This is a genomic window from Luteimonas huabeiensis HB2 (assembly GCF_000559025.1).
Classification (GTDB): domain Bacteria; phylum Pseudomonadota; class Gammaproteobacteria; order Xanthomonadales; family Xanthomonadaceae; genus Luteimonas; species Luteimonas huabeiensis.
In genome coordinates this window covers 110,486-166,129 of the sequence record NZ_JAAN01000021.1, presented here as the reverse complement: position 1 = coordinate 166,129, position 55,644 = coordinate 110,486, and the positions used below count along the sequence as shown (strand labels likewise).

Here is a 55,644-nt window from a genome sequence, read left to right as displayed (position 1 = left end):
CGGGCCTGCGGGTGGCGCTGCGCCTCTTCGTCCAGGAAGTCGCCGACGGCGTCCTCCTCGTCGAAGTACTCGGCGGTGGCCGACACCACGCTGGCCGGGGGCCGGAGCCCCTCGCGCTGCCAGGCCAGACAGCCCTGCACCGCCCAGGCGAGGATCCCGTCGCGTTCGGCCAGGAGCTTGTCGGTGAGCCCGGCGTCGCGCCGCTCGGGCGGGATGGTCACGGTGAAGGGGATCAGGTGCAGCCGGCGCTTCATCGCCTCGTCCACGTTGCGGATCGCGGGCTTGTGGTTGCCGGCGATGACCAGCTTGAACTGGGGCGTGTACTCGAAGAAGTCCTGGCGCATGAAGCGCGCCGAGACCTTGTCGCCGCCGGTGATGGCCTTGACCTTGGACTCGTTCCAGCGCCGGCCCTGCTCGGTCTCGATGGAGGAGACGAAGCGCGCCCCGCGCAGGCCCGCGAGATCGGTCGGATGCCGGTCGCCGCGCGCCTCCATGAAGGTGTCCATCGGCGCGCTGGTGGCGTAGTCGCCCAGGATCGTGGCCAGGGTGTTCACGAACACCGACTTGCCGTTGGCACCGGTGCCGTAGAGGAAGAACAGCGCGTGCGCCGACGTCGAGCCGGTGAGGCAGTAGCCCACCATGCGCTGCAGGTAGGCCTGCAGGTCGGCATCGCCGCCGGTCACGTCGGCGAGGAACGCCCGCCAGCGGGGACAGTCGCCGCGGGGCGTGGCGGTGGCGAGCTTGGTCATGCGGTCGGCGCGGTCGTGGGGACGCAGCCGCCCGGTGCGCAGGTCGACCACGCCGCCCGGCGTGTTGAGCGCGAACAGATCCGCGTCCCACTCCTGCGAGGTGGAGGCGTGCCGCCGGTCGGTGCGCGCCAGCCGCTCCACGCCGCCGACCGTGCTGCTCGCGGCGAGCTTGGCCGCCAGCCGGTGGGAGTCGGCCTTGAGCGCCGCCTCGCGGCAGATCGCCCGGATGAGGTGGTGCACCAACAGCGTCTCGTCCGCCTGCCAGCGCCGGCCGTCCCACACCAGCCACTTGCCCCAGGCGGCGCAGTAGCGCCAGTCTTCGCTGTAGCGGCTGGTGAAGCTCAGCGCCAGCGCGTCGTCGGTGGCCCAGACGGAAGGCTCCTGCGTGGGCTGCCCAAGTGCTGGCTTGATGCTCATCCGCGGGCCCGAGGCGATGAAGGCGGCGACGTCGAAGCCTTGGCGAAGAGCGTCGGCCGCATCCCACCCCTCGGGCTTGTCGTCGGGCGGCAGCAGCACGTCGCAGGAGGCCGCGCCGGCGGCGAGTGCGGCCTGCGCCGCGGCCATCGCGTAGTCCCAGCCGGGTTTGTCGCGGTCGGGCCAGATCAGCACGGCCTTTCCCGCCAGCGGCGACCAGTCGGTCTTGTCCACGGGCGCATTCGCCCCGTGCATCGCGGTGGTGGCGCACACGCCGGCGTCGATCAAGGCCTGGGCGCATTTCTCGCCCTCGACCAGCACGACCTGGGCGGCGTTGTGGATCCCCGGCTGGTTGTAGAGCGGCCGCGGCTCGGGCGGAGCCATCTTGCGGCGGCGCGCGTCCCAGGGCCGGAACTCCTTCTTGCGCCCAGGCGGGTCGTAGCGGTAGACGACGGCGATGAGGCGCCCTTGTGCGTCGAGGTAGTCCCACTTGGCGGTGGCCGGGCCGAGGTCGTCGATCGGGGCCTTCTTGGCCGCCTTGCGCGGCGGCGCCGTGAGCGCTCGGCCGACGAGGTCCTCGGCCAGGTCGAGGACGCGGGCGAAGTCGCCCTGCACGTCCACGCCGAAGTGAGCGCCGATCAGGTGGAACACATCGCCGCCGTCGCCGGTGGCGCGGTCGGTCCACAGTCCCGCCTTGTCGCCGTCGAGCACGACTTCCAGGCTGTCGCCCGGGCTGCCGAGCACGTCGCCGATGACGAACTTGCCGCGGCGCGTCCGACCGGCGGGAAACAGCGTGGCCAGCACCGACTCCAGCCTCGCGAGCAGGGCGGCGCGAATCGCCTCGCGGCGCGCGGTGGGGTCGGCGTCGGTGGGCGGGGCCGGGCGATCGTTGAAATCGATCATGCGTCGCCCTCCTCGCTGCCATCCGACGCGCGGCGGGCGACGGCTGACGCGTGGTGCGAGGCCCAAGCCTGCAGTTCCGACAGCCGGTAGCGCACCAGCCCACCCAGAAGGTAGTGCGGGATGCGGTGCTTGGCGCGCATCATTGGATCGGCGAACCAGTAGTACGGCAGGCGCAGGCTGGCCGCGGCTTGCTTGGCGTCGATCATGGGCTCGCCAATCGCGCCCGTCGTCGATACGGATCGGGTCCTCATGCCGCGGCCCTCCAGCACCGGTCCTGCCACGGGCACATCCGGCACTCGACATGGGTGGGATCTACGATCCCCCGCGGCAGCAGTTCGCCCGCCTCGGTGGCCGTGATGACCTTCACCGCCCGGTCGGACATGCGCTGCGCCAACGCCGCATCGAACGGCACCAGCTCGGCGTGGATCTCCATGGTGTCGGCGTTCACCGCCGTGAACAGGGCCGGGTGCGCGTGCAGTTCGAGGTAGGCCTGGTAGAGCGCCACTTGCGCGGCGTAGACGGGCTTGGCGACCGCGAGGCGATGTCTCTCCAACTCGCGCCACGATTTGGCGCCCAGGCACTTGTTCTCCCACAGCGCGGGATAGCCGCTGCCGTGGCCGAGATCCGGCCCCGCGACGATGACGCCATCGACGTGGCCCTGCAGGCGCCCGTCCAGCGCCGAGAAGCCGAATTGCTCCCCCGCGTCGTTACGCGTGCGCAGATCGAAGCCCGCGGCACGCAGCCACACGACCATGCAGTCCTCGATGACGTGGCCGCGCTCGAAGACGCGCAGCAGGCGGCCGTCGGTCTCGCGACCCGGATCGACCGGGGCGTCGGCGACCTCGTACTGCAGCGCGCGCTCGCACGCGGCCCCGAGGCGCGAGGCACCGAGGTAGCCGCGCTTGCCCTGTTCGGCGCGGGCACGCTGCATCCCGGCGTCGATCAGCGCCGTGAGCTGACCCGAGAGGCTCGCGGTGGCGTTGAAGTCCATCATGACGTCACCTCCCACGGCAGGTCGTCTTCCAGATCGGCGAAGGGATCGGACACCGGGTGCTTCAGCCCGCGCACCGGCGGGTACTTGGTCGCCTCGTGGTGCTCGACCATCGCTTCCGTGTAGCAGGTGACGATGGCGTCGATCACCCGCAGGGCCTCGGCCTCGGAGTACGCACCGAGGGGCTTGTCGAAGCCGATGCTTTCTGCCGCCGCACCGAAGGCCTTGAGGCACTTCCTCATCGCGGCGAGTTCGACGTCAGACGGATCGATCATCGCGACCTCCCCGAGGGGTGGACGTCCATCCCGCACCCGCAGCCAGTTGCCGTAGAGCGCATGAAACGCCTGCTGGCAGCGCCGCGAGCAGAACACCCAGTCGATCGGATAGCGCCGGGCGTCGCCCACCGGATGCCGAAGGTCCGAGTGGCCGTAGCCGCGCGCCTGTCGTTTGCAGACCCAACACTTCACCGGCCCTCCTCTCACTGCGCCCAGGCGGGCTTGCCCGGCATGGCGGGGCGTTGCGGGGCGGGCATCGCAAGCGGTGGCGTGGCCGCGGCTGGCGCGCCGGAGGAACCGCCGCCGTGGTGGGTCTTGGGCGGCAACCCCATCAGCCGCGCATAGTCCGGGTGGTCGGGCTCGACGGCGTTTCGGATGACGTTCTTCAACTCGCCGCGGCCGTTCTTCTCGACGTCGATGCGGGCGAGGAACTCGATGCCATCGAGTTCGTGGAAGCCCTGGATGCGCCGCGCGGCGGCGGCCTGCGGCCCGTTGTCCTGGGGATGGACGTTGCGGGCGCTGTTGAGGATCGCGCGCACGAAGCTGCGGCCCATCTGACCCCAGGCCGGGCCCTTCGGGGAATGCAGGCCGATGTTGCTCCAGAGCTTGCGCCGGGCGTACTCGCCCTCCAGCACCACGAACTCGGCCGCCAGATACACCGAGCCGGACTCGTTGCTCTGCGTGGCGTAGCCGCCGGTCCAGCCTTGGGCCGGGTCATCGAAGCCCCCGGGCTTGAGCGTCATGCGCACGCGGGCGAGCGTGCCCTTGGGGATGAGGTCGAAACTGGGCTGCTGCTGCGCGTCGTTGAAATCGCACCAATCGGTCATGGCTTACTCCTTGGATGTCGGGATTCGAGTGGCAGCGGCGCACTTGTCGATCAGCGCGCGCAGGTTCGGCGGCTCCAGCAACTCGAGCTGGCCGGAGCGGTCCTTGGCCGGGACGCCGTAGGGGTTCAGCGTGTGGCAGACGAAGGCGCGGTAGGACGAGCCGTCCTCCGCCTTGATCTCGGCCAAGGTGACCACCTCGTCGACGATGCCGGGCAGTTCCGCCGCGGTCTTGGCGCCCTCGATCTGCGGCACGAAGACCTTGCGGTTGAAGTCGTCCAGGCGCTCGTCGAGGATGGCCACGAACACCACGTGCTTGCCGCGCGCGTGCTGCAGGTGGGTCAGCGCCCCGATGAGTTCCGAGCCGAGCAGGCCGTAGGCGCCCCGGGTGTCGGGCTTGCCGGTGCGCTCGCTGTAGGCCTGCGGCTGGGTCTTGGCCCAGACGAGCGCCAGGCGCGCGAGTACCGTGATCGAGTCGACGAAGTAGGTGTCGTACTTGGCGAGTTGACCGGGATCGCCGTAGCGCTCGCACACATGCCGGTAGTGCGCCTCGGAGAACGGCGCGTCGGCGGGCAGCGCCGGGTTCGGGCCGGCGAGGAACACCACGAGATCGCGGAACTCCGGCCAGGTGCTCGGGCGCACGCAGTCGCCGCGCCAGTCCTTGACGGCCAAGTCGCCAGCCTCGAGGTCGACGAACAGGGTCGATCCTTCCGGCAGCGTCTTGAGCTGGCTGGTCTTGCCGATGCCGCTCTTGCCTAGAAGCACGAGCTTCACGCCCTGCTTCTCGCGCAGCCGCTGGTCGGCGGTGATGATGGGGAGGGCCATCACGCCACCTCCTTCAGCCGCTCCGCGACCGCCGGGTTCCAGAGGATCTGGTAGCCGCTGTGCCCGTTGCGCGAGTACGGCATGGCTTCGGTCAGTTCCCACTCGTCCCGCTCGTTGCGCAACTGCAGGCCGTGCGCGGCCAGACGCTGGTTGGTGGCCTTGGCCGACAGGCCGAGCAGCCTGCCGAGATGGGTGGCGTTGAGCGAGCAGATCGCCTCGTTCGCGGCAGTGTCCCTGGCAGGAAGGGCGCGGCGCAGCGTCTCGACCGCCAGCCCCGTGTTCTCCTGGATGCAGGTGAGCGTGGCCGCCATCGCGATCCCGGGTTTGACCCCCGGCACCTTGGCCACGGCCTCGCCGATCAGCAGCAGAGCGGCGACGCGGTCCTGGGTGGGTGCCGGCAGGGTCGGGCGTGCACTTGGCGCCGTGTAGCTGCCCGTCTTGCGGATCGCCGGCAGCACCTCGTGTGTCACCCAGCGCTTGAAGTGCTTGGCCTCGCGCTTGCGGCTACCCAGCACCAGGCTGTAGAGGCCGGGCTCGTTGACGACGTTGACCTGGTCATTGCCGCGCGAGATGCCCTGAATTGAGATCAGGGCTTGCTCGTCAGGGTCCAGTCGCGCCAGGGCGCGGGTGGTGTTCGGCAGTTCAAGAACCGCGCACACATCCACCGCGACGAACCACGGTTCGCCTTGGGCATCCGTGACGACCCGGACCGGACGGCCTTCGAAATCAAACGGGATCAGTTCGGTGCTCATGGATCACTCCTCCGAGACGAGGGCCAGCCGGAACGTGGGCTTGCCGGGCTTGACGGTGCGGGCGGCCTCGAACCCGGCGCGCAGTGCCGGCGGCCAGTTGGAGAAGCGCGATTCCGAGACGGAGTACTCGACGTCCAGGTAGTCCTCGACCTTCTCGCCGGCGGCGGCGATGCGCCGGGCGATGGCGGCCAGTTGCGCCTGGTCCCAGGACACGCGCTTCGGGGTTTCGACCGTGACGCGCAGCGCACCGTCCCTCAGGTGCACGACGCCGAAGTCCTTGCCCGCCTCGAGGCGTGCAGCGCGCGCCTGCTCGCCGTAGGCGGCCTCCAGCGCGGCGTCGAACTTCGCGCGGGCCTGCTTGAGCCAGGCGAGCGCTTCGTCCAGGTTGCGGCTGATCTCCGCCTTCTGGGCAGGCGGCAGCGCGGCCAGCTGGCCGACGGACATCGCGGCGATGTCGGCGGGGTAGAGGGTGAGGTCGCTCATGGCCGCCGCCTCACTGGTATGCCCGTGCGAAGGTCGAGTAGCGCGAGACGCGCCGCTCGAAGGCCTCGACGTCACTGATCAGGTAGGTGACGCGCGAGCCGAGCTTGCAGAAGACCGGGCCGAGTTGTTCCTGGCGCCAACGGCGCAGGGTGTGGACGGACAACCGCCAGCGAGCGGCGAGTTCGAACTCGTTCAGAGCGATGGGGGTCGCATCCGGTGCCGATGCCGGGCGGGCGTCCCGGCCGGATTGAACACCGGATTGAACAGGTGCAGCGAGGATTTGCATGGCGAGGCTCCTTGTGTTTGGGAGCCTCTATTCCATGGGCCGGGGCTTTGGGCTTGGGCGCGAGTCTTTTAGGCGATGGCGCCGATGGGCCGCCCCCGCCCGGCCGGTAGTCGCTCGCCTAAGTCATTGATGCAACAGAATATCCGCTGCACATTTCGTTTATTGCGATTTCGTTTGTTTCGGTTATACTGCCCCTTGCTGCGAATCACCCCCTGCCTGGAGAGCCCCATGACGACCCCCGCCATCCCCAAGGCGCTGCCCTCGGCCGAGGACGTCGCGCTCGCCCGGGAGTCCGGGCGCGTGCTCTCGACGGTGCTGCAAACGCGCGCCGAGACCCAGCAGATCGACTTCCACGACGACAAGGGCGCGGTGCGCTCAGTGACGCTGCCGACCACGGCGCTGCGGTTGCTGCTGGACGTGCTGACCGAGATCGGCCAGGGCAATGCCGTCACCGTCATCCCCATCCACGCCGAGCTGACCACGCAGGAAGCGGCGGACCTGCTCAACGTCTCGCGGCCCTTCCTCGTGCAGTTGCTGGAAAAAGGCGAGATCCCGTTCCACAAGATCGGCACGCATCGTCGGGTGCGTTACCAGGACGTGATCGCCTACAAGCACCGGATCGATGCCGAGCGCCGCAAGGCCCTCGACGAACTGGCCGCGCAGGCCCAGGAACTCGGCATGGGGTACTGAGCGGATGAGCTCGCACTTCACCGTCGTCTACGACGCCTGCGTGCTCTATCCCGCGCCCCTGCGCGATCTGTTGATGCATCTGGCGCTGTCGGACCTGTACCGGGCGCGCTGGAGCGACAGGATTCACGACGAGTGGATGCGCAACGTGCTGGCCAGCCGTCCCGATCTGACTGCCGAGCAACTCGAGCGCACGCGGCGGCTGATGAACGCCCACGTCCGCGACTGCCTGGTCACCGGCTTCGAGTACCTGATTCCCTCGATCGAGTTGCCCGACCCCAGCGACCGCCATGTGGTGGCGGCCGCCATCCACGCCGGCGCCAGCCTCATCGTGACCTTCAACCTCAAGGACTTCCCGCCCGAGGCGCTCAAGCCCTACAACCTCGCGGCGCAGCATCCGGACGACTTCATCGTCGATCTGCTGGATCTGCACCCGGCCGGCGTGCTCGAAGCAGTCGCCCGCCACCGCCGCAGTCTGAAGAACCCGCCCAAGTCGGCGGACGACTACCTGGACACCCTGCTGGCGCAGGGGCTGACGCAATCGGTGGCGGTGATGCGCCCATGGGTCATGGCCATGTGAGGCACCGCGCTGTATCGGAGGGAGCATGGGCAAGAAGACCCTGACCAACGCACACTGTCTGCTGGAGCTGGTCGAGCGCGTGCCGGCATCAGTCCTCAAGCTGTTCGCCGGCCTGCCCGAGTGCCTGGGACTGCAGCGCGGGTTTGATTGGACGCAGCCCGACGAGGGGCTGAGCGCTGCCCTCATCGAGCACATCAAGCACCTGCGCAAGGAGCAGCGCGATCCGGCCGAGCGCGAAGCTTTGCGGGTGCTGCGCCTGAGCACCGTGCGCGGGGCCGCCATCCTCGCCACCGTCGCCGAGCAGCTCTACGACGAGGACCTGCTCGCACGGTTTCGTGCGCAAGAAGGCGGCGAGGTCGGTCGCGCGGTGTGGATGCGCACGCACAGCGAGGCCTCGATCAAGCTCTTCGACACTGCCGAGTCCATCGTCAACACCCAGGACCTGAAGGGGCTCAAACGCCTGCACGACGCGTTCGACGTGCCTGGCGAGGCGCCGCCCTTCCTGTGGAACGATGAGGTCAAGGACCGGCTGGAAGCGCAACTCACCGAGGCGATGCGGCTGGCCGAGCCCTGCGAGGTCATCCACGTGGCCATGGAGGAGCCGAACCGGCAAGGCCAGACCCAGGCGACACACTACCTCGTGGTGCGTTTCGCCGGCGATCAGGTGGCCGCGGTGGAGATGCGCAACCGCCAGCGCAAGAGCTTCTTCTACTTCCCGGCGCGCGACGCCACCCTCATCTACGCGCCTCATCGTGGGCTCGTCGAAGTCTTTGCCCCGACGCTGGGCACCCGTGCGCCGCTGGCCAACGTGCTGTCCCGGCACGGCTTCAAGGCCCCCTTGTCGAACCGTCCGCTGGACCGCTCGCGCTACGACCTGTCGCGCTTTGCGCGGCCACTGAAGGACACCAAGCCGCGCATCGACGGGGGCCGCATCGAGCGGCTGTATCTGACCGAAGCCAAGGCTTTGCTTGGGCATGCCACGGACGCCGTCACGCTGCACATCGACAGCGGCGCAGAACTGCACGAGGTGATCGACGAGCGCTGGGGCAACCACCCCTTCGCGCAGCCTGGTGCCTTGCTCGGTGTGACCCTGGTGGCCGAACTGGTGTTCGAGGGGGAGACGGCGGCCACCCCGCTGGCCATCGTGCTGGCCGAGCCCGGTCGCTGCAGCCTGGCTGGCGAGAAAGACCACCGCCTGCGCCGCGCCGGGATGCAACTGCTCGAGGCCCTGGGGGTGCGCAAACCGCTGCACCCGGGCTGCGGGCGGGACGATCCGAGCCTGATCGCGCAGGTGGCCCGGCTTCTGGAGAGCGCCAGCAGCCCGATGGACGGCTTCGCACTGCATAAGCTCGGCATCGACATCGAGCGGCTGCAGGACGAAGGCATCCTCATCGAAGGCGAGCGCATCGCCGAGCTGTCGGTCCCCGTCGACGAAGGCGAGCCGATGAAGGTGGTGCTCGAACGCTGCGCCGATGCCGACACCGTGCGCTACCGCGATCCTCTGACGGGCAACGACGTGGTCATGCCGGCCCGTCTCGCCCGGCGCTGGAAGGTGCAGCTGGACTGGTTGCGCGAGGAATTGATCACGGCGCTGGGATCGGCCTTGAAAGGACCCCGCAGTCGGCACTTCGACGACGAGCCGGTGTTCCTTGGCGAGATCGACATCGACGGCCATGCCGTGGCGCTGTACTTCGCCTCCAGGATGTCCCACGAGCGCGCGTACGCGAAGGTCGACGCTGCGTTGAGGCTTCGTCCGCGCCCGGTGGCAGGCGTGGTGTTGACGACGACCTCGACGCCGCTGCCATTCGCCGGCACCAACGTCGTCATTCCCATCGAGGATGTGCTCGCCGATGCGGGCACCGGCAGCGCCATCGACCTGGACCGGCTGAAGGTGGCCTATCGCCACGGGCAACTGGCGGCCATGGGCGGGTCGACGGTGACGCTCAAGGTCGCCCCCGATGGTCACGCGGCGACGCTGTACCTTCCGGGCAAGGCGCCGTGGCGGGTCACGGGCAAAGCAAGGATCGCCGTCTTGCAGCGGCTGGTGGAGGCCTGGGCCGCAGGAACGCCCCACGTCAACACGAAGGCGCTGATGGCCGGCACGGGCTGCACGTCTCCGGCCAACCTCTTCACCGGCAAGCACTCGCCCTGGCGCGACTATCTCGAAAGGGTCCCAGGCACGCGGGCGTGGCAGCTGAAGCTGACCCCACTCGATCGAGTGATCGTCGATGACAGCGACACGCGCAGCGCTGCGATCGAAGCAGTCACCGAAGACTTCTGACCGCCCTTGAGGCGTCAGCGCGCCGCGCCGATTGATCGGCGTTGCGATCCGCTTCGGAAATCTGCGCACATCATCCCTGGCGGTTTCGATTCCCTGGAGCCGTCATGAGAAACCTCGAACTTGCATCTCCGGCAGAGATGAGCGCCAGCGCCCGTGCTGGCGAAATCACCACCATCCTTGCGGCCGCCATCGTCCGTACCCTCGGGTCTTCCGGGCTGGAACAGAGCGCGGTTCGCCTTGGCTTCTTGCCCGACCAGCGCGTTCATACAACCCCCTCTCAACAGGAGAAGTTGTGATGAACGAGAAACAAGCTTCCGTCGCGGCGCGGATCGCCGAGCTGAGTCACCTGCCGATGGCCGAACTCTGGGTGCTCTGGGATCGGTACTTCGAGCGGCGCCCGGAGTTTCCGAACCGCACCCATGTCGAATCCCGTATCGCCTACAAGCTGCAGGAAGAAGCCTTCGGCGGACTCGCACCCGAAACGCGCCAGCGCCTTGAGGCCATCGGCGCGAAGCACTCCAAGATCAAACTGCGCGCGCGCCCGCGCAAGTTCGACTTCGCACCGGGCACCGTGCTGCTACGCGAATGGGGCGAGCGCGAGCACCGGGTGACGGTTGACGCCGATGGTCACTTCGAATACGAAGGCCGCCGCTTCAAGAGCCTGACCGCCGTGGCGCGGCACATCACCGGCCAGCATTGGAGCGGCCCGCTGTTCTTCGGCCTGAAGGGAGGCGCCTGATGACGGAAATCGCCTCCACCAAGGCGCGCAAGCGCTGTGCGGTCTACTGCCGAGTGTCGTCGGACGAGCGGCTCGACCAGGAGTTCAACTCCATCGACGCGCAGAAGGAAGCGGGCCACGCCTTCATCGCCAGCCAAAGGAGCGAGGGGTGGATCTCTGTCGCCGACGACTACGACGACCCCGGCTACTCCGGCGGCAACACCGAGCGCCCGGCCTTGAAGCGCCTGATGGCCGATATCCAGCGCGGGCTGATCGACATCGTGGTGGTCTACAAGATCGACCGCCTGACGAGGAGCCTCGCCGACTTCTCCAAGATGGTCGAGGTGTTCGAGCGCCACGGCGTGTCCTTCGTCTCGGTCACGCAGCAGTTCAACACCACGACCTCGATGGGGCGGCTCACGCTCAACATCCTGCTGTCCTTCGCCCAGTTCGAGCGCGAGGTCACGGGCGAGCGCATCCGCGACAAGATCGCCGCGGCCAAGAAGAAGGGGCTGTGGATGGGCGGCGTGCCCACCATCGGCTACGACGTGGTCAACCGCCAGTTGGTGGTCAACCCCGCCGAGGCGGCGGTGGTGCGCCGCATCTTCGAGGAGATGTTGACCATTGGCTCACCCACGCAGATCGCAGCGCGCCTGACCGCCGAGGGCATCACGACCAAGGCGTGGACGACGCAGGACGGGCGCGTTCGCACCGGCACGCGCATCGACAAGAAGTACATCCACAAGGTGCTGCGCAACCGCATATACCTCGGGGAGTTGTCGAACCGGGGCCAGTGGTACCCCGGCGTGCACGAGCCGATCATCGAACGCCAGCTGTGGGATCAGGTTCACGCGGTGCTGGCCCGCGACAGCCACGCGCGGTCGGTGGAGACCAAGATCCGCTCGCGCAACGATGCGCTGCTGCGCGGGCTGCTGTACGCGCCGACGGGCGATCGCATGTACCCCACGTACTCGCGCAAGAACGGCCGCAAGTACCAGTACTACGTCTCCAAGTCCGAGAGCCGCTTCGGCGCGCCGGGCAAGAGCTACGAGCGTCTGCCCGCCCGCGAGATCGAGGCGGCGGTCGTGGCCCAGATCCGCACCGTGCTGACCAGCCCCGAATCCATCGCCGCCGTCGTGCGCCACATCCAACGCCAGGGCGCGCCGATCGACGAGGCCACGGTCGTGATGGCGATGGGGCGCCTCAACGACGTGTGGGATCAGCTCTTCCCGGTCGAGCAGCACCGCATCGCCAACCTGATGATCGAGCGCATCGATCTCGTCCACACCGACGAGATGCAGGGCATCCGGGTGAAGTGGCGCGAACTGGGCTGGGACGCCTTGATCGGCGAGTTCGCGCCCAGGAGCATCGGCGCCGAGCTGCTGGAGGTCGAGGCATGAAGGACGGGACGCTCGAGACCTTCGTGCCGCTGACCCTGCGGCGGCGCGGCGTGCGCCGGCTGGTTCAGCACCAGGCCGAGGACCGGGACGCGCACGACAGCACGCTCATCGAAGGGATGGCACGGGCCTTCCACTGGCAACGGCTGCTAGACAGCGGCGCGATGCCCAGCGGCTCGGCCATCGCGCGTGCCGAAGGGCTGCACCACTCGGTGGTCAACGAGCTGCTGCGCCTGACGCTGCTCGCGCCCGACATCGTCGAGCTGCTGATGGCCGGGCGGCAGCCACGCCGGATGAGCCTGATCTGGTTCCAGCGCCACCCGCTGCCGGTGGACTGGGCGGCCCAGCGCGAGATCGTGCGGCGCTTCGAGGAGAAAGCGTGAGCACGAAGCACCGGGGACGCATCGAGGGAGCGCCGGTCACCCAGAAACTGCCGACGCCGGCGGGCGGCGTGAAACTGGAAACCTTCGTGCCCTGGCGGCTGGTGCAGCGCGGCATCCGGCGCGCGGTGATCGCGCCGCCCGGCGCACCGAAAGGTGTGGAGGTTCACTCGACGTGGGCCGGCCCGGCGCGCACCGAAGCCAAGGACACGGCGTTGTTGCGTGCGCTTGGGCTGGCGCACCACTGGCAGCGGCTGCTCCATGAGGGGCGGGCGGCGTCGGTGGTGGAGATCGCGCAGGCCGAGCAAATCGACATCACCCAAGTGCGCCGCCTGCTGCGCTTGACCTTGCTGGCGCCGACGGTGATCGAGACCTTGCTGCGCGAACCGCAGCATCGCCTCGACCCGGTGCTGCGCCAGCCATGGGCGACGTTGTGGCAGGATCAATGTAGTCAGCTTAAGCGGCTTCATCGTCGGGGCGCGCTCGAGGAATCTTCCAGGCGATGAGCACTTGCGGATCCGAACTCGCCGTACTTCACATGCGCAAGATCACCGGACCGTTTCGATGCAAGACGGTGGGTGCCCTTCATGACGCTCTTGCGAGCAGCGCGCGAAGCTCGGCTTGGATGGCGCGTCGTCGCAGCAGCAGGGTGGACCCCCGATGCACAGACCCGCGAGGTCTACCACGTCTGGCACGGTCCCGACTCGCCCGACGACCGCATCGAACTCCAGATTGGCCTCGCCCCATGACGCCCGAGTCCACGCTTGAAGTGCGGCGCTTTGCCGCCGAGGATTTCCCCACCTACCGCGCCTGGTACGCCGACGCGCGCTTGAACCGGCATCTGGGCCCGATGGACGAGGAGTGGCTGGCCCATGTGCTGGCCGACACCGAGGGCGAGCAATGGACGGTGCGGTATGGCGCGGCGCTGGTCGCCGTCATCGGCCTCACCCCTGACCCCGAGCACGGGGCTTGGGTCCTCACCGACTGGGCCGTCGATCCCGCCCTGCGCGGCCAGGGCTGGGGGCGGCGCGCCTGGGCGGCCTTGCTGGCGCAGCCCGCGCTGCGCGAGCGCCGATGCTTTCGTGCCTACGTGGCCGAGGACAACCCCGAAGCCCTGGCCTTCTTCGAGGCGCTGGGCTGGCGGCGCCTGGCCGCGCCCAGCCGCGAGGATCCGTTTTGGGCCTTGGCTTGGGTGCAATGAGGCCCGGTGCGGCAAGCGGCCGGCGTCAGCGTCTGCGGCGTGGGCTTGTCGCTGCATACTGCCCCGGCGTCGTGCCGAAGACCTCGCGGAACACCGCGATGAAGCTGCTGGGGTTGCGGTAGCCCGACTCGGCCGCGACGGCGACCACCGGCACACCCTCGGCCAGACGGCCGGCGGCGTGCAGCAGGCGCAGGCGCTGGCGCCAGTGCGTGAAGCTGTACCCGGTCTCGGCCACGAAACGGCGCGAGGCGGTGCGCGACGACAACCCCGCCCAGCGGGCCCAATCCGCCAGCGGCCGTGGGTCGCCGGGGTGGTCGCACAAGGCTTGGGCGATGCGCCGCAGGCGGCGGTCGCTGGGCATCGGCACGCTCCAGGGCAGCGGTGTCGAGGCGGCGATCTCGTCGAGCATCACGGCCGCCAAACGCTCCAGCCGCTGCGGGTCGGTCGTGCCGTCGGCCGCCAGATGGGCCGCATGCCCCACCGCCGCGCGCAACAGCGGGGTGAGCGCCAGCACGCAGGGCTCGGCCGGCAAGGCCGCGCAGGCTTCGGGGGCCAGGTACACGCTCCAGCCCGCAAACGGCCCGTGCGAGTGCGCCGCATGCAGCGTCTGCGGCGGCACCCACACCGCATGCGAGGCCGGCACGATCCAGCGGTGCCGCGCTGCCTGCACCGTCAGCAGCCCGGTCTCGGTGCCCAGCAGTTGGCCGCGCACGTGACGATGCTCGCGCGTGTGCCGCACCCGGCCGCTGCGCCGCAGCACCGCACACATCACCGGCCCCTGGCGGGCCTCGGCCCAACGGGGCGCGATCAAGGGGTCGTCCATGCTTGGCATCGTAGCGGTATCGCATGGCGTGCAGGCCGCATCGCAGCCCTGCGCATGTCGATACGCTGGACGCTCCTTCTGTTCGATCCCTGGACCCCCCATGACTTCGATCCACCACGCCTTGGACGACCTGCTCAACCGGCAGGACATACCGCTCGACACCTTCCTCGATTGGCATTTCAGCCCCGACTACCGCCAGCGCACCGATGGGCACTGGGACGACCGCAACGGCTTTGCCGCGCATGCGCGCAGGCTGCGCGAGCTGGTGGCGTCCGCCCGCATCGAGGTGCTCGACGAATGGCGCGATCTGCGACGCTACGCCAGCCATCACCGCGTGCACGTGCGCAAGCGCGACGGCGCCACCGTGGTGCAGGAGGTCTACCTCTTCGACCGCTTGGATGCGAGCGGCCGCTTCGAGTGCGTCGACGAGGTGACGCTGATGCTCGAAGGCCAAGAGGCGGACCGGGGCTTGGGTCGCGTGCGGTGAGACCGGACCTCACAGGATGGCGTCGACGACGCCTCGTCTTGATGCCGCCTTGATACCGCTGGGCACGAATCGGGCGCCGGCTTGATGCCGCACGGGCTAGGATGTGCAGCGTGTACATCCCCTCGTGGAGGACTGCATGGACATCGTGTTTCTTGGCTGGGCGGCCGCCTTCGCGCTGATCACCCTGGGCGCGCTGGCGGGATGCCGCCGGCTGTCGCCCCCTGCCCCGCAAGGCAACCGAATCGAGTCGAACGGAGGTCACGGCGATGGAGCCTGAGGCACTGATCATGACCGCCGGGGTGCTCGTCATCGGGCTGCTGGCCTATCTCGTCTACGCCCTGCTGGCGGTGGAGGACTTCGAATGAACGCCAATCCCTGGGTGCAGCTCGCGCTGTTCCTGGCGCTGTTGTTCCCGCTGGCCTGGGCGCTGGCGCGCTGGCTCGATGGCGTCTTCAGCGGCCGGCTCGCCGCGCGCGTGCGCTTCGTGGGCGCGATCGAGCGCGGGGTGCTGCGGCTGGCCGGCAGCCGGCCGGACGAGGACATGCCGTGGTGGCGCTATGCGCTGGCGATCCTCGTGTTCAACCTCGTGGGGCTGGCGGCGCTGTACGCGATCCTGCGGCTGCAGGCAGTGTTGCCGTTCAACCCGCAGGGCTTCGGTGCGGTGGCGCCGGATCTGGCGCTGAACACCGCCGTCTCCTTCGTCACCAACACCAATTGGCAGAGCTATGGCGGCGAATCCACGATGAGCCATGGCACGCAGATGCTGGGGCTTACCGTACAGAACTTCCTGTCGGCGGCCACTGGCATCGCGGTGGCGCTGGCGGTGATCCGCGGCTTCGTGCGCAAAACCAGCTCCGGTGTGGGTCACGCCTGGCTAGATCTTACGCGCGCCACTCTGTGGGTGCTGCTGCCGCTGTCGGCGGTGTTCGCGCTGTTCCTCGTTAGCCAGGGCGTGCCGCAGACGCTTGCCGGCGCGCAGACGGCGCAGCTAGTCGATCCGATCACCTACACGGTGCAGGAGGCTGGTCGCGACCTGACACAAACTGCCACGACGCAGACGATCGCGCTCGGCCCGGTCGCTTCGCAAGAAGCGATCAAGCTGCTCGGCACCAACGGTGGCGGCTTCTTCAACGCCAATTCTGCGCATCCGTTCGAGAACCCGACGGCTCTGTCGAACCTGCTGGAAATGGTCTCGATCCTCCTCATCCCGCTGGCGCTGGTGTTCCTGTTCGGGCGCTGGGCGGGCGATGCACGCCAGGGCGCGGCGCTGGCCGGGGCGATGACCGTGCTGTTCGTCGCACTCTATGCCGTGGGGGTGATCGCGCAGCATCAGCCCAACCCGCAGCTTGCGGCGCTGGGCCTGAGCGGCCCGAGCCTTGAGGGGCTGGAGACGCGCTTCGGCGTGGTCGGCTCGATGCTGTTTGCTGCGGTCACGACCGCCGCCAGCTGCGGCGCGGTCAATGCCATGCATGACAGCCTGATGCCGCTGGCTGGCTCGGTGCCGATGTTCCTGATGCAGCTGGGCGAGGTCGTTTACGGCGGTGTCGGCTCGGGGCTGTACGGCATGCTGCTGTTCGCGGTGATCGCGGTGTTCATCGCCGGGCTGATGGTCGGCCGCACGCCGGAGTACCTGGGCAAGAAGATCGGCGCCTACGAGATGAAGATGGTCTCGCTGGCGGTGATCGTGGTGCCCGCGCTGGTGCTGGCGGGCACGGCGCTGGCGCTGCGCGTGGAGCCGGGCCTGGCAGGCCTGACGAACCCCGGCGCGCACGGCCTGTCGCAGGCGCTGTATGCGCTGACCTCGGCCGGCAACAACAACGGCTCGGCCTTTGCAGGCCTGTCGGCCAACGCGCCGTTCTGGAACGTGCTGCTGGCCGCGGCGATGTGGTTCGGGCGCTTCCTGGTGATCGTGCCGGCGCTGGCGCTGGCCGGCAGCCTCGCGGCCAAGCCGCGCGTGCCGCCCTCGGCCGGCACGCTGGCCACCAACAACGGGCTGTTCGTCGTGCTGCTGGTGGCCGCAGTGCTGCTGGTGGGAGCGCTGAACTATGTGCCGGCGCTGGCGCTCGGGCCGGTGGCCGAGCACCTGACGCTGATGTCGGGCCGCTGAAGCGCCCGGGAGGAACGACATGACGACGATGGTGACGAATCCGCGCGCGGCCGGCCCCTGGGATGCGGCGCTGCTGCGCGCCGCCTTGCGCGAATCGCTGTGGCGCCTGGCGCCGCAGGCGCAATGGCGCAACCCGGTGATGTTCGTGGTGTGGGTCGGCGCCGCGCTGGTGACGGCGATCGGCGTGGCCGCCGCCACGGGGCGCATGGCCGCGCCGGTGGGCTTCACGCTCGCGGTGGCAGCCTGGCTGTGGCTGACGGTGTGGTTCGCCAACCTGGCCGAGGCGCTGGCCGAGGGCCGGGGCAAGGCCCAGGCGGCGGCGCTGCGCTCGGCCAAGAAGCGCGTGTACGCCAAGGTGCTGCAAGAGCCGCACCACGGTGCGTCCTGGATCCCGGTGCCGAGCGACGAGCTGTCCGCCGGCCGCGTGGTGCTGGTGGAGGCCGGCGACGTGATCCCGGCCGACGGCGAGGTCATCGAGGGCGTGGCCTCGGTGGACGAGTCGGCCATCACCGGCGAGTCGGCCCCGGTGATCCGCGAGTCCGGTGGCGACCGCTCGGCGGTGACCGGGGGCACGCGCGTGCTGTCGGACTGGCTGGTGGTACGCATCACCGCGCAGCCGGGCCACACCTTCCTGGACCGCATGATCGCGATGGTCGAGTCCGCCAAGCGCCGCCGCACGCCCAACGAGATCGCGCTGACCATCCTGCTGGTGGCGCTGACCCTGGTGTTCCTGATCGTTTGCGCCACGCTCTGGCCGCTGTCGCAGTACAGCGTGCAGGCGGCGGGCCAGGGCCAGCCGGTGTCGGTGACGGTGCTGGTGGCGCTGCTGGTGTGCCTGATCCCGACGACGATCGGCGCGCTGCTGGCCGCCATCGGCATCGCCGGCATGAGCCGCATGCTGCGCGCCAACGTGATCGCCACCTCGGGCCGCGCGGTGGAAGCCGCCGGCGACGTGGACGTGCTGCTGCTGGACAAGACCGGCACGATCACGCTCGGCAACCGGCAGGCGGTGGCCTTCCACCCCGCGCCCGGGGTCACGGAGCCGGCCCTGGCCGATGCGGCGCAGCTCGCCTCGCTGGCCGACGAGACGCCCGAAGGGCGCTCCATCGTCGTGCTGGCCAAGGAACGCCACGGACTGCGTGGCCGCGAGACGGCAGGCCTGCACTTCATCGCGTTTTCCGCGCGCACCCGGATGAGCGGGGTGGACCTCGACGGCCGGCGCATCCGCAAGGGCGCGCTCGATGCGGTGCAGCGCTTCGTCGAGGAGGCGGGCGGCCGCCTGCCGGAGGCGGTGCGTGAGCGCGCCGAGGCCATCGCGCGTCAAGGCGGCACGCCGCTCGTCGTGGCCGAAGACGCCCGGGTGCTTGGCGTGGTGGAACTCAAGGACATCGTCAAGGGCGGCATCCGCGAGCGCTTTGCGCAACTACGCAGCATGGGCATCAAGACGGTGATGGTCACCGGCGACAACCGCTTCACCGCCGCCGCGATCGCCGCCGAGGCCGGCGTGGACGACTTTCTCGCCGAGGCCACGCCGGAGGACAAGCTGGCGCTGATCCGCCGCTACCAGGCCGAGGGCCACCTCGTGGCGATGACCGGCGACGGCACCAACGATGCGCCCGCGCTGGCGCAGGCGGACGTGGCGGTGGCGATGAACGCGGGCACGCAGGCGGCCAAGGAGGCCGGCAACATGGTCGATCTCGACTCGAACCCGACCAAGCTGCTGGAGGTGGTCGAGGTCGGCAAGCAGATGCTGATGACGCGCGGGGCGCTGACCACCTTCTCGATCGCCAACGACGTGGCCAAGTACTTCGCGATCATCCCGGCGGCCTTCGTGGGCACCTATCCGCAGCTCGCGGCGCTGGACGTGATGCGACTGACGAGCCCGCAGTCGGCGATCCTGTCGGCGGTGATCTTCAACGCGCTCATCATCGTGGCGCTGATCCCGCTGGCACTCAAGGGCGTGCGCTGGAGGGCGCAGTCGGCCGAGGCGTTGCTGCGCCGGCACCTGCTTCTCTACGGTCTGGGCGGCGTCATCGCGCCCTTCATCGGCATCAAGCTGATCGACCTGGCGCTGGCGGCGCTGGGCCTGGCCTGAGCCTTGGAACGGAGCTCGTCCATGAACACCTTGCGAACCCTTGTGCGTCCTGCCCTCGCGCTCTTCGCCGTACTGGCCGTGATCACCGGACTCGTCTATCCCCTGGCGCTCACCGCCGTGGCCCAGGGCCTGATGCCGGTGCAGGCCAACGGCAGCCTGATCGAGCGCAACGGGCAGGTCGTCGGCAGCCGGCTGATCGGTCAGGCCTTCGACGACCCCAAGTACTTCTGGGGCCGCCCCTCGGCGACCGCGCCCGTGCCTTACAACGCGGCCGCCTCCAGCGGCAGCAACCTCGCGCCGAGCCATCCGGCGCTGGTGGACGCAGTGCGCGCGCGCATCGAAGCGCTGCGCGCGGCCCAACCGGAGACGACGCAGCCGGTGCCGATGGAGCTGGTGACCGCCTCGGCCAGCGGGCTCGACCCTCACGTCTCGCCCGAGGCCGCGCGCTGGCAGATCCCGCGCGTGGCGCGCGCGCGGGGCATGACGCCTGCGGAACTCGACGCGCTCGTGCAGGCGCATACCGAGCGGCCATGGCTGGGCCTGATCGGCATGCCGCGCGTCAATGTGCTGGCGCTGAACCTTGCGCTCGACGCGCGTCCGCCACGGTGACGCCCGCGCGCTGATTCACAACCCACTGCGTCCTTCGCAGACCGCCCGCAGGGGCGGTCAGGGGATGTCTTTTCCTTCGCTCCGGTCGGCGCCCGCCGGCCGTCGGACCCACAGGAGTCTTTCGATGCATCACTTCGCTTGCACGCTGCGTCGCCTCGCCGGCCTGTCGGCCGCGGCGCTGGCCCTCGCGCCGGGTCTGGCCTGGAGCCAGTCCGGGGACGAGAACCGCGACGCGTCCGCCGTCACGGTGTCCGGCACCGCCACCCTGACCAGCGACTATCTGTTTCGCGGGCTGACCCAGACCGGTGGCAAGCCCGCGGTCCAGGCCGGCGTGGAACTCGGCGGCAAAGCCGGCTTCTATGCCGGGTTGTCGGGATCGAACGTTGGCTGGCTTCAGGACTACCAGGGCTATCGTGCCGGCAGCCTGGAGCTGGATCTCTACGGCGGCTGGCGGTTCAAGCCCGATGAGGCCACGACATTCGACGTCGGTCTCATTCACTACCGGTATCCGGGCAGCCGCCCGGCGGGCGTGGTGCGCGCCGACACGACCGAGCTGCTCGTGGGCGCCGCATGGCGGCAGTTGGCCGCCAAGCTCTACGTCAGTGCCGGTGACACCTTCGGCTTCGACGCGCCCGCCGGCAGCACGTACCTCGACCTCTCGGCGGCGGTGCCGATCGGCGACGGGCCGTGGACGATCGACCTGCACGCGGGCCGACAGCGTTTTCGCGGTGCGGCGGGCCCGTTTTCGTACACCGACTGGAAGCTCGGCGTCCGCTACGATGCCTCGACGATCGGCCCCGCCTGGAACGGCACGACCGTGAGCCTGCAGTACACCGACACCAACGCCGACCGCGCGCTGTGGACCGACCTCAATGGCGTCAACATGGGACGAGCGCGCCTGTCCGTCATCCTGACGCGTAGCTTCTAGGCCCTTGTGGCATAATGGAGGGCTCATGAGCCGACCTCCCGACCGCCCCGATCCCGACCGCCTGCTCGCCGAAGTGCAGGCCGATGAGGCGCGCCAGCGGCGCGGCCGGCTCAAGCTCTTCTTCGGCGCCTGTCCGGGCGTCGGCAAGACTTACGCGATGCTGCAGGCGTTGCACGAGCGCCAGCGCGAAGGCGTGGCGGTGTGCGTGGGCATCGTCGAGACCCATGGCCGCAAGGAGACCCAGGCGCTGCTCGAAGGATTGCCGGTACTGCCGCGCAAGCGCCTCGAGTACCGGGGCCGCGAGCTCACCGAGTTCGATCTCGATGCGGCGCTGGCCTCGTCGGCCGCGCTGATCGCGGTGGATGAGCTGGCGCACACCAACGCCCCCGGCAGCCGCCATGCCAAGCGCTGGCAGGACGTGGAGGAGCTGCTCGCGGCCGGCTTCGACGTCTACACCACCGTCAACGTGCAGCACCTGGAGAGCCTGCACGACGTGGTGGCCGCGATCACCGGCGTGCGCGTGCGCGAGACGGTGCCGGACCGCGTGTTCGATGCCGCCGACGACGTGACCCTGATCGACCTGCCGGCCGCCGACCTGATCCAGCGCCTGCGCAACGGCAAGGTCTATCTGCCCGATGTGGCGCAGTCGGCCGTCGAGCGCTTCTTCCGTCCCGGCAACCTGATCGCCCTGCGTGAACTGGCCCTACGGCGGGTGGCCGACCGCGTGGATGCCCAGATGCGCGCGCAGCGCACCCGGGAGGATCCCGGCCGCGTCTGGCCGGCGCGCGAACGGCTGCTGGTGGGACTGGGCGGCGCGCGCGATGCCCCGGTGGTCCGCGCGGCGGCGCGGCTCGCGTCCCGGCTGGAGGCCGAATGGATCGCCGTGTACGTGGACCGGCTCGACGATCGCGCCTCGCGCCAGGAGCGGGAAGCGGTGCTCGAGCTGCTCGGCGAGGCCCGTCGGCTGGGCGCCGACGTCCTGACCCTGGCCGGCGACGATGTGCCGGCCTCGCTCGTGCGCTGCGCGCGGGAGCGCAATGCCAACCGCATCGTGCTGGGCGCGGCCGCCGAGGCCTCGGGCTGGCGCCGCCTCTGGACCGCCCTGCGCGGCGACCTGGCGAGCGCGGTGCAGCGACTGGCGCCGGAGGTGGACGTGGTGCGCATCGGCGTGGCGGCGGGCCGTCCCGGCGCGGCGGTGCAGGCACGGCCGGCGCTCGGCGCGCCGGACCGGGAGCCTCGCACCCGTCACCCGCTGGCCTGGGCCGCGGCCGCCTGTGCCCTGGCCACCGTCGTCGCCTGGCCGCTCGCACGGGTGTTCGATCTGGCGAACATCGTGATGGTGTACCTGTTGGCGGTGGTGCTGGTGGCGCTGCGGGCTGGACGCACGGCCGGCGCCCTCGCGGCCTTGCTGGCGGTGCTGTGCTTCGACTTCTTCTTCGTCCAGCCGCAGTTGTCGTTCGCCGTCAGCGACACGCAGTACCTGCTGACCTTTGCCCTGATGCTCGCCGTCGCGCTGATCATCGGCCAGCTGACAGCACGGCTTCGCTTTGCCGTGCTGGCGATGCGCGAGCGCGAACGGCGCAGCGCACTGCTGACCCGCCTGGCCAATGCCTTGTCCGGTGCGCTGGAAAGCGAACGGATCGTCGAGATCGCCGAAGAGACCGTGGGCGCGCACTTCCAGGCCGCCATCACGGTCGTGCTGCCCGACGCCGGGCACCGCGTGCGCCCGGCGCGGCCGGAACGATCGGTGGACGTGAGCATCGCGCAGTGGGTGCTCGACCACGGGGAGAGCGCGGGCGCCGGCACCGGGACGCTCGCCGCGGCCCCGGCGCGCTATCTGCCGCTGAAGGCGCCGATGCGCGTGCGCGGCGTCCTCGTCGTCGCCCCGCGGGCGGAGCCGCCCTGGCGACGGCCCGAGGATCTGGAAACGCTGGAAGCCTGCGCCGGGCAGATCGCGGTGGCGCTGGAGCGCGTGCACTTCGTCGAGGTGGCGCGCGACACGCTGGTGCAGATGGAGGGAGAACGCCTGCGCAACACCCTGCTGCTGTCCCTCTCGCACGATTTGCGCACCCCGGTGGCCGGGATGCTCGGCACCGCCGAACTCGCCCTGCAGCGCGGCGCCGAGGGGCCCACCCGCCCCCTGCTGCAGGCGCTGGTCGAGCAGGCCCGGGCCATGCAGTCGCTGCTCGACAACCTGCTGCAACTGGCCCGACTGCAGTCCGGCCAGGCGCGCCTGGACCGACAGTGGCATGCCCTGGAGGAGATCGTCGCCAGCGCGCTCGGTCACGTCCGCAGCGCCTGCGCCGGACATGGGCTCGAGGTCCGGCTGGCGGCCGGCCTGCCGCTGGTGGAGGTGGATGCCCTGCTGCTCGAGCGCGCCCTGGTCAATCTGCTGGACAATGCCTGCAAGCACACCCCCGCCGGCTGCCGCATCGCCGTGGACGCGCGGCTGGATCCCGGCGGCACCTTGGTGATCGAGGTGGCCGACGATGGCCCCGGCTGGCCCGGCGACGACCCCAGCCGCCTGTTCGCGCCGTTCCAGCGGGGTGCGGCGGAGTCGCCGATGACCGGCATGGGCCTGGGACTGGCGCTGGTGGAGCGCATCGCCGCCCTGCACGGCGGACGCGTGGAGGCGCGCAAGCGCGAGCCGCAGGGCAGCGTGTTCGCCTTGCACCTGCCGCAGCGGCCGGCGCCGCAGGAAGGAGTCGAGACGTGAGCACCGATGCCCCGGGCGGCCATGTGCTGCTGATCGAGGACGACGCGCCGATCCGCCGCTTCGTCCGGCTCGCACTGGAGTACGCCGGCTACAGCGTGAGCGAGGCCGAGAGCGTCAAGCGGGGCCAGATCGACGCCGCCACCCGCCGGCCCGACCTGCTGATCGTGGACCTCGGCCTGCCTGACGGCGACGGCAAAACGCTGATCACCCAGGTGCGCGGCTGGTCCCCGGTGCCGATCCTCGTGCTGTCGGCGCGCGACCAGGAGCGCGAGAAGGTCGCCGCGCTGGATGCCGGGGCCGATGACTACCTCACCAAGCCCTTCGGCATCGACGAACTGCTGGCGAGGCTGCGCGCGCTGCAACGCCGGCTGCAGCCGCAGGCGGCCGAGCCGGTCTGGCGCTTCGGCGACGTCGAGGTGGACGCGCGCACCCACGACGTGCGCCGGCGCGGCGAGACCGTGCACCTGACCCCGATCGAGTTCCGGCTGCTGGTGACGCTGCTGCGGGCGCAAGGCGCGGTGCTCACCTACCGCCAGCTGCTCACCCAGGTCTGGGGGCCGGGCCACGCCGAGCGCACCCATCACCTGCGCGTGCACATGGCCAATCTGCGCCGCAAGCTCGAGGACGATCCGGCGCAGCCGCGCCATCTGCTGACAGAACTGCAGGTGGGCTACCGGCTGGTGGTCTAGCAGCAGCGGCGATGAGGCGCAGCAAGCGCGAACGACCCCCAGCATCGAGGACACGGATCGTCCTGATGTCCGCTGGATCGTCGTGGATCGAAGGGGGCCCGCATCGGCGCGGCTCGGGGATCGAGCCGAGCGGCCGCATTGAGTGCGCTGACGAGGGGACACTGATGCTCCATGGCGAGGAGGCGGACCGGGGCTTGGGTCGCGTGCGGTGAGAGCGTGCGCCGCGCAGCGCCAGGAGTGCATTTGCTTGGCACACCGAGCCGCGGTAGGCTCTTAACTTCGGAAGGGTGCCCGTTGAGCTACCGCGATGGGCCGGGGTGACCCGGCCCTTCGTTTTTTCTGCAGGCCATCACGCCGTCGTGGCCCGTTCGACTCCACGCCGCCTACCACTCACACACCCCAACCTGCGCGCGTAAGGGCTTGATCGGCCAAGCACTCGTCTCACGAGTCCTCGCGAGACCGGCAGAGAACACACCCGCTCAGAGAGGCGGAAATGACCGAAACGGGAGGCGCGGCTACCGCCAGCGCTCGCGAGGCCTTACTCGGAAGCCGCGCCAACACTGGCGTTGCGGGCAAGAAAAAAGGCCAACCGAGATCGGTTGGCCTTGGGGTATTGGTGGAGGTGGGCGGAATCGAACCGCCGTCCGAAGGCACTCCATCCCCGGCTCTACATGCTTAGCTCACCGTTGGGTCTCGTCCCGGAACAGCACGGTGTGCGAAGCGCATCCCGGGACCAGCCTGCTGTGTGTTGACCGGGGGCTGGCAGGCGGCCACTCCCGGCGATTCCGTGATGATGACCCTACACCCACTAGCACGGACACAAGCTGGGTTCGGGGCTAGGCCTTAAGCGGCCAGAGCGTAGTTGTCGTCGTTGGCAACTATGAGTTTGCCGCTGGATTAACGAGGAAAGCTGCCCCCTCGGCATGCGCCAGGCAATTTCGCGACCCCCGTCGAAGCCAGTGCACCCCCGGGAATGTCGTTCATCGCCGACCGGGCCAGTATAGGGGCCGGGAACCGGGACACAAGCGCCGCCGGACGATCGGGGGCGGCGCCGTTCATCGGCCGGCGGGCGGTAGCGCGCGGGGTGCCGGCGACCTGGGTGGGCTTGTCGTCCGCGGCCGCCGGGGTCGCGCATCCGGCGTGGGGCGCGGCGCTGCGTTCGTGGTGTGGCGAGAGCTGTGTCGGTCGTGCGATGACGTTGCATCGAGCGGCCGAGGGCGGGGCAGGGGGGCGCTGTCCGTTCGGGCCGTGCCGGAGCGGGCCTTCTACGCGCACGACGGCACACGGCGCCCCCTTCCGCCCGCGAGGAAGGGGGCCGAAGGCGGACGCGGGTACGCCGCAGCGCGAAAAATGCCCTCATCCGGCGCTGCGCGCGGGAGAAGGGACGATATGGGCCCGCTTGCGGGAGAGGAGAAGGGACGGTATGGGCCCGCTTGCGGGAGAAGGGACGGTATGGGCCTGCTTGCGGGAGAAGGGACGACAGGTCCCGCTTGCGCGCGCAAGACCAGCTTCGGCGCTGCAGGCCGAACGTCGATACGCCCTACGCGTCCTTGTTGTGCCGGCGCATCACGCGCTGCTTCTCGCGGTTCCAGTCGCGCTCGCGCTCGGCGTCGCGCTTGTCGTGCTTCTGCTTGCCGCGGGCCAGCGCCAGCTCGGCCTTCACCTTGTTGCCTTTCCAGTAGAGCGCGGTGGGCACAAGGGTGTAGCCGTCGCGCTCGACCTTGCCGATCAGCTGGTCGATCTCGCGCCGGTGCAGCAGCAGCTTGCGGGTGCGCTGGGCCTCGGCCACCACGTGGGTGGAGGCGGAGATCAACGGGGTGATCTGCGCGCCGAACAGGAAGATCTCGCCCTTGCGCACGATGGCGTAGCTCTCGCCGATGTTGGCGCGGCCGGCGCGGATGGCCTTGAGCTCCCAGCCCTGCAGCGCGAGGCCGGCCTCGAAGCGCTGCTCGAGGTGGTATTCGTGGCGCGCGCGCTTGTTCAGCGCGATGGTCCCGCCGTTTGCCTTATCCTTACCCGCTTGCTTGCCCATCCGGGCATTGTCCCCGAATCCGGCGGGCGTGGACACACCCCGCATACCGCGAGGCCCCATGCCGAAGATCCAACGCAGCGCCCTGGTCGAGCACTCCGCCGAGCGGATGTTCGCGCTGGTCCACGATGTCGAGGCCTATCCGCGGCGCTTCGCCTGGTGCGACCGCGCCGAGGTGATCGAATCGACGCCGACCCGGCAGGTGGCGCGGCTGGACCTGGGGCTGGGCGCGCTGCGCACCTGGTTCACCACCGAGAACACGCTGCACCCGCCGCAGCGGATCGACATGCGCCTGCGCGATGGGCCGTTCCGCCGGCTGGACGGGCGCTGGGAGTTCCATGCGCTGGAGGAGCACGCCTGCAAGGTCGCGCTGACCCTGGACTTCGAGCCGCGCAGCCGGCTGCTGCTGCCGGCGCTGACGATCGGCTTCCAGGGCCTGGCGGACCGGATGGTGGACGACTTCGTGCGCGTGGCCGACCGCGAGGTGCCGTGAGCGGCACGATCCGCGTCGAGGTGATCCTGGCCTGGCCGGGGAGGTTCGAGCGGGCGGTGGTGGCGCTGCCCGTGGGCGCCACGGTGGCGCAGGCGCTGGCGGCCTCCGGCCTGCCGATGGCCGGCGTGGACGGCTATGCGGTGTTCGGCGAACGGGTGGAGCCTTCGGCGGTGCTGGCCGATGGCGACCGCCTGGAACTGCTGCGGCCGCTGCAGGCCGATCCGAAGGAGGCGCGGCGCCGTCGCGCCGCCGCGCGCGGCCGCTAGGGGGCGCGCGCGATCAGCGGCGCGCGCCGCGCTCGCGCGGCAGGTTGCCGAACTTGCGCATCTCGGCGGCCAGTTCCTCGTCCTGCTTCGGGAAGTACTCGCCTTCCCAGCGGGCCAGGGCGTCGTTCTCGAACCAGAGGGTGAAGTTCTTGATCTCGGTCCGGCCCAGGCGGTCGTTGCGCTGGGTGGCGGTGTAGTCCCAGCGCTGCTGGTGGAACGGGTCGGCGATCGAGGGCGAGCCCAGCAGCCCCAGCACCTGCTGCTTGGTCATGCCCGGCTGCAGCTGCTCGACGGCGTCCGGCGCCACCAGGCTGCCCTGGTAGATCGGCTGCTTGTAGATGATGCCGCAGCCCGAGAGGACGCCGGCGACGAGGAGCGGGACGAGGACGTTGCGCATGGGGCCACGGGAAGTCGGGAACGCGCCGATGATACACTCGCCGCGACCGCCGCGACCGGTTCGGGCAGCCGGCGTTCAGCGCCAACAGGCCGACTGATTTGGAGACGACGATGGAATCCCTCGACCTGCGCAAGGCGGGCCTCAAGGTCACGCACCCGCGCATGCGCATCCTCGAGCTGCTGGAACAGAAGACGCCCCACCACCACATGACGGCGGAAGAGATCTACCGCCAGCTGCTGGAGCAGGGCGACGAGATCGGCCTGGCCACGGTGTACCGCGTGCTGACCCAGTTCGAGGCGGCGGGCCTGGTGCTCAAGCACAACTTCGAGGGCGGCCACGCGGTGTACGAGCTCGACCGCGGCGGCCACCACGACCATATGGTCGATGTGGACACCGGGCGCATCATCGAATTCGAGAGCGCGGAAATCGAACGCCTGCAGCACGAGGTCGCCGAGCAGCACGGCTTCCACCTGGAAGACCATTCGCTGGTGCTGTACGTGCGCAAGAAGCGCTAGGAGCGTGGGCGGCAGAAGCCGTCCGGGCTGCGAAGCCGCCTGCGCGGTCCAGCTTTCCGCCGCTTCTTGGCCTGTAGTCCCCGCTACAGGCCGGCGAAGCGGCGATAACCTGGCCTCGCGCAGGCGACTTCTCGCCTCGAACGTTTCTACCGCCCATGCTCCTAGGCGGAAATCGGCGGCTCGGCCTTCAGCGCCGAAGCTTCCGCTGCCCCGGATGAAGAGACTTCGGGCGCCGCGAAGGCCCGGGCGGCTTCGGCCGCCCACCGCGCCCGGGTCCGCGACCGGCCCGCCGGCGCTCAGCCGGAGGCCGCGGCGAGCAGTTTCCTGGCGGCGGCGCGCGCCTCGCGGCTGACTTCCACGCCGCCCAGCATGCGCGCCAGTTCTTCCTCGCGCTCGCGCGCGCCCAGCCGCGTCACGGTGCTCTCGGTGGTGCCGTCGCGGGCCTGCTTGCTGACCCGGTAGTGCGCGTGCCCCTGCGCGGCGACCTGCGGCAGGTGGGTCACGCACAGCACCTGGCGCGAGGCGCCGAGGGCGCGCAGGCGCTGGCCGACGATGTCGGCGACCGCGCCGCCGATGCCCGAGTCCACCTCGTCGAACACCATGGTCGGCACCGCGTCCAGGCCGAGCGCGGCGACCTCGATCGCCAGCGAGATGCGCGACAGCTCGCCGCCGGAGGCGACCTTGCGCAGCGGCCGCGGCGGCTGCCCGGCGTTGGCGGCGACCAGGAACTCGACCCGCTCGGCCCCCAGCGGGTCCGGGCGCCCGGCCGGCTGCGGTTCCAGCGCGATCTCGAAGCGGCCGCCGCCCATGCCCAGTTCGCCGATCAGGCCGGTGGTCGCCGCCGACAGGCGGGCGGCCGCGTCGGCGCGGGCGGCGCTGAGCGCCGCGGCGGCCTCGCCCCAGCGCGCGGCCGCCGCGGCGAGGTCGCCTTCCAGGCGACGCAGGCGCTCGTCGGCGCCGGTGAGTTCTTCCAGCTCCGCCTGCAGGCGATCGCGCACCCCGGCCAGCGCCTCGGGCGCGACCCGGTGCTTGCGGGCGAGGTCCTGCACCCGGGCCAGGCTGCGTTCCAGCTCGGCGAAGCGCTCCGGGTCGATCTCCAGGTCGTCGCGCACGCGCTGCAGCAGCAGTTGCGCCTCGTCGAGCTGGATCGAGGCGGCTTCCAGCATGGCGTCCACTTCGGCCAGGCGCGGCTCGTCGCCCTGCAGGCGGGTCAGCTCGCCGCGCATGCGGCGCAGGCGCGCGGTCAGCGCGTCGTCCTCGGACAGCGCCGCGAGCGCGCCCTCGCAGGCGGCGATCAGGCCGGCGGCATTGGCCTGGCGGCGGTGCGCGGCGTCCAGTTCGGCCAGGGCCTCGGGCTCCAGCCGCTCGCGCTCCAGCTCGCGCAGCTGGTGGGCGAGCCAGTCCCGGCGCTCGGCCGGGTCGCCGATCGCCGACAGCCGCTCGCGCTCGGCCAGCAGCGCCGACCAGGCGCGCGCCTGCGCGGCCACCGCCTCCAGCGCCGCCGCGTGGCGGCCGTAGGCGTCGAGCAGGGCGAGCTGGGAGCCCCGCGCGAGCAGGGCCTGGTGCTCGTGCTGGCCGTGGATCTCCACCAGGTGGCCGGCCAGCGCGGCGAGCTGGCCCAGCGTGGCCGGGCGCCCGTTGATCCAGGCGCGGGAGCCGCCGTCGGCGCGCAGGGTGCGGCGCAGCTGGCAGGCGTCGCCGTCGTCGAATTCCTCCTCGCGCAGCCAGTCGCGCGCGGCGGGGGCGTCGGCGAGGTCGAAGGTGGCGTTCAGCTCGGCGCGGTCGGCCCCGTGGCGGACCATGCCGCTGTCGGCGCGCAGCCCGGACAGGAAGCCGAGCGCGTCGACCAGCAGCGACTTGCCGGCGCCGGTCTCGCCGGAGATGACCGTCAGCCCGGGCCCGAATTCGAGCTCGCTGGCGGTGGCGACGGCGAAGTTGCGCAGGGCGAGATGGGTCAGCATGGCGGAATTGTGCAGGGCGCAGCGGAGCGGGCCAACCATCGGCCGGCGCCGGCGCAGGAATTGAGACGCGCTTGCGCGGTGGGCGCCCGGGCCTTATACCGGCGCCATGAGCCGCAAAGGTCCGCCCTCGTCAGAACTCGATCCGCGCGCCCGCCATCTGCTGCGCACGCTCATCGCCCGCCACATCGAGGACGGCGAGCCGGTCGGCTCGCAGACCCTGGCCCGGCATGCCGGGCTCGACGTCAGCCCGGCCACGATCCGCAACATCCTGGCCGACCTGGAGGACAGCGGGCTGCTGACCGCCCCGCACACCTCGGCGGGACGGGTGCCGACCGCGCAGGGCTACCGGGTGTTCGTGGATTCGCTGCTGCAGCTGCGGCCGCTGCCGGAACACGACGTGAGCCGCCTGCGCAGCCAGCTGGCCGCCGGCGGCGGCACCCAGTCGCTGCTGGGCAGCGCCTCGGAGCTGGTCTCGGCGATGACCCGCTTCGTCGGCGTGGTCAGCGTGCCGCGGCGCGAACAGTTCGCCTTCCGCTACATCGATTTCGTCGCCGTGGACAGCCAGCGGGTGATGGCGATCCTGGTCTTCGCCGACAACGAGGTGCAGAACCGGCTGATCCAGACCCGGCGCGCCTATGAACCTTCCGAGCTGGAGCGCATCGCCAACTATCTCAACGCGCACTTCGCCGGCCGTTCGGTGGCCGACATCCGCGCCACCCTGGTGGCCGAGATGCGGGTGGCGCGTCACGAGATGGAGAATCTGCTGGCGCAGACGGTGGAACTGGCCGAGCAGGCGCTGGCGCCCGATGGCGAGGACGACATGGTGGTGGCCGGGCAGACCCGGCTGATCGGGGTGCAGGACCTGGCCGACCTGGACCGGCTGCGCGACCTGTTCGAGGCGTTTTCGCGCAAGCGCGAGATCCTGCAGCTGCTCGAGCGCACGGTCAGCGCGCCGGGCGTGCGCATCTTCATCGGCGAGGAGACCGGGCTGGCGCCGCTGGAGGGGGTCTCGGTGGTCAGCGCGCCCTATGCCGCGGACGGCAAGGTGCTGGGCGTGCTGGGGGTGATCGGCCCGACGCGCATGGCCTACGAGCGGGTGATCCCGGTCGTGCAGGCCACCGCCGAGGTCCTGGGCGCGGCGATCGAGCGCGGCGGCGTCGCCCCGACGTAGCCCGGCGCGGGCTTGAATCCCCGGGCGGCAGCCCCATTGCTGCGGCCAGCGGCGGCCGAACGACCGCCACGGGAACGGAAATGACCAACGCAAGCCAACAGGACACCCCCGATCACGAGCGCGCGCAGCCGGCCGCGGCCGAGCAGGGCGAGGACGCGCCGCAGGCGCTGCTGGAGGAACAGGTCCAGCTGCTGCAGGCGGAACTGGAGCAACTGCGCGCGCAGTCCCTGCTCGAGCGCGCGGATCTCGACAACCAGCGCAAGCGCCTCGCGCGCGAGGTGGACGCCGCGCGCCGCTTCGCCAACGAACGCCTGCTCGGCAGCCTGCTGCCGGTGTTCGACAGCCTCGACGCCGGGCTGGCCGCCGCGGGCGCGGAGGCCGGTCCGCTGCGCGAGGGCCTGGAGCTGACCCATCGCCAGCTGACGAAGGCGACCGAGGACCACGGCCTGCGGGTGGTCGATCCGGTCGGCGAGCCGTTCGACCCCGAGCGCCACCAGGCGATCAGCCAGGCCGACGGCGACGGCGTGCCGCCGGGTCACGTGGTGCAGGTGTTCCAGAAGGGCTACCTGCTCAACGACCGCCTGCTGCGCCCGGCGCTGGTGGTGGTCGCCAAGGACTGAGCCCGCGCCGGCGGCTGCTTGAACACCCCCGCGGCGCCCCCAGATAGGCCGCATCGGCGGCCCCGCCGCCCCCCAATCACACGAATCACGGGATCCAGAGGGAATCACTCATGGCAAAGATCATCGGCATCGACCTCGGCACGACCAACTCGTGCGTGGCGATCATGGACGGCGGCAAGGCCAAGGTCATCGAGAACAGCGAGGGCGACCGCACCACGCCGTCGATCGTGGCCTACACCAAGGACGGCGAAGTCCTGGTGGGCGCCTCGGCCAAGCGCCAGGCCGTCACCAACCCCAGCAACACCTTCTTCGCGGTCAAGCGCCTGATCGGCCGCAAGTTCACCGACGCTGAGGTCCAGAAGGACATCGGCCTGGTGCCGTACAAGATCGTCGAGCACGACAACGGCGACGCCTGGGTCGCGACCAGCGACGGCCGCAAGATGGCCGCGCAGGAGATCTCCGCGCGCGTGCTGGAGAAGATGAAGAAGACCGCCGAGGACTACCTGGGCGAGAAGGTCACCGAGGCCGTCATCACCGTGCCGGCGTACTTCAACGACAGCCAGCGCCAGGCGACCAAGGACGCCGGCCGCATCGCCGGGCTCGAAGTCAAGCGCATCATCAACGAGCCGACCGCGGCCGCGCTGGCCTACGGCCTGGACAAGTCCGGCGGCGACCGCAAGATCGCGGTCTACGATCTCGGCGGCGGCACCTTCGACGTGTCGATCATCGAGATCGCCGAGGTCGACGGCGAGAAGCAGTTCGAGGTGCTGGCCACCAACGGCGACACCTTCCTCGGCGGCGAGGACTTCGACAAGCGCGTCATCGATTACCTGGTCGAGGAATTCCAGAAGGATCAGGGCATCGACCTGCGCAAGGATCCGCTGGCGCTGCAGCGCCTGAAGGACGCCGCCGAGCGGGCCAAGATCGAGCTGTCGAGCGCGCAGCAGACCGAGGTCAACCTGCCGTACGTGACCGCCGACGCCTCCGGCCCGAAGCACCTCAACATCAAGCTGACCCGGGCCAAGCTCGAGGCGCTGGTGGAGGACCTGATCAAGAAGTCGATCGAGCCCTGCCGCACCGCGCTCAACGACGCCGGCCTGCGCGCCTCCGACATCAACGAGGTGATCCTGGTCGGCGGCCAGACCCGCATGCCCAAGGTGCAGCAGGCGGTGGCGGAGTTCTTCGGCAAGGAGCCGCGCAAGGACGTCAACCCCGACGAGGCCGTGGCGCTGGGCGCCGCGATCCAGGGCGGCGTGCTGGCCGGCGACGTCAAGGACGTGCTGCTGCTCGACGTGACCCCGCTGAGCCTGGGCATCGAGACCCTGGGCGGGGTGTTCACCAAGATCATCGAGAAGAACACCACCATCCCGACCAAGGCCTCGCAGACCTTCTCCACCGCCGAGGACAACCAGTCCGCGGTGACCGTGCACGTGCTGCAGGGCGAGCGCGACCAGGCCCGCTACAACAAGTCGCTGGCCAAGTTCGACCTGACCGGCATCGAGCCGGCGCCGCGCGGCATGCCGCAGGTGGAGGTGTCGTTCGACATCGACGCCAACGGCATTCTGCACGTGTCGGCCAAGGACAAGAAGACCGGCAAGGAGCAGAAGGTCGAGATCAAGGCCGGCTCGGGCCTGTCGGACGAGGAGATCCAGCGGATGGTCGCCGACGCCGAGGCGCACCGCGAGGACGACCGCAAGTTCCAGGAGCTGGTCGGCGCGCGCAACCAGGCCGACGCCCTGGTGCACAGCGCCCGCAGCGCGATCAAGGACAACGGCGACAAGGTGCCCGGCGACGTGATCGGTCGCGTCGAGGGCGCGATCGCCGAGGTCGAGACCGCGATGAAGGGCGACGACAAGGCGCAGATCGAGGCCAAGTCGAAGGCGCTGGAGGAGGCCGCGCAGGCGCTGTTCGCCGCGGTCGCGGCCGCCGGCCAGCAGCCGGGCGGCGGCGACGCGCAGGCGGGCGCCGGCCAGGCCGGCGACGACGTCGTGGACGCGGAGTTCACCGAAGTCAAGGACGACGACAAGAAGTAAGCCGGGACCCGGGACCCGGGACTCGGGGACCCGGCGGGGCAGCCCGCCGGGTCTCCGCTGTTTCCGGGCCGTTCGATCCCCGTCCCCGCCGTGGAGCCTGACGCCGTGTACCTGAAGCTGTTCGTTTCCCTGGGTCCCCAGTCCCGAGTCCCGAGTGCCGCCGCATGAGCAAGCGCGACTACTACGAAGTCCTGGGCGTGTCCCGCGGCGCCAGCGAGGATGAGCTGAAGAAGGCCTACCGCCGCTGCGCGATGAAGTACCACCCGGACCGCAACCCCGGCGACGCCGCCGCGGAGGCCGCGTTCAAGGAGTGCAAGGAGGCCTACGAGGTCCTGTCCGACGGCGGCAAGCGGCGGATGTACGACCAGTACGGGCACGCAGCCTTCGAGCACGGCATGGGCGGCGGCAACGCCGGCCCGGGCGGCTTCGGCGGCCCGGACATGGGCGACATCTTCGGCGACATCTTCGGCAACATCTTCGGCGGCGGTTCGCGCGGCGGCCCGAGGCGCGGGGCCGACGTCGGCTACGTGATGGAGCTGGACCTGCGCGAGGCGGTGGCCGGCGCCGAGAAGCAGATCGAGGTGCCGACGCTGACCACCTGCCGCAGTTGCGACGGCAACGGCTCCGAGGACGGGCGCATCGAGACCTGCGGCACCTGCCACGGCCGCGGCCAGGTCCGCATGCAGCGCGGCATCTTCACCATGCAGCAGACCTGCCCGCACTGCGGCGGGCGCGGGCAGGCCATCGTCAACCCGTGCAAGACCTGCCACGGCGCCGGTCGCGTCGAGGAAGAGAAGATCCTCTCGGTGAAGATCCCCGCCGGCGTGGACAACGGCGACCGCATCCGCCTGGCCGGCGAGGGCGAGGCCGGGCCCGCCGGCGCCCCGCCCGGCGACCTGTACGTCGAGATCCGCGTGCGCCCGCACGACATCTTCGTGCGCGACGGCGACGACCTGCACTGCGAGGTGCCGATCCGCATCTCGCAGGCCGCGCTCGGCGACGTGGTGCGGGTGCCCACGCTCGACGGCGAGGCGGAGATCCGGGTGCCCGCCGAGACCCAGAGCGGGCGCGTGTTCCGGCTCCGCGACAAGGGGGTCAAGTCGGTGCGCAGCCGCCACCGCGGCGATCTGTACTGCAAGGTCGTGGTGGAGACCCCGGTCAACCTCACGCCCGAGCAGCGCGAGCTGCTGGAGAAGTTCGAGGCGACCTTCGTCGGCGACGGCGCGCGACGGCATTCGCCGCGATCGAGCACCTTCGTGGACGGGGTGCGCAGCTTCTGGGACCGGATGACATCTTGACCACGCGCGGCGCGACCCGCGGGGCGGGCCGTAGAATGCCGCGATGAACCCAGCCCCCCAGGACAGCCATCTGGTGCACGGCCGCCGGCAGCGCCCGGACGGGCCGGCGCCGGTCGACGTCGTCTCGGTGCAGTCGCAGCTGGTCTACGGCCACGCCGGCAACAGCGCCGCCGTGCCGCCGCTGCGCGCGCTCGGCCTGCGGGTGGCGGAGATCCCGACCACGCTGCTCAGCAACACGCCGTTCTACGACACCCTGCGCGGCCGCATGCTGCCCGCCGACTGGCTGGCCGACCTGCTGCGCGGCGCCGGCGAACGCGGGCTGCCGCAGCGCGCGCGGGCGCTGGTCTCGGGCTACTTCGGCACCGTCGGCAACGGCGAGGCCTTCGCCGACTGGCTGGAGGCCACGCTGCCCGCCGCGCCGGCGCTGCGCTACTGGCTGGACCCGGTGATCGGCGATACCCACACCGGCCCCTACGTCGAGCCCGGGCTGGAGCGGGTCCTGGTCGAGCGCCTGCTGCCGCGCGCCTGGCTGCTGACCCCGAACGCCTTCGAGCTCGGCCGGCTGAGCGGGCGTCCGGCGCTGGGGCAGGCGCAGGCGCTGGACGCCGCGCGGCGGCTGCTGGAACGCGGGCCCGAATGGGTGCTGGCGCACAGCGTCGCCGGCGAGCCCGGGCGGCTGGTGACCCTGCTGGTCGGACGCGAGGCGGCCTGGCGCTGGACGACGCCGTACCTGCCGGTGGACGTGGCCGGCACCGGCGACGTGCTGCTGGCGCTGGCGCTCGCGGCGACGCTGCGCGGCGAGGCGCTGCCGCAGGCGGTGTCGTTCGCGCTGGCCGGGGTGCACGGTGCGCTGGAGGCGACGCTGGCCGCCGGCTACGAGGAATTCGACGTGCAGGCCGCGGCGCCGGCCGCGCTGGCCGATCCCGGCCGCTTCCCGGCGCAACGGCTGGCATGAGCGTTCCGGCGCGACCGACGATCGGCATCGTCGGCAGCGGCGGCGCCTACGGCCGCTGGCTGGCCGGGTTCTTCCGCGCGCGCATGGGCCTGGAGGTACTGGGCCACGACCCGGCCGATCCCGCCTCGCGAACGCAGGCCGAACTGATCGAGCGCGCCGACGTGCTGCTGTTCTCGGTACCGATCCGCCGCACCGTCGGGATCGTCGACGCCTGGCGCGAGGCCGCGGGCGGGCGCGAGGCCGGACGGCTGTGGCTCGACGTCACCTCGATCAAGGAGGCGCCGGTGGCGGCCATGCTGCGCTCGCGCGCGGAGGTGGCGGGCCTGCACCCGATGACCGCGCCGCCCAAGGCGCCGACGCTGAAGGGGCGGGTGCTGGTGCTGTGCGAGGCGCGGCTGTCGCGCTGGCGAGGCTGGCTCGACGGGCTCGCCGAGGCGCTGGAGGCGCAGTGCGTGCGCACCGATCCGGGCCGCCACGATCGGGTGATGGCGCTGGTGCAGGCGCAGGTGCATGCGCTGCACCTGGCCCAGGGCGTGGCGATCCGCCGCCACGCCGCCGACCTCGGCGGGCTCGCCGGGCTGATGCCGTTCCGCTCGGCCTCCTTCGAGCTGGACGCGGCGACGATCGCGCGCATGCTGTCGTTGAACCCGGCGATCTACGAGGACATCCAGTTCGGCAATCCGCACGTGCCGGCGGCGCTGGCGGCGCTGCGCGACGAGCTGGGCACGCTGCAGGCGCTGGTGGCCGACGGCGGCGAGGCGGCGCGGGCGCGCTTCCGTGCCGAGGCGCTGGACGCCTCGCGCGCGGCCTTCGCCGACGCACTGGCCGAGGGCAACCGGACCTACGAGCGGGTCGGCTACCTGCTCGCCGACCTGGCCGATCCGGTGGCGCTGGCGGTGTACCTGCCCGAGGACCGGCCCGGCTCGCTGCGGGCGCTGCTGGCCGCCTTCGAGCGCCACCGGCTGAACATCGGCTCCATCCATTCCTCGCGCACGCCGGCCGGGGAGGTGCATTTCCGCGTCGGCTTCGCCGCCGGGGTGGACCGGGCCGCGCTGGACGCGGCGGTCGCCGCGATCGACGGCGAAGGCATCGGCCGGGTGATCGAGCGCCGCGGTTGATCGCGGCGTCGGCCTGCCGCAGCCTATGCGGCCCGGCCGCGCGTCCGCCGCGGCCCGCGTCCCGGAGCCCGACATGTCCAACCCGCCGATCCGCCTGCTGATCCACGGCGCCACCGGCCGCATGGGCCGCGCCCTGTTGCGCCTGGCGGCCGAGCGCGAGGACGTGCAGGTGGTGGCCGCGGTCTCGCGCCGGGTGGAGCAGCGCGTCATCGACGGCGTGCCGCGCTTCGCCGCCAGGGAGCTCGCCGGCGCGCCGGCCTTCGACGCGGCGATCGACTTCAGCCTGCCCGACGGCTTCGACGGCGTGCTCGCCCAGTGCGTGCAGCGCGGCGCCGCCTTCGTCTCCGGCACCACCGGGCTGGCGGATGCGCAGCGCCAGGCGCTGGAGGCGGCCGCCGCGCGCATCCCGGTGCTGTGGGCGGCCAACTTCAGCCTGGGCGTGGCGGTGCTCAACGCGCTGGTCGAGCGCGCCGCGCGCGAGCTGCCGGGCTGGGACTGCGACATCGTCGAGAGCCACCACGTGCACAAGCAGGACGCGCCCTCCGGCACCGCGCTCGCGCTGGGCGCGGCGGCGCAGCGCGGCGGCGCCGCGCCGCGCTACGCCAGCCTGCGCGCCGGCGACATCGTCGGCGAGCACCTCGTGCAGTTCGCCGGGCTCGGCGAACGCGTCGAGCTGATCCATCGCGCCACCGACCGCGACGTGTTCGCCCGGGGCGCGCTGACCGCGGCCGCGCGCGTGGCGGCCATGCCGCCGGGGCGGTACGCCATGGCCGACCTGCTGGGCGCCTGAGCGCGCGCCGTCCGGCGACGCGGGCGTTTTCTTTTGCCCGCCCGGCCGGTAAAATTCCCGCTCGCCTGAACACACCGCCCCGGACTGGTTCCCGACCACGTCCGAGGTTTTTTGCAGCCCGTCGCCGCCGCAAGGCGGGGCGAGGGCGGTGCAGGGTCTCCTCCACACAAGGCGAACGCCGTGACCCAACCCGCAATCCTCGCGCTCGAAGACGGCACCGTCTTCGAGGGCGTTTCCGTAGGCGCCGACGGCCTTTCGGTCGGCGAGGTGGTCTTCAACACCGCCATGACCGGCTACCAGGAGGTGGCGACCGACCCCTCCTATGCGCGCCAGATCGTCACCCTGACCTACCCGCACATCGGCAACACCGGCTGCACCGACGAGGACGACGAGGCGGCGCGCGTGTGGTCGGCCGGCCTGATCGTGCGCGACGTGCCGCGCCGCCCCAGCAGCTGGCGCAGCCGCGCCGCGCTGCCGGACTGGCTGGCCGCGCGCGGCATGGTCGCCATCGCCGGCATCGACACCCGCCGGCTGACGCGCCTGCTGCGCGAGCGCGGCGCGCAGAACGGCGCGTTGATGGCCGGCGAGATCGATGCCGAGCGCGCGATCGAGGCCGCGCGCAAGTTCCCCGGCCTGAAGGGCATGGACCTGGCGCAGGAGGTCAGCACCCCCGAGCGCTACACCTGGCGCGAGGGCACGCTGGATCTGGACGCGGGCGGCTGGACGCGGGCCGAGCCGCGCCTGCGCGTGGTGGCCTGGGACTTCGGCGTCAAGCGCAACATCCTGCGCATGCTGGCCGAGCGCGGCTGCGAGGTGATCGTGGTGCCGGCGCGCACCGGCATCGACGAGGTGCTGGCGCTGTCGCCCGACGGCGTGTTCCTCTCCAACGGCCCCGGCGATCCGGAGCCCTGCGACTACGCCATCGCCGCGATCCGCGCCTGCATCGAGAAGAAGATCCCGACCTTCGGCATCTGCCTGGGCCACCAGCTGCTGGCGCTGGCCGCCGGCGCGCGCACCGCCAAGATGGCCAACGGCCACCACGGCGCCAACCACCCGGTGCAGGATCTCGACAGCGGCAAGGTGCTGATCACCTCGCAGAACCACGGCTTCGCGGTGGACGAGTCCACGCTGCCGGCCAACGTGCGCGTCACCCACCGCTCGCTGTTCGACGGCACCAACCAGGGCATCGCCCTGACCGACGCGCCCGCGTTCTCGTTCCAGGGCCATCCCGAGGCGAGCCCCGGGCCGCACGACGTGGCGCCGTTGTTCGATCGGTTCGTGCGATCGATGGAGGCCAGAGGCCAGGGGCCGGAGGCCAGGGAAAAAGCGTGAGCGGGATTCGCAACTACCGGGATCTGGAGGTGTGGCGTCTCGGAATGGAACTCGCCGCTTCGGTGTACCGGGTCACCGCGACCTTTCCGGCGTCCGAACGGTACGGTCTCGTTTCCCAGTTGCAGCGTTGTGCCGTATCGATTCCTTCCAACATCGCCGAAGGTCACGAGCGTGATTCGACACGGGACTTCCTGCGTTTCCTGTCGATGACCCAGGGTTCGCTCGCCGAACTCGAAACCCAGCTGATGCTCGCCGCCGAACTGGATCTGACGCGCTCGACGGACATTGAACCGCTGCTTGCGGTTGCCGCCGAGCTCGGGCGCATGCTCAACGGTCTGCAGTCGAAGCTGCGTACCCGACTGTCTCCTCCCTCTCTGGCCTCTGGCCTCTGACTCCTGGCCCCTGCTCATGCCCAAGCGCACCGACATCCAGACCATCCTCATCATCGGCGCCGGCCCGATCGTCATCGGCCAGGCCTGCGAGTTCGACTACTCCGGCGCGCAGGCGTGCAAGGCGCTGCGCGAGGAAGGCTTCCGCGTGGTGCTGGTCAATTCCAACCCGGCCACGATCATGACCGACCCGGAGACCGCCGATGCGGTCTACATCGAGCCGATCAACTGGCAGACGGTCGAGAAGATCATCGCCAAGGAGAAGCCCGACGCGCTGCTGCCGACGATGGGCGGGCAGACCGCGCTCAACTGCGCGCTCGACCTGGCCGATCACGGCGTGCTCGAGAAGTACGGCGTCGAGCTGATCGGCGCCAAGCGCGAGGCCATCCGCATGGCCGAGGACCGCGAGCTGTTCCGGGTGGCGATGCAGGAGATCGGGCTGGAGTGCCCGAAGGCCGAGGTCGCGCGCTCGTTCGAGCAGGCGGTGGAGATCCAGGCCCGGGTCGGCTACCCGACCATCATCCGCCCCAGCTTCACCCTCGGCGGCTCCGGCGGCGGCATCGCCTACAACCGCGAGGAGTTCGAGGAGATCGTCAAGCGCGGCCTGGAGCTGTCGCCGGTGGGCGAGGTGCTGGTCGAGGAGTCGGTGCTGGGCTGGAAGGAGTTCGAGATGGAGGTGGTCCGCGACACCGCGGACAACTGCATCATCGTCTGCTCGATCGAGAACCTCGATCCGATGGGCGTGCACACCGGCGACTCGATCACCGTCGCCCCGGCGCAGACGCTCACCGACAAGGAGTACCAGCGCCTGCGCAACGCCTCGATCGCGGTGTTGCGCAAGATCGGCGTGGACACCGGCGGCTCGAACGTGCAGTTCGGCATCAACCCGGAGACCGGCCGCGTCGTCGTGATCGAGATGAACCCGCGGGTGTCGCGCTCCTCGGCGCTGGCCTCGAAGGCCACCGGCTTCCCGATCGCCAAGGTCGCGGCCAAGCTGGCGGTCGGCTACACCCTCGACGAGCTGAGAAACGAGATCACCGGCGGCAAGACCCCGGCCTCGTTCGAGCCCTCGATCGACTACGTGGTCACCAAGATCCCGCGCTTCGCGTTCGAGAAGTTCCCGCAGGCCGATGCGCGGCTGACCACGCAGATGAAGTCGGTCGGCGAGGTGATGGCGATGGGCCGCACCTTCCAGGAATCGGTGCAGAAGGCGCTGCGCGGGCTGGAGACCGGCAAGGTCGGCTTCGACCCGACCGGCCTGGACCTGGGCGACGCCACCGACCTGACCACCCTGCGCCGCGAGCTGCGCGAGCCCGGCCCGGAGCGGCTGTTCCACCTCGCCGACGCCTTCCGCGCCGGCCTGGACGTGGAGGAGGTGTATTCGCTCTCGTTCGTCGATCGCTGGTTCCTCGACCAGATCGAGGAGATCGTGGCCACCGAGCGCGAGGTCGCCGCCGACGGCATCGACGCGCTCGATGCGCCGCGCCTGCGCGCGCTCAAGCGCATGGGCTTTTCCGATGCGCGCCTGGCCCAGCTGCTGGGCACCGACGAACAGGCCGTGCGCGCGCTGCGCCGGGCGTTCGGCGTGCGCCCGGTCTACAAGCGCGTGGACTCCTGCGCGGCCGAGTTCGCCACCGACACGGCCTACCTGTATTCGACCTACGAGGACGAGTGCGAAGCGGCGCCGAGCGATCGCGAGAAGATCATGGTGCTCGGCGGCGGGCCGAACCGGATCGGGCAGGGCATCGAGTTCGACTACTGCTGCGTGCATGCCGCGCTGGCGCTGCGCGAGGACGGGTTCGAGACCATCATGGTCAACTGCAACCCGGAGACGGTCTCCACCGACTACGACACCTCCGACCGCCTGTACTTCGAGCCGCTGACGCTCGAGGACGTGCTGGAGATCGTCGAGCTGGAGAAGCCGAAGGGCGTGATCGTGCAGTACGGCGGGCAGACGCCGCTGAAGCTGGCGCGCGCGCTGGAGGCCAACGGGGTGCCGATCATCGGCACTTCGCCCGATTCCATCGACCTGGCCGAGGACCGCGAGCGCTTCCAGCAGCTGGTCGAGAAGCTCGGCCTGCAGCAGCCGCCCAACCGCACCGCCCGCAACCCGGAGCAGGCGCTGGCGCTGGCGCGCGAGATCGGCTATCCGCTGGTGGTGCGCCCCAGCTACGTGCTCGGCGGCCGCGCGATGGAGGTGGTGCACGCCGATGCCGATCTGGCGCGCTACATGCGCGAGGCGGTCAAGGTCTCCAACGACTCGCCGGTGCTGCTCGACCGCTTCCTCGACAACGCCGTCGAGGTGGACATCGACGTCATCGCCGACCGCGAGGGCCAGGTGCTGATCGGCGGCGTGATGGAGCACATCGAGGAGGCCGGCGTGCACTCGGGCGATTCGTCCTGCTCGCTGCCGCCGTACTCGCTGTCGGCGAAGACCCAGGCGCGCCTGCGCGAGCAGGTGGTCGCGCTGGCGCGCGCGCTCGACGTGGTGGGCCTGATGAACACCCAGTTCGCGGTGCAGACCGGCGAGGACGGCGAGGAGCGGATCTTCCTGCTGGAGGTCAACCCGCGCGCCTCGCGCACGGTGCCGTTCGTGTCCAAGGCGATCGGCCGGCCGCTGGCCAAGATCGCCGCGCGCTGCATGGCCGGTCGCACCCTGGCCGAGCAGGGCGCGACCGCCGAGGTGGTGCCGGCGTACTTCTCGGTGAAGGAAGCGATCTTCCCGTTCGCCAAGTTCCAGGGCGTGGACCCGATCCTCGGCCCGGAGATGCGCTCCACCGGCGAGGTGATGGGCGTGGGCCGCAGCTTCGGCGCGGCGTTCGCGCGCGCGCAGGAAGCGGCCAGCATCAAGGCGCCGCCGGGCGAGGGCAAGGTGTTCGTCTCGGTGCGCGACCCCGACAAGGCGCGCGTGCTGCCGGTGGCGCAGGAACTGGTGCGGCGCGGCTACGCGATCGTCGCCACCCAGGGCACCGCGGCCTGGCTGGACGCGCACGGGATCGCCTGCGAGCGCATCAACAAGGTGACCGAGGGCCGCCCGCACGTGGTCGATCTGATCAAGAACGGCGAGATCGCCTACATCGTGAACACCACCGAGGGCAAGCAGGCGATCTCGGATTCGTTCTCGATCCGCCGCGAGGCCCTGCAGCACCGGGTGACCTATTCGACCACGATTGCCGGCGCCCGGGCCTTGCTGCATTCTCTGGACTATCGCGGCAGCGGCCCGGTGTGGTCGCTGCAGGAACTGCACGAGGAACTGAAGACGCCATGAGAGCCCCCCTCACCGTCCAGGGCGCGCAGCGCTTGCGCGCCGAGCTGGAAGAACTGAAGTCGGTGAAGCGCCCCGCGGTGATCAACGCGATCGCCGAGGCGCGCGCCCACGGCGACCTGAAGGAGAACGCGGAGTACCACGCCGCGCGCGAGCAGCAGGGCTTCATCGAGGGCCGCATCAAGCAGCTCGAGGGCGAGCTGTCGCATGCGCAGATCATCGACGTCTCCACGCTGAACGCGGGCTCGAAGATCGTCTTCGGCGCGCGCGTGGAGCTGGAGGACGTGGAGAGCGGCGAGGTCACCCGCTACCAGATCGTCGGCGACCTGGAGGCCGACATCAAGCAGGGCCTGATCGCGATCTCCTCGCCGGTGGCGCGCGCGCTGATCGGCAAGCACGAGGGCGACAGCGTGACCATCGAGGCGCCCGGCGGCACCCACGAGTACGACATCGTCTCGGTCGCCTACGGCTGACCGCGCGAGCCGCATGCCCGCCTCCCGCAGCCGACGCCCGCGATGCCCCCACCGCGGTTGACCCTGCTGCTGCCCGCCGGCGAGGCCTTCGGCGCGCAGCGGCTGCCGGCGCCCCTGGCCGCCGCGCTGGGCCGCGCCGACCGCCTGCCCGATGCCGAGCCCGGCGAGCCGGCGCAGTTGCGGCGCCACATCGAGGTGCTGCCGCACGGCTGGCCGGTGGCGGCGCTGACCCGGCAGGAGGACGCCGGCGACGCCGCGGGCGCGACCTGGCTGCGCGCCGACCCGGCCTGGATCCGGCCCGACCTCAACGGCGCGCGGCTGCTGGCCAGCGGCGAGGCGCTGCAGCTCGCGGCCGAGGAGGCCGACGACCTGCTGCGGCCGCTGAAGCCGCTGTTCGGCGATGCCGGCGCGCCGATCGACGCGCCGGCGCCCGGGCGCTGGTACCTGCGGCTGGCGCCCGGCGCGCGGCCGCCGGCGTTCGCCGCGCCCGACGAGGCGCTGGGCGCGGACGTCTTCGAGCACCTGCCCGACGCCGGCCCCGAGAGCCGGCGCTGGCGCGCCCTGCTCAACGAGGCGCAGATCCTGCTGCACCATCACCCGCGCAACGCCGAACGCGCCGCGCGCGGCCTGCCGCCGGTGAACTCGCTGTGGTTCTGGGGCGGCGGCGCGCTGCCCGAGCGCGTGCGCAGCCTGTCCGCGCGCGTGCTGACCCGCGACCGGGCGCTGGCGGCCATCGCCCGCGCCGGCGGTGCGCAGGCGTCCGCGCCGCCGCCGGCGCTGGCCGCCGTGGAGGCCGACACCCTGGTCGACCTGCGTACCGAACGCGATCTGCGCACGCTCGCCGGCGACTGGCTGCAGCCGGCGCTCGACGCGCTGCGCGGCGGCGGCCTGGCCGCGCTCCGGCTGGACCTGGCCGACGGCCGCGGCTTCGCGCTCGCCGCGCGGCAGCGCTGGCGGGTGTGGCGGCGCCCGCGGCCCGGCCTTGATCCGTGAGCCCGCGCCGGAAGATCCGCCGGCGCCCGGCCGGCGATACCGGCCACTGGCCCGCCGACGTGCTGCCGCTGCTGCGGCGCGTCTACGCCGCGCGCGGCGTGCGCGATCCCGCGCAGGCGCGTCCGCGCCTGGCGCAGTTGCCGCCGCCGGATACGCTCACCGGCATCGCCGACGCCGCCCGCCTGCTGGCCGACGCCATCGCCGGCGGCGGCCGCATCCTGGTGGTGGGCGACTTCGATTGCGACGGCGCCACCGCCTGCGCGGTCGCGGTGCGCGGGTTGCGCATGCTGGGCGCGCGCGACGTGGTCCACGCCGTCCCCAACCGCATCGCCCACGGCTACGGGCTGTCGCCGGCGCTGGTGGACGAACTGGCCGCGCTGGGTCCGCAGTTGCTGGTCACCGTGGACCACGGCATCGCCTGCCACGAGGGCGTGCGCGCGGCCAAGGCGCGCGGCTGGCAGGTGCTGGTCACCGATCACCACCTGCCCGGGCCGACGCTGCCGCCGGCCGATGCGATCGTCGATCCGAACCTGCCCGGCGACGCCTTCTCCGGCAAGAGCCTGGCCGGGGTGGGGGTGATCTTCTACGTGCTGCTGGCGCTGCGCGGGGTGCTGCGCGCGCGCGGCGCCTTCGATGGCCGCGAGGTGCCCGACCTGCGCACGCTGCTGGACCTGGTGGCGGTGGGCACCGTCGCCGACCTGGTGGCGCTGGACGCCGGTAACCGCGCGCTGGTCGGGGCCGGCCTGCAGCGGTTGCGCGCCGGCCAGGGCTGCGCGGGACTGCGCGCGCTGATCGAGGTCTGCGGGCGCGACGCCGCGCGGCTGACCGCGACCGACATCGCCTACGCCATCGGCCCGCGCCTCAACGCCGCCGGGCGCCTGGAGGACATGGCGATCGGCATCGAGTGCCTGCTGTGCGACGAGCCGGCGCGCGCGCTGGAACTGGCGCGGCTGCTCGACCGCATCAACGCCGAGCGCCGCGACGTGCAGCAGACCATGGTGGACGCCGCGGAAGCGGCGCTGGCGGCGCGGCCGCTGGCGTTCTCGGGCGAAGCGCCCGCGGCGGTCTGCCTGTTCGATCCGGACTGGCACCCGGGCGTGGTCGGGCTGGTGGCCTCCAAGCTCAAGGAGCGCCTGCACCGCCCGGTGGTCGCGTTCGCCCCGGCCGAGCCCGGCGCCGGCCTGCTGCGCGGCTCGGCGCGCTCGATTCCCGGCTATCACGTGCGCGACGCGCTGGCCGCGGTACACGCCGCGCAACCCGGCCTGATCGAGCGCTTCGGCGGCCATGCCATGGCCGCCGGGCTGACCCTGCACCGCGATGCCTTCGGCGCCTTCGAGGCCGCGTTCTGCGGCCAGGCCGAGCGCGCGCTCGGCCCCGATCTGCTGCAGGCGGTGATCGACAGCGACGGCGCCCTCGAGCCGCACGAGTTCGACCGCCGCCATGCCGAGGCGCTGCGCGACGGCGGGCCGTGGGGGCAGGGCTTCCCGGAGCCGGTGTTCGACGGCGAGTTCGCGCTGCTCGACGCGCGCCAGGTCGGCCAGCGCCACCTGCGCATGCGGCTGCGGGTGGACGGCCGGCGCGAGCCGGTGGACGCGATCCACTTCGGCGGCTGGGCCGGCCGCGCGCCGCCGGGCCGGGTCCGGCTGGCCTACCGGCTGGCGCCCGACGACTACCGTGGCGGCGACGCGGTGCAGCTGGTGGTGGACTACCGCGAGGACGCCGCCCCTTAAGGACACGACCGGATCACACGCGCGGCGAATCCGGTCGCCGACCGCGTCGCGCTGTCGCCGGGGAGGCGGGGGCGTTAGAATCCCCCTGTTAAGGTCGCGCGCCATCCTGCCGCGGCTCCGCCAACGGAGAACGAAATGGGCATCCAGAAGGGATTGATGGCAGTGGCGCTGGCCGCCTGCCTGGCCGCCGGTGCGGCCAACACGGCCAGCGCGCAAGCGCCGGCCGCGCTGACGGTCGGCCAGCAGGTGCGCGGCGAGATCACCAGCGCCGATGCGGTGAACCACCGCGACGGCACGCGCAGCAAGCTCTACCGGATCGACCTGCAGGAAGGGCAGGGCGTGAACTTCAGCGTCGAGGGCGCGCTGCGCGCGCACCTGGCGCTGTTTCGCGACGGCGATCTGGTCCGCAGCTCGCCCGAGGGCCAGGAACGCGCCTCGCTGACCGTGCGCGCGCCCAGCACCGCGCGCTACACGCTCGCGGTCAGCGGGCAGGACGCCTCGTCCTACGGTCCGTTCACGGTCAAGGCCACCGCGCTCGAGGTCTACGACGGCAGCACGCTGAGGGCCGGCGCCTCGATCACCGACTGGGCCGACAGCGCCCGCCGCATCCCGCTGCAGATCGAGCAGGCGGGCCTGTACGCGATCCGCATGGCCTCCGACGAGTTCGACACCCTGCTCAAGCTGGAGGGCAACGGCCTCTCGCTCGAGAACGACGACGCCGGCGGTTCCAGCAACTCGCTGATCACCGCGCGCCTGGAGCCCGGTCGCTACACCCTCGTCGCCGACGGCTACGGCGGCAACATCGATGGCCAATACAGCCTGACCGTCGAGGAGCGCACGGTGCCGGAGGGCTCGCTGCTCGCCGAGGGCAGCGCGCTGGTCGCCGGGCGCCAGGGCTCGGCGCTCTACCAGGGCCGCGCGCAGACCTTCCGGATCGAGGTGCCGAGCCGGCAGCTGGTCACGCTGCAGATGCGCAGCGACGAGATCGATTCCTACCTGCGCCTCAACGGCCAGGGCGTGTCGCTGTCCGACGACGACTCCGGCGACGGGCTGAACGCCCGGATCACCGCGATCCTGGAGCCGGGCAGCTACACGGTGGAAGCCTCCACCGCCGGCAACGCCTCCACCGCCGGCCTGTTCACCCTCGACTACACGCTGGCCCCGGTGCCGCAGGGCGCGGGCGGCGGCAGCCTGACCGTGGGCGAGGCGCGCGACGCGCATCTGGTCGAGGGGCTGACCGATCGCTACACCGTGGACGTGCGCCGCGCCGGCGACTACATCGTCGAGATGACCTCCGGCGAGATCGACAGCTATCTGCGGCTGAAGCGCGGCGACGAGGAGGTGGCCTCCGACGACGACAGCGGCGGCTCGCTCAACGCGCGCATCGAGCAGAACCTGCCGGCCGGCACCTATGTCGTCGAGGCCAGTTCCGCGGTGGGCCCGCAGAGCGGCCCCTATCGCATCGTGATCCGTCGCCGCTGAGCGCGGGCGCGTTCGCGCAGGTCCGGCCCCGGCGGCCGGACCGCGCCCCGTCGCGCTGGGCCGCGGCCGGTGCGGTTGCTAGAATGCGCGGCCCAACACCGACGGCGACCGTCACCGATGATCGAACTCAATCCCGTCCGCCAGCGCATCGCCGACCTGCAGGGCCGGCTGGAAGCGCTGAGGGGGTTTCTTTGACTACGATGCCAAGCGCGAGCGCCTGGAGGAAGTAGAGCGGGAGCTGGAAGATCCCAGCGTCTGGAACGAGCCCGATCGCGCGCAGGCGCTGGGCCGGGAACGCTCCCTGCTGGACAAGACCGTCAACGGCATCCGCGACCTGCTCGAGGGCCTGCGCGGCGCCGGCGAGCTGCTGGACCTGGCCGAGGCCGAGGGCGACGAGGACACCGCGCGCGCGGTGGTCGAGGACGTGGAGCGCTACGCCACGGGCGTGGACAAGCTGGAATTCCAGCGCATGTTCTCCGGCGAGATGGATGCCGCGAACGCGTTCGTCGATATCCAGGCCGGCGCCGGCGGCACCGAGGCGCAGGACTGGGCCGAGATGCTGCTGCGCATGTACCTGCGCTGGGCCGAGAGCCGCGGCTGGAAGACCGAGCTGCTGGAGGTCTCCGGCGGCGAGGTCGCGGGCATCAAGTCGGCGACCTTCCGCGTCGAGGGCGACTTCGCCTACGGCTGGCTGAAGACCGAGACCGGCGTGCACCGGCTGGTGCGCAAGTCGCCGTTCGATTCCGACAACCGGCGCCACACCAGCTTCACCTCGGTGTTCGTCTCGCCGGAAGTGGACGACGACATCGACATCGACATCAATCCGGCCGACCTCAAGACCGACGTCTACCGCTCCTCCGGCGCCGGCGGCCAGCACGTCAACAAGACCGAGTCGGCGGTGCGCATCACCCACGTGCCCACCGGCATCGTGGTGGCCTGCCAGACCGAGCGCAGCCAGCACGCCAACCGCGACCGCGCGATGAAGATGCTGGCGGCCAAGCTGTACGAGCTGGAGATCCAGAAGCGCAACGCCGAGCGCGACGCGGTGGAGGCCACCAAGTCCGACATCGGCTGGGGCAGCCAGATCCGCAACTACGTGCTCGACCAGTCGCGGATCAAGGACCTGCGCACCGGCATCGAGCGCAGCGATACCCAGAAGGTGCTCGACGGCGATCTCGACGAGTTCGTCGAGGCCAGCCTGAAGGCGGGCCTGCAGGTCGGCGCCAAACGCACGGACGCCGCATGATGCGCTGAGCCGCGGACCGCGCGGTCCGCGCCCCGGCGAGGGGCGCGTTCGCCGGGCATCGGCTTCGTTCGTCGTTCAATCCGTGTCGCTCCGCGCCGATGCGCGGCCGAATCCCGCCTTCCCGAAATCCGACCCATGACCGAATCCACGCCCGACACGCCGCCGCACGACGAGAACAGCCTGATCGCCGAGCGTCGCGGCAAGCTCAAGGCGCTGCGCGAGCAGGGCATCGCGTTCCCCAACGACTTCCGGCGCGAGCAGTTCGCGGGCGAACTGCAGGCCGAGTTCGCCGATGCCGAGCGCTGGACCGCCGAGGCGCTGGAGGGGCTCGACCGGCGCGTCGCGGTCGCCGGGCGGCTGATGGCCAAGCGGGTCATGGGCAAGGCCAGCTTCGCCCAGATCCAGGACGAGTCGGGGCGCATCCAGCTGTTCCTGCAGGCCAACGCGCTGGGCGACGCCTACGCGGCCTTCAAGGGCTGGGACGTGGGCGACATCGTCGGCGTCGAAGGCGAACTCACCCGCACCCGCACCGGCGAGCTGTCGGTCAAGGCCACCGCGCTGCGGCTGCTGACCAAGTCGCTGCGGCCGCTGCCCGACAAGTGGCACGGCCTGGCCGACGTCGAGCAACGCTACCGCCACCGCTACGTCGACCTGATCGTGACCCCGGAGGCGCGCGAGGTCTTCGTCAAGCGCTCGAAGATCATCCGCGCCATCCGCGCCTGGCTCGACGCGCGCGGCTTCCTCGAGGTCGAGACGCCGATGATGCACTACATCCCCGGCGGCGCTACCGCGCGTCCCTTCGTCACCCACCACAACGCGCTGGACCTGCAGCTGTACCTGCGCGTGGCGCCGGAGCTCTACCTCAAGCGGCTGGTGGTCGGCGGGCTGGAGCGCGTGTACGAGATCAACCGCAACTTCCGCAACGAAGGCGTCTCGACCCGGCACAACCCGGAATTCACCATGCTCGAGCTGTACGAGGCCTACGCCACGTACCACGAGGTGATGGACCTGACCGAGAACGTGATCCGCGACACCGCGCGGACGGTGCTGGGCACCACCGAGGTCGAGTGGGACGGCGCGAAGATCGACCTCGGCCCGAAGTTCCGGCGCTGGCGCATGGACGAGGCGGTGCGCCACCACAACCCGGAAATCTCCGTCGCCGACTGCACCGACCGCGACGCCCTGGCGTGGCACTGCGAGCGGCTGAAGATCAAGGTCAAGCCGTCCTACGGCTGGGGCAAGCTGCTGCTGGAGATCTTCGAGGCGACCGTCGAGCACACCCTGGTGCAGCCGACCTTCGTCACCGCCCACCCGGTCGAGGTCTCGCCGCTGGCGCGCGCCAGCGATTGCGAGCCCGGCTACACCGACCGCTTCGAGCTGTTCGTCAACGGCAAGGAGATCGCCAACGGCTTCTCCGAGTTGAACGACCCGGAGGACCAGGCCGCGCGCTTCCGCGCCCAGGTCGAGGCCAAGGCCGGCGGCGACGACGAGGCGATGCACTACGACGCCGACTACATCCGTGCGCTCGAGTACGGGATGGCCCCGACCGGCGGCCTGGGCATCGGCATCGACCGCCTGGTCATGCTGCTGACCGGGGCCACCTCGATCCGCGACGTGCTGCTGTTTCCGTACATGCGCCCCGAAGCCGGCGACGGCGGCTGAGGGCCGGGAAAGCGGGGGCGGGGGGACTTGCCTGCGAGCACGGTCGCGGCGACCATGGGCCGCGGCGTCCGGATCGTGTCTTCGAGGAGTTCCCGGTGAACATCGTCATCGTCGACGACCAGACGTCCGCCCGCACCATGCTGCGCCACATCCTGGAGGACATCGGTCCCGAGCTGGAGGTGCTGGACTTCGGCGATCCCGAAGCCGCGTTGCGCTGGTGCCAGGAGAACCGGCCCGATCTGCTGCTGCTCGACTACCGCATGCCGGGCATCGACGGCCTCGAATTCGCCCGCCGCTTCCGCAAGCCGTTGCTGCACCGCGACGTGCCCATCGTGCTGGTGACCGTGGTCGGCGACGAGCCGATCCGGCAGGCGGCGCTCGATGCCGGCGTGATCGACTTCCTGGTCAAGCCGGTGCGCCCGCGCGAACTGCGCGCGCGTTGCCGCAACCTGCTGCAGCTGCGGCAGCATTCGGAATCGGTGAAGCAACGCGCGCTCTCGCTGGAACAGCGGCTGCTGTCGAGCATGCACGAGGTGGAGGAGCGCGAGCGCGAGACCCTGACCCGGCTGGCGCGCGCCATCGCCTACCGCGACGCCGGCACCAGCGCCAATCTCGAACGGGTCGCGCACCTGTCCGGACTCATCGCCGAGGAGCTCGGCCTGTTCGAGGACGAGGTGCGGATGATCGAGCTGGCCGCGCCGCTGCACGACATCGGCAAGATCGCCATTCCCGACGCGCTGCTGATGAAGCCCGGTCCGCTGACCCCGGAGGAGACCGCGCTCATGCGCCAGCATCCGCAGATCGGCTACGACCTGCTCTCGGGCAGCCAGAACCGCTTCATCCAGCTCAGCGCCAAGATCGCGCTGCGCCACCAGGAACGCTGGAACGGCAGCGGCTATCCCGACGGCCTGTCGGGCGAGTCGATCCCGCTGGAGGCGAGGATCGTCGCGGTGGCCGACGTCTTCGACGCCCTGATCTCCGAACGCCCGTACAAGCGCGCGTGGTCGCTGACCGAGGCGATCGACTACCTGCGCGAGAACCGCGGCGTGCTGTTCGACCCGCGCTGCGTCGATGCGCTGCTGCGCCATACCGACCACCTCGACGAGGTGGTGCGCCGTTTCGGCAAGTCGCGCCCGCGCCCCGATCTGCAGTAGGTTCCGGCGGTGATCCCACCCCTGAAATGGGTCGTATCGCGCCTGTCGCAGAGGCCGGATACGGAGCATGCCCAGGCGCTGGTGCGGCTGGGGCTGCTGTCGGTCGTGCTGGTGTTCCTGCTCTGGAGCGATTTCGTCGGTTCCAGGCCGCCCGCATACGGCCCGGTGATGGCGATGGTGGCGATCGGCTTCGCGGTCGGCGTGGCGCTGCTGTGCGCGATCCTGATCCGCCCCGGCCGTTCCGACCTCCGCCGCATCGTCGGCATGCTCTCGGACTACGGCCTGATGGGCGCGGCGATGGCGGTCATGGGCGGCCCGCTGGCCTGGGTGTACGTGCTGATCCAGTGGGTCACGGTCGGCAACGGCCTGCGCTACGGCAACCGGTACCTGTACGCCGCCATGATCCTGGCACTGCTGAGCTTCGGCAGCGCGGCGACGCTGAACGTCTACTGGCACCACAATCTCTCGCTGACCATCGGCCTGCTGGTGGGGCTGGTCGCGGTGCCGCTGTACCTGGCCAAGCTGCTGCGCGATCTGACCCTGGCCACGCGCGAGGCGATGCGCGCCAACGAGGCCAAGTCGCGCTTCCTCGCCAACATGAGCCACGAGTTCCGCACCCCGTTGAACGGGCTGGCGGGCGTGTCGGAACTGCTGGCCACCACCCGCCTGGACGCCGAGCAGCGCGAGTACCTGGCCACGATCCGCGCCTCCACCAGCAACCTGCTGGCGCTGGTGGAGGACGTGCTCGACATCTCCGCGATCGAGGCGGGGAAGGTCAAGCTGGTGGACAGCGTGTTCTCGGTCCGGGAGCTGATCCGCAGCATCGACCTGATCCTGCAGCCGGCCGCGCGGGAGAAGCGGCTCGACTACCGTTCCGAGGTCGCCGACGACGTCCCGGAGTGGGTGAACGGCGACGCCGCGCACCTGCGGCAGATCCTCCTCAACCTGGTCAGCAATGCGGTCAAGTTCACCCACGAAGGCTCCGTCCGGCTGAGCGTGGAAGCGGTCGGAGGCGAGGGATCGCTGGTGCGGCTGAAGTTCCTGGTCGCCGATACCGGCATCGGCATCCCCGAGTCCGCGCGCGAACGCCTGTTCGAGGCGTTCGAGCAGGTGGACACGACGCTGGCGAGGGGCTTCGGCGGCACCGGGCTCGGCACCAGCATCGCCAAGCGGCTGGCCGAGGCGATGGGCGGCAGCATCGGCTTCGAAAGCCGGGAGCGGTTCGGCAGCCGCTTCTGGGTCGAGCTGCCGTTCGCGGCCGTGGCCGCCGTGCCCGGGGCTGCGCCGGCAGGCCGCAGCGGCGCCGAAGGCGCCGCCACGGGCGAGAACGTGATCGCGTTCGGCGATGCGTTCCTGCGCCATCGGGCGCGGGTCAGATCCATGCACGTGCTGATCGCCGACGATCACGCCGCCAACCGGATGGTGCTCGAGCGCCTGCTGCAGAAGGCCGGACACGTGGTCTCCAGCGTCGCCGGCGGCGAGGAAGTGCTCGAGGCGGTGGCGCTACGCGACTACGACGCGATCGTGGTGGACCTGCACATGCCGGGGGTCAGCGGGCTCGACCTGCTCAACGAGTTCCGGGTCCTGCAGGCGGGCGCGCCGAAGACGCCGGTGATCGTGCTGAGCGCGGACGTCACCCCGGAATCGATCAGGAACTGCGAACGCGCCGGCGCCTACGCCTTCCTCGCCAAGCCGGTAGTCGCCACGAAGCTGCTCGACCTGCTCGCCGAGATCGCCGCCGCGGGCGCGCGCGGCACCGCCGCGAAGCAGGGCAGCGGCTTCGATCCGCCGGTCGCGGAAGGCGATGGGCCGGAGTCCGGCGCATTCGACGAATCCGTGCTCGAGGAACTCGCCGGTCTGGACATGGGCGAGCGGTTCCTCGAGAAGTTCGTCGGCCAGTGCCTCGAGGACGCCGATGCCTCGCTCGACCGGCTCGAACGCGCCGCGCGCGAGGAAGACTGGGATGCGGTGCGCGACCATGCGCACGCGCTCAAGGGCGTGGCCAGCAACCTGGGCCTGAGCGCATTGGCGGCGGCCTCCGGCGACGTGATGAAGACCGCCGGATGGCAGCTGCGGCGGGAATGGCCGCGGCGGCTGGAGGCGCTGCGCGGCCACCTCGCCGGCGGGCGGGGCCTGTTGGTCGCGCGCGGCCACGCGAGCGCCGCGCGCGACTCGTGAGCCCGTCGCCTCAGGTGCCGGCGCGGGCCCTGGTCGCCTCGACGCGCCGGGTCTGCGCGCGGACGATGCGGTCCATCGTGCGCAGCGACCGATCGCCCAGCGCCAGCGCGGTATCGACCCAGATCTCGGCGATCCGCATCAGCTCCTCGTAGCTGACCGGCTGCGCCACCGCGCGCACGCTGTTGAGCGCGATGTGCGCGAACGCGGCGCGCTGCTGCTTGCGCACCAGTTCTTCGACCGTGGCGATCCCCTGGCCGCGGGGCACCAGCACGTCGACGATGCCCATGGCGTGCAGTTCCTGGCTGCTGTAGATGCGGCCGTCCAGGATGATCTGCTCGGCGAGCTTGGCCGAGACGCGCTTGCACAGGAAGGAGTACGCGCCCATGCCCGGGAACAGGCCGAACAGCACCTCGGGCAGGCCCATGCCGACGTCTTCCTCGGCCACGATGGTCTGGCAGGAGAGCGCGAGCTCGAAGCCGCCGCCGAGCGCGTCGCCCTGCACCAGGGCGATGGTGCGCACGTCGCCGCCGAGACCGTTGTTGATGTGGTGCACGCCTTCCACGCACTTGCGGGCGTAGTCGAGCAGGCTCTGGCGATCGGCGCTGCGGATCAGGCGGGAAAACAGCTCCAGATCGCCTCCGAGATTGAAGGCGTCGCTGTCGGACGCCAGCACGACGTGGCGCAAGCGCCCCGGCACGCGCTGGCCTTCGCGCAGCGTGATCGCGCTGAGGAAGCCCCACATGTCGGCCATCAGCGCCGGCCGGAAGCAGGGGCGCTCGCCGGGCTGCAATCCTGCATGCATGAACATCCAGTGCACGGTATCGGAAGCGTCCGATTCGATTCGGAGGGTGGAGTAGGTACGCGGGCGGTGAAGCTTCTCGACGTTGTTCATGGGTTGTTCTCGGCTGGGTGCCGCCCTGGAGACGGACCGCAGGCGGGGGCGGGCCGCGCTGCCCGCACGATGCTACACCTGGCGCAAGAGCCGACCGCGTCGGCCGCGAAAGCGCGCAACGGCCACGAAAAAGGCCCCGCGCGCGGGGCCTTTTTCCGACTCGGCGAAGCCGCGGCGGTCAACCGGGAGACGACGCCCGGGCCTCTTCCTTCAGCTCGCGGCGCAGGATCTTGCCGACGTTGGTCTTGGGCAGTTCCTTGCGGAACTCCACGTGGCGAGGCTGCTTGTAGCCGGTGAGGTTCTCGCGCGCATAGGCCTTGACCTGGGCCTCGGTGAGCGAGGGATCCTTCTTGACGATGAACACCTTCACCACTTCGCCGGACTTCTCGTCGGGCACGCCGACCGCGGCGACCTCGAGCACCCCGGGCATCATCGCGATGACGTCCTCGACCTCGTTGGGGTACACGTTGAAGCCGGACACCAGGATCATGTCCTTCTTGCGGTCGACGACGTAGAAGAAGCCCTGCTCGTCCATCCTGGCCATGTCGCCGGTGTGCAGCCAGCCCTCGGCGTCGATCGCCTTGGCGGTCTCCTCGGGCCTCTGCCAGTAGCCGGGCATGACTTGCGGTCCCTTGATGCAGAGTTCGCCGACCTCGCCCACGGGCAGCATGCGGCCGTCCTCGCTCTTGATGCAGGCGTCGGTGGAGGGGATCGGCAAGCCGATCGAGCCGTTGTACTCGGCCAGGGTCATCGGGTTGATGCAGGCCGCCGGCGAGGTCTCGGTCAGGCCGTACGCCTCGATCAGGGTGCAGCCGGTGACCTGCTTCCAGCGCTCGGCCACCGCCCGCTGCACGGCCATGCCGCCGCCCAGGGTCAGGCGCAGCGAGGAGAAGTCCACCCGGTCGAAGCCGGGCGTGTTGAGCAGGCCGTTGAACAGCGTGTTGACGCCGGTGATCGCGGTGAAGCGCTCGCGATTGAGCTCCTTGACGAAGCCGGGCATGT

The 55,644-nt window shown here is 70.9% G+C and carries 54 protein-coding genes and 1 other RNA gene (2 of these 55 only partly in view); 39 read left to right on the top strand and 16 right to left on the bottom strand.

Going from position 1 to position 55,644, the window contains the following annotated elements; translation table 11 throughout:
• The 9 genes in view from Z164_RS0109175 to Z164_RS0109135 are tightly spaced (at most 41 nt apart) and all read right to left on the bottom strand, a layout consistent with a single transcriptional unit that may run on beyond the window.
• On the bottom strand, positions 1 to 2,066 hold the 5' portion of the coding sequence (locus Z164_RS0109175; protein ID WP_024890410.1) for a phage/plasmid primase, P4 family. The gene continues 205 nt to the left of window position 1, outside the view; the window shows 2,066 of its 2,271 coding nt (coding positions 1-2,066); its start codon is at positions 2,064 to 2,066; the stop codon falls past the left edge of the window.
• Positions 2,063 to 2,272: a hypothetical protein gene (locus Z164_RS0109170; RefSeq protein WP_236621781.1), complete on the bottom strand. Its 210-nt coding sequence runs from the start codon at positions 2,270 to 2,272 to the stop codon at positions 2,063 to 2,065. The genes Z164_RS0109175 and Z164_RS0109170 overlap by 4 nt, the downstream gene beginning before the upstream one ends.
• A 41-nt stretch (positions 2,273 to 2,313) precedes the next feature.
• The gene (locus Z164_RS0109165) at positions 2,314 to 3,060 is read right to left on the bottom strand and encodes a hypothetical protein (RefSeq protein ID WP_024890408.1); all 747 of its coding nucleotides are present in this window, start codon (positions 3,058 to 3,060) and stop codon (positions 2,314 to 2,316) included.
• Positions 3,057 to 3,524: a DUF6511 domain-containing protein gene (locus Z164_RS0109160; protein ID WP_024890407.1), complete on the bottom strand. Its 468-nt coding sequence runs from the start codon at positions 3,522 to 3,524 to the stop codon at positions 3,057 to 3,059. The genes Z164_RS0109165 and Z164_RS0109160 overlap by 4 nt, the downstream gene beginning before the upstream one ends.
• 11 nt (positions 3,525 to 3,535) lie before the next feature.
• Complete coding sequence (locus Z164_RS0109155; RefSeq protein WP_024890406.1) at positions 3,536 to 4,159, bottom strand: hypothetical protein; 624 nt, start codon at positions 4,157 to 4,159, stop codon at positions 3,536 to 3,538.
• A 3-nt stretch (positions 4,160 to 4,162) separates the two neighbouring features.
• Positions 4,163 to 4,981, bottom strand: coding sequence for an ATP-binding protein (locus Z164_RS0109150; RefSeq protein WP_024890405.1), 819 nt, complete (start codon positions 4,979 to 4,981; stop codon positions 4,163 to 4,165).
• On the bottom strand, positions 4,981 to 5,733 hold the full coding sequence (locus Z164_RS0109145; protein WP_024890404.1) for a BRO-N domain-containing protein: 753 nt from the start codon (positions 5,731 to 5,733) through the stop codon (positions 4,981 to 4,983). Before Z164_RS0109145 ends, Z164_RS0109150 begins: the two co-directional genes overlap by 1 nt.
• 3 nt (positions 5,734 to 5,736) lie before the next feature.
• Complete coding sequence (locus tag Z164_RS0109140; RefSeq protein ID WP_024890403.1) at positions 5,737 to 6,216, bottom strand: hypothetical protein; 480 nt, start codon at positions 6,214 to 6,216, stop codon at positions 5,737 to 5,739.
• Between the two features lie 10 nt (positions 6,217 to 6,226).
• Positions 6,227 to 6,502, bottom strand: coding sequence for a MerR family transcriptional regulator (locus Z164_RS0109135; RefSeq protein ID WP_024890402.1), 276 nt, complete (start codon positions 6,500 to 6,502; stop codon positions 6,227 to 6,229).
• 228 nt (positions 6,503 to 6,730) lie between these two features.
• Here Z164_RS0109135 and Z164_RS0109130 point away from each other — a divergent pair, with 228 nt between their 5' ends.
• From Z164_RS0109130 to Z164_RS0109090, 9 genes are all read left to right on the top strand, one after another.
• Positions 6,731 to 7,192: a helix-turn-helix domain-containing protein gene (locus Z164_RS0109130; protein WP_024890401.1), complete on the top strand. Its 462-nt coding sequence runs from the start codon at positions 6,731 to 6,733 to the stop codon at positions 7,190 to 7,192.
• Positions 7,193 to 7,196: 4 nt separating this feature from the next.
• Positions 7,197 to 7,769 carry a PIN domain-containing protein gene (locus tag Z164_RS0109125; protein ID WP_024890400.1) on the top strand — a complete coding sequence of 191 codons (573 nt, stop codon included), beginning with the start codon at positions 7,197 to 7,199 and terminating at the stop codon, positions 7,767 to 7,769.
• Positions 7,770 to 7,794: 25 nt separating this feature from the next.
• Entirely contained in the window at positions 7,795 to 10,050 is a 2,256-nt protein-coding gene (locus Z164_RS0109120) for a hypothetical protein (protein ID WP_024890399.1), read from the top strand.
• A gap of 104 nt (positions 10,051 to 10,154) precedes the next feature.
• Positions 10,155 to 10,346 carry a hypothetical protein gene (locus Z164_RS0109115; protein ID WP_024890398.1) on the top strand — a complete coding sequence of 64 codons (192 nt, stop codon included), beginning with the start codon at positions 10,155 to 10,157 and terminating at the stop codon, positions 10,344 to 10,346.
• Complete coding sequence (locus Z164_RS0109110; protein WP_019562251.1) at positions 10,346 to 10,789, top strand: DUF2924 domain-containing protein; 444 nt, start codon at positions 10,346 to 10,348, stop codon at positions 10,787 to 10,789. The genes Z164_RS0109115 and Z164_RS0109110 overlap by 1 nt, the downstream gene beginning before the upstream one ends.
• Positions 10,789 to 12,168: a recombinase family protein gene (locus Z164_RS0109105; RefSeq protein ID WP_024890397.1), complete on the top strand. Its 1,380-nt coding sequence runs from the start codon at positions 10,789 to 10,791 to the stop codon at positions 12,166 to 12,168. The genes Z164_RS0109110 and Z164_RS0109105 overlap by 1 nt, the downstream gene beginning before the upstream one ends.
• Positions 12,165 to 12,548: a hypothetical protein gene (locus tag Z164_RS0109100; protein WP_024890396.1), complete on the top strand. Its 384-nt coding sequence runs from the start codon at positions 12,165 to 12,167 to the stop codon at positions 12,546 to 12,548. The genes Z164_RS0109105 and Z164_RS0109100 overlap by 4 nt, the downstream gene beginning before the upstream one ends.
• Positions 12,545 to 13,051: a hypothetical protein gene (locus Z164_RS0109095; RefSeq protein WP_024890395.1), complete on the top strand. Its 507-nt coding sequence runs from the start codon at positions 12,545 to 12,547 to the stop codon at positions 13,049 to 13,051. Before Z164_RS0109100 ends, Z164_RS0109095 begins: the two co-directional genes overlap by 4 nt.
• 239 nt (positions 13,052 to 13,290) lie before the next feature.
• Entirely contained in the window at positions 13,291 to 13,746 is a 456-nt protein-coding gene (locus Z164_RS0109090) for a GNAT family N-acetyltransferase (RefSeq protein WP_024890394.1), read from the top strand.
• A gap of 25 nt (positions 13,747 to 13,771) precedes the next feature.
• Here the strand turns inward: Z164_RS0109090 and Z164_RS0109085 are convergent, their stop codons facing one another.
• Positions 13,772 to 14,569, bottom strand: a complete 798-nt coding sequence (locus tag Z164_RS0109085; protein WP_024890393.1) for an AraC family transcriptional regulator — start codon at positions 14,567 to 14,569, stop codon at positions 13,772 to 13,774.
• 100 nt (positions 14,570 to 14,669) lie between these two features.
• Between Z164_RS0109085 and Z164_RS0109080 the strand changes: the two genes are divergently transcribed.
• The 9 genes from Z164_RS0109080 (at position 14,670) to Z164_RS0109045 (ending at position 24,200) form a co-directional block, all read left to right on the top strand.
• A complete protein-coding gene (locus Z164_RS0109080; RefSeq protein ID WP_024890392.1) occupies positions 14,670 to 15,056 on the top strand; it encodes a hypothetical protein in 387 nt (128 codons plus the stop codon).
• 136 nt (positions 15,057 to 15,192) lie between these two features.
• Positions 15,193 to 15,333: a hypothetical protein gene (locus tag Z164_RS22785; protein WP_160170686.1), complete on the top strand. Its 141-nt coding sequence runs from the start codon at positions 15,193 to 15,195 to the stop codon at positions 15,331 to 15,333.
• Entirely contained in the window at positions 15,323 to 15,421 is a 99-nt protein-coding gene (locus tag Z164_RS23705; protein ID WP_132765337.1) for a potassium-transporting ATPase subunit F, read from the top strand. Before Z164_RS22785 ends, Z164_RS23705 begins: the two co-directional genes overlap by 11 nt.
• Positions 15,418 to 17,163 (top strand): potassium-transporting ATPase subunit KdpA, encoded by a 1,746-nt coding sequence (kdpA, locus tag Z164_RS0109070; protein ID WP_024890391.1) that lies wholly within the window; start codon positions 15,418 to 15,420, stop codon positions 17,161 to 17,163. Before Z164_RS23705 ends, kdpA begins: the two co-directional genes overlap by 4 nt.
• Positions 17,164 to 17,191: 28 nt before the next feature.
• The gene (gene kdpB / locus Z164_RS0109065; RefSeq protein ID WP_024890390.1) at positions 17,192 to 19,258 is read left to right on the top strand and encodes a potassium-transporting ATPase subunit KdpB; all 2,067 of its coding nucleotides are present in this window, start codon (positions 17,192 to 17,194) and stop codon (positions 19,256 to 19,258) included.
• A 21-nt stretch (positions 19,259 to 19,279) separates the two neighbouring features.
• Positions 19,280 to 19,867, top strand: a complete 588-nt coding sequence (gene kdpC, locus Z164_RS0109060) for a potassium-transporting ATPase subunit KdpC (RefSeq protein WP_043689643.1) — start codon at positions 19,280 to 19,282, stop codon at positions 19,865 to 19,867.
• A gap of 124 nt (positions 19,868 to 19,991) precedes the next feature.
• The gene (locus Z164_RS0109055; RefSeq protein ID WP_024890388.1) at positions 19,992 to 20,795 is read left to right on the top strand and encodes a TorF family putative porin; all 804 of its coding nucleotides are present in this window, start codon (positions 19,992 to 19,994) and stop codon (positions 20,793 to 20,795) included.
• A gap of 25 nt (positions 20,796 to 20,820) precedes the next feature.
• The gene (locus tag Z164_RS0109050; RefSeq protein WP_024890387.1) at positions 20,821 to 23,511 is read left to right on the top strand and encodes a sensor histidine kinase; all 2,691 of its coding nucleotides are present in this window, start codon (positions 20,821 to 20,823) and stop codon (positions 23,509 to 23,511) included.
• Positions 23,508 to 24,200 carry a response regulator gene (locus Z164_RS0109045; RefSeq protein ID WP_024890386.1) on the top strand — a complete coding sequence of 231 codons (693 nt, stop codon included), beginning with the start codon at positions 23,508 to 23,510 and terminating at the stop codon, positions 24,198 to 24,200. The genes Z164_RS0109050 and Z164_RS0109045 overlap by 4 nt, the downstream gene beginning before the upstream one ends.
• A gap of 614 nt (positions 24,201 to 24,814) precedes the next feature.
• On the opposite strand, the gene ssrA is transcribed toward Z164_RS0109045, so the two are convergent.
• Together ssrA and smpB are read right to left on the bottom strand one after the other, a co-directional pair.
• Positions 24,815 to 25,169: a transfer-messenger RNA gene (gene ssrA, locus Z164_RS21885) on the bottom strand.
• Positions 25,170 to 25,740: 571 nt separating this feature from the next.
• Complete coding sequence (gene smpB / locus Z164_RS0109035; RefSeq protein WP_024890385.1) at positions 25,741 to 26,232, bottom strand: SsrA-binding protein SmpB; 492 nt, start codon at positions 26,230 to 26,232, stop codon at positions 25,741 to 25,743.
• A gap of 58 nt (positions 26,233 to 26,290) precedes the next feature.
• Between smpB and Z164_RS0109030 the strand changes: the two genes are divergently transcribed.
• Entirely contained in the window at positions 26,291 to 26,722 is a 432-nt protein-coding gene (locus Z164_RS0109030) for a type II toxin-antitoxin system RatA family toxin (protein WP_024890384.1), read from the top strand.
• A gap of 8 nt (positions 26,723 to 26,730) precedes the next feature.
• Positions 26,731 to 26,988 carry an RnfH family protein gene (locus tag Z164_RS0109025; protein WP_043689687.1) on the top strand — a complete coding sequence of 86 codons (258 nt, stop codon included), beginning with the start codon at positions 26,731 to 26,733 and terminating at the stop codon, positions 26,986 to 26,988.
• 13 nt (positions 26,989 to 27,001) lie between these two features.
• On the opposite strand, the gene Z164_RS0109020 is transcribed toward Z164_RS0109025, so the two are convergent.
• Complete coding sequence (locus Z164_RS0109020; RefSeq protein ID WP_024890382.1) at positions 27,002 to 27,385, bottom strand: outer membrane protein assembly factor BamE; 384 nt, start codon at positions 27,383 to 27,385, stop codon at positions 27,002 to 27,004.
• Positions 27,386 to 27,495: 110 nt separating this feature from the next.
• Between Z164_RS0109020 and fur the strand changes: the two genes are divergently transcribed.
• Positions 27,496 to 27,900: a ferric iron uptake transcriptional regulator gene (gene fur / locus Z164_RS0109015; RefSeq protein ID WP_024890381.1), complete on the top strand. Its 405-nt coding sequence runs from the start codon at positions 27,496 to 27,498 to the stop codon at positions 27,898 to 27,900.
• A 296-nt stretch (positions 27,901 to 28,196) separates the two neighbouring features.
• Here fur and recN read toward each other — a convergent pair whose 3' ends face one another.
• Positions 28,197 to 29,861 (bottom strand): DNA repair protein RecN, encoded by a 1,665-nt coding sequence (recN, locus tag Z164_RS0109010; RefSeq protein WP_024890380.1) that lies wholly within the window; start codon positions 29,859 to 29,861, stop codon positions 28,197 to 28,199.
• A gap of 106 nt (positions 29,862 to 29,967) precedes the next feature.
• On the opposite strand from recN, the gene hrcA reads away from it, so the two are divergent.
• The 18 genes from hrcA (at position 29,968) to Z164_RS0108920 (ending at position 53,750) form a co-directional block, all read left to right on the top strand.
• Positions 29,968 to 31,032, top strand: coding sequence for a heat-inducible transcriptional repressor HrcA (gene hrcA / locus Z164_RS0109005; protein ID WP_024890379.1), 1,065 nt, complete (start codon positions 29,968 to 29,970; stop codon positions 31,030 to 31,032).
• An 80-nt stretch (positions 31,033 to 31,112) separates the two neighbouring features.
• Positions 31,113 to 31,652 carry a nucleotide exchange factor GrpE gene (gene grpE, locus Z164_RS0109000; protein ID WP_024890378.1) on the top strand — a complete coding sequence of 180 codons (540 nt, stop codon included), beginning with the start codon at positions 31,113 to 31,115 and terminating at the stop codon, positions 31,650 to 31,652.
• A gap of 110 nt (positions 31,653 to 31,762) precedes the next feature.
• Complete coding sequence (dnaK, locus tag Z164_RS0108995; protein WP_024890377.1) at positions 31,763 to 33,685, top strand: molecular chaperone DnaK; 1,923 nt, start codon at positions 31,763 to 31,765, stop codon at positions 33,683 to 33,685.
• A 164-nt stretch (positions 33,686 to 33,849) separates the two neighbouring features.
• Positions 33,850 to 34,983, top strand: a complete 1,134-nt coding sequence (gene dnaJ, locus Z164_RS0108990) for a molecular chaperone DnaJ (protein WP_024890376.1) — start codon at positions 33,850 to 33,852, stop codon at positions 34,981 to 34,983.
• A 43-nt stretch (positions 34,984 to 35,026) separates the two neighbouring features.
• On the top strand, positions 35,027 to 35,938 hold the full coding sequence (gene pdxY, locus Z164_RS0108985) for a pyridoxal kinase (RefSeq protein WP_024890375.1): 912 nt from the start codon (positions 35,027 to 35,029) through the stop codon (positions 35,936 to 35,938).
• A complete protein-coding gene (locus Z164_RS0108980; RefSeq protein WP_024890374.1) occupies positions 35,935 to 37,056 on the top strand; it encodes a prephenate dehydrogenase in 1,122 nt (373 codons plus the stop codon). Before pdxY ends, Z164_RS0108980 begins: the two co-directional genes overlap by 4 nt.
• 73 nt (positions 37,057 to 37,129) lie before the next feature.
• On the top strand, positions 37,130 to 37,846 hold the full coding sequence (gene dapB, locus Z164_RS0108975; protein ID WP_024890373.1) for a 4-hydroxy-tetrahydrodipicolinate reductase: 717 nt from the start codon (positions 37,130 to 37,132) through the stop codon (positions 37,844 to 37,846).
• Between the two features lie 180 nt (positions 37,847 to 38,026).
• Positions 38,027 to 39,178: a glutamine-hydrolyzing carbamoyl-phosphate synthase small subunit gene (gene carA, locus Z164_RS0108970; protein ID WP_024890372.1), complete on the top strand. Its 1,152-nt coding sequence runs from the start codon at positions 38,027 to 38,029 to the stop codon at positions 39,176 to 39,178.
• The gene (locus Z164_RS0108965; protein ID WP_236621780.1) at positions 39,175 to 39,570 is read left to right on the top strand and encodes a four helix bundle protein; all 396 of its coding nucleotides are present in this window, start codon (positions 39,175 to 39,177) and stop codon (positions 39,568 to 39,570) included. Before carA ends, Z164_RS0108965 begins: the two co-directional genes overlap by 4 nt.
• Positions 39,571 to 39,586: 16 nt before the next feature.
• Positions 39,587 to 42,835: a carbamoyl-phosphate synthase large subunit gene (carB, locus tag Z164_RS0108960; protein ID WP_024890370.1), complete on the top strand. Its 3,249-nt coding sequence runs from the start codon at positions 39,587 to 39,589 to the stop codon at positions 42,833 to 42,835.
• Positions 42,832 to 43,305 carry a transcription elongation factor GreA gene (gene greA, locus Z164_RS0108955; protein WP_024890369.1) on the top strand — a complete coding sequence of 158 codons (474 nt, stop codon included), beginning with the start codon at positions 42,832 to 42,834 and terminating at the stop codon, positions 43,303 to 43,305. Before carB ends, greA begins: the two co-directional genes overlap by 4 nt.
• 42 nt (positions 43,306 to 43,347) lie before the next feature.
• Positions 43,348 to 44,298: a hypothetical protein gene (locus Z164_RS0108950; RefSeq protein ID WP_043689642.1), complete on the top strand. Its 951-nt coding sequence runs from the start codon at positions 43,348 to 43,350 to the stop codon at positions 44,296 to 44,298.
• Positions 44,295 to 46,028 (top strand): single-stranded-DNA-specific exonuclease RecJ, encoded by a 1,734-nt coding sequence (recJ, locus tag Z164_RS0108945; protein ID WP_024890367.1) that lies wholly within the window; start codon positions 44,295 to 44,297, stop codon positions 46,026 to 46,028. The genes Z164_RS0108950 and recJ overlap by 4 nt, the downstream gene beginning before the upstream one ends.
• A gap of 135 nt (positions 46,029 to 46,163) precedes the next feature.
• Positions 46,164 to 47,510: a pre-peptidase C-terminal domain-containing protein gene (locus Z164_RS0108940; RefSeq protein WP_152540899.1), complete on the top strand. Its 1,347-nt coding sequence runs from the start codon at positions 46,164 to 46,166 to the stop codon at positions 47,508 to 47,510.
• Between the two features lie 117 nt (positions 47,511 to 47,627).
• Positions 47,628 to 48,756 (top strand): peptide chain release factor 2 gene (prfB, locus tag Z164_RS0108935; RefSeq protein ID WP_152540898.1). Its coding sequence is split into 2 segments (ribosomal slippage): positions 47,628 to 47,702 and positions 47,704 to 48,756, totalling 1,128 coding nucleotides; the frame shifts between segments, so codons are not numbered across the junction.
• 135 nt (positions 48,757 to 48,891) lie between these two features.
• On the top strand, positions 48,892 to 50,418 hold the full coding sequence (lysS, locus tag Z164_RS0108930; RefSeq protein WP_024890364.1) for a lysine--tRNA ligase: 1,527 nt from the start codon (positions 48,892 to 48,894) through the stop codon (positions 50,416 to 50,418).
• A gap of 95 nt (positions 50,419 to 50,513) precedes the next feature.
• Complete coding sequence (locus Z164_RS0108925) at positions 50,514 to 51,572, top strand: response regulator (protein WP_024890363.1); 1,059 nt, start codon at positions 50,514 to 50,516, stop codon at positions 51,570 to 51,572.
• 9 nt (positions 51,573 to 51,581) lie between these two features.
• Positions 51,582 to 53,750: an ATP-binding protein gene (locus Z164_RS0108920; protein WP_024890362.1), complete on the top strand. Its 2,169-nt coding sequence runs from the start codon at positions 51,582 to 51,584 to the stop codon at positions 53,748 to 53,750.
• Positions 53,751 to 53,760: 10 nt separating this feature from the next.
• Here Z164_RS0108920 and Z164_RS0108915 read toward each other — a convergent pair whose 3' ends face one another.
• Entirely contained in the window at positions 53,761 to 54,642 is an 882-nt protein-coding gene (locus Z164_RS0108915) for a crotonase/enoyl-CoA hydratase family protein (RefSeq protein WP_024890361.1), read from the bottom strand.
• Positions 54,643 to 54,820: 178 nt separating this feature from the next.
• Positions 54,821 to 55,644 carry the final stretch of a long-chain fatty acid--CoA ligase gene (locus Z164_RS0108910; protein ID WP_024890360.1) on the bottom strand. 865 nt of this gene lie beyond the right edge of the window, so 824 of the gene's 1,689 nt are visible here — the last part of the coding sequence; its start codon lies off the right edge, out of view; its stop codon occupies positions 54,821 to 54,823.

Bases quoted from the DNA above. Each gene is read 5' to 3' on its own strand.
- kdpA (WP_024890391.1), top strand. From the start codon at position 15,418: ATGAACGCCAATCCCTGGGTGCAGCTCGCGCTGTTCCTGGCGCTGTTG.
- Z164_RS0109120 (WP_024890399.1), top strand. From the start codon at position 7,795: ATGGGCAAGAAGACCCTGACCAACGCACACTGTCTGCTGGAGCTGGTC.
- grpE (WP_024890378.1), top strand. From the start codon at position 31,113: ATGACCAACGCAAGCCAACAGGACACCCCCGATCACGAGCGCGCGCAG.
- Z164_RS0109080 (WP_024890392.1), top strand. From the start codon at position 14,670: ATGACTTCGATCCACCACGCCTTGGACGACCTGCTCAACCGGCAGGAC.
- Z164_RS22785 (WP_160170686.1), top strand. From the start codon at position 15,193: ATGGACATCGTGTTTCTTGGCTGGGCGGCCGCCTTCGCGCTGATCACC.
- Z164_RS0109110 (WP_019562251.1), top strand. From the start codon at position 10,346: ATGAACGAGAAACAAGCTTCCGTCGCGGCGCGGATCGCCGAGCTGAGT.
- fur (WP_024890381.1), top strand. From the start codon at position 27,496: ATGGAATCCCTCGACCTGCGCAAGGCGGGCCTCAAGGTCACGCACCCG.
- Z164_RS0108980 (WP_024890374.1), top strand. From the start codon at position 35,935: ATGAGCGTTCCGGCGCGACCGACGATCGGCATCGTCGGCAGCGGCGGC.
- dapB (WP_024890373.1), top strand. From the start codon at position 37,130: ATGTCCAACCCGCCGATCCGCCTGCTGATCCACGGCGCCACCGGCCGC.
- Z164_RS0109115 (WP_024890398.1), top strand. From the start codon at position 10,155: ATGAGAAACCTCGAACTTGCATCTCCGGCAGAGATGAGCGCCAGCGCC.
- Z164_RS0109020 (WP_024890382.1), bottom strand. From the start codon at position 27,385: ATGCGCAACGTCCTCGTCCCGCTCCTCGTCGCCGGCGTCCTCTCGGGC.
- dnaJ (WP_024890376.1), top strand. From the start codon at position 33,850: ATGAGCAAGCGCGACTACTACGAAGTCCTGGGCGTGTCCCGCGGCGCC.
- Z164_RS0109050 (WP_024890387.1), top strand. From the start codon at position 20,821: ATGAGCCGACCTCCCGACCGCCCCGATCCCGACCGCCTGCTCGCCGAA.
- Z164_RS0109085 (WP_024890393.1), bottom strand. From the start codon at position 14,569: ATGGACGACCCCTTGATCGCGCCCCGTTGGGCCGAGGCCCGCCAGGGG.
- greA (WP_024890369.1), top strand. From the start codon at position 42,832: ATGAGAGCCCCCCTCACCGTCCAGGGCGCGCAGCGCTTGCGCGCCGAG.
- Z164_RS0109150 (WP_024890405.1), bottom strand. From the start codon at position 4,981: ATGGCCCTCCCCATCATCACCGCCGACCAGCGGCTGCGCGAGAAGCAG.
- Z164_RS0109165 (WP_024890408.1), bottom strand. From the start codon at position 3,060: ATGATGGACTTCAACGCCACCGCGAGCCTCTCGGGTCAGCTCACGGCG.
- Z164_RS0108940 (WP_152540899.1), top strand. From the start codon at position 46,164: ATGGGCATCCAGAAGGGATTGATGGCAGTGGCGCTGGCCGCCTGCCTG.
- recN (WP_024890380.1), bottom strand. From the start codon at position 29,861: ATGCTGACCCATCTCGCCCTGCGCAACTTCGCCGTCGCCACCGCCAGC.
- Z164_RS0109100 (WP_024890396.1), top strand. From the start codon at position 12,165: ATGAAGGACGGGACGCTCGAGACCTTCGTGCCGCTGACCCTGCGGCGG.
- kdpC (WP_043689643.1), top strand. From the start codon at position 19,280: ATGAACACCTTGCGAACCCTTGTGCGTCCTGCCCTCGCGCTCTTCGCC.
- lysS (WP_024890364.1), top strand. From the start codon at position 48,892: ATGACCGAATCCACGCCCGACACGCCGCCGCACGACGAGAACAGCCTG.
- Z164_RS0108915 (WP_024890361.1), bottom strand. From the start codon at position 54,642: ATGAACAACGTCGAGAAGCTTCACCGCCCGCGTACCTACTCCACCCTC.
- Z164_RS0109130 (WP_024890401.1), top strand. From the start codon at position 6,731: ATGACGACCCCCGCCATCCCCAAGGCGCTGCCCTCGGCCGAGGACGTC.
- hrcA (WP_024890379.1), top strand. From the start codon at position 29,968: ATGAGCCGCAAAGGTCCGCCCTCGTCAGAACTCGATCCGCGCGCCCGC.
- Z164_RS0109030 (WP_024890384.1), top strand. From the start codon at position 26,291: ATGCCGAAGATCCAACGCAGCGCCCTGGTCGAGCACTCCGCCGAGCGG.
- Z164_RS0109140 (WP_024890403.1), bottom strand. From the start codon at position 6,216: ATGAGCGACCTCACCCTCTACCCCGCCGACATCGCCGCGATGTCCGTC.
- carB (WP_024890370.1), top strand. From the start codon at position 39,587: ATGCCCAAGCGCACCGACATCCAGACCATCCTCATCATCGGCGCCGGC.
- Z164_RS0109135 (WP_024890402.1), bottom strand. From the start codon at position 6,502: ATGCAAATCCTCGCTGCACCTGTTCAATCCGGTGTTCAATCCGGCCGG.
- Z164_RS0109105 (WP_024890397.1), top strand. From the start codon at position 10,789: ATGACGGAAATCGCCTCCACCAAGGCGCGCAAGCGCTGTGCGGTCTAC.
- Z164_RS0109125 (WP_024890400.1), top strand. From the start codon at position 7,197: ATGAGCTCGCACTTCACCGTCGTCTACGACGCCTGCGTGCTCTATCCC.
- Z164_RS0109090 (WP_024890394.1), top strand. From the start codon at position 13,291: ATGACGCCCGAGTCCACGCTTGAAGTGCGGCGCTTTGCCGCCGAGGAT.
- Z164_RS0109145 (WP_024890404.1), bottom strand. From the start codon at position 5,733: ATGAGCACCGAACTGATCCCGTTTGATTTCGAAGGCCGTCCGGTCCGG.
- Z164_RS0109055 (WP_024890388.1), top strand. From the start codon at position 19,992: ATGCATCACTTCGCTTGCACGCTGCGTCGCCTCGCCGGCCTGTCGGCC.
- Z164_RS0109155 (WP_024890406.1), bottom strand. From the start codon at position 4,159: ATGACCGATTGGTGCGATTTCAACGACGCGCAGCAGCAGCCCAGTTTC.
- smpB (WP_024890385.1), bottom strand. From the start codon at position 26,232: ATGGGCAAGCAAGCGGGTAAGGATAAGGCAAACGGCGGGACCATCGCG.
- Z164_RS23705 (WP_132765337.1), top strand. From the start codon at position 15,323: ATGGAGCCTGAGGCACTGATCATGACCGCCGGGGTGCTCGTCATCGGG.
- Z164_RS0108950 (WP_043689642.1), top strand. From the start codon at position 43,348: ATGCCCCCACCGCGGTTGACCCTGCTGCTGCCCGCCGGCGAGGCCTTC.
- pdxY (WP_024890375.1), top strand. From the start codon at position 35,027: ATGAACCCAGCCCCCCAGGACAGCCATCTGGTGCACGGCCGCCGGCAG.
- Z164_RS0109170 (WP_236621781.1), bottom strand. From the start codon at position 2,272: ATGATCGACGCCAAGCAAGCCGCGGCCAGCCTGCGCCTGCCGTACTAC.
- dnaK (WP_024890377.1), top strand. From the start codon at position 31,763: ATGGCAAAGATCATCGGCATCGACCTCGGCACGACCAACTCGTGCGTG.
- kdpB (WP_024890390.1), top strand. From the start codon at position 17,192: ATGGTGACGAATCCGCGCGCGGCCGGCCCCTGGGATGCGGCGCTGCTG.